56 protein-coding genes and 1 tRNA gene are annotated in these 56573 nt (G+C 51.1%); 31 read left to right on the forward strand and 26 right to left on the reverse strand.

All coding sequences use genetic code 11. From position 1 onward, the window contains the following. Nucleotides 1-195: 195 nt before the first annotated feature. A complete protein-coding gene (gene thiC / locus JHL22_RS06230) occupies nt 196-2109 on the forward strand; it encodes a phosphomethylpyrimidine synthase ThiC (RefSeq protein WP_200235076.1) in 1914 nt (637 codons plus the stop codon). 12 nt (nt 2110-2121) lie between these two features. Here the strand turns inward: thiC and cysG are convergent, their stop codons facing one another. The 10 genes from cysG to thiD form a co-directional block, all read right to left on the reverse strand. Continuing rightward, the gene (gene cysG, locus JHL22_RS06235; protein ID WP_200235078.1) at nt 2122-3495 is read right to left on the reverse strand and encodes a siroheme synthase CysG; all 1374 of its coding nucleotides are present in this window, start codon (nt 3493-3495) and stop codon (nt 2122-2124) included. A 217-nt stretch (nt 3496-3712) separates the two neighbouring features. Continuing rightward, nucleotides 3713-4861, reverse strand: coding sequence for a glutamate 5-kinase (proB, locus tag JHL22_RS06240; RefSeq protein ID WP_200235080.1), 1149 nt, complete (start codon nt 4859-4861; stop codon nt 3713-3715). Nucleotides 4862-4901: 40 nt separating this feature from the next. Then, nucleotides 4902-6005, reverse strand: coding sequence for a GTPase ObgE (gene obgE, locus JHL22_RS06245; RefSeq protein WP_200235082.1), 1104 nt, complete (start codon nt 6003-6005; stop codon nt 4902-4904). A 129-nt stretch (nt 6006-6134) separates the two neighbouring features. Then, a complete protein-coding gene (gene rpmA, locus JHL22_RS06250) occupies nt 6135-6395 on the reverse strand; it encodes a 50S ribosomal protein L27 (protein WP_189386155.1) in 261 nt (86 codons plus the stop codon). 33 nt (nt 6396-6428) lie between these two features. Continuing rightward, complete coding sequence (rplU, locus tag JHL22_RS06260; RefSeq protein ID WP_169293581.1) at nt 6429-6740, reverse strand: 50S ribosomal protein L21; 312 nt, start codon at nt 6738-6740, stop codon at nt 6429-6431. A gap of 143 nt (nt 6741-6883) precedes the next feature. After that, complete coding sequence (locus tag JHL22_RS06265; protein WP_200235084.1) at nt 6884-7963, reverse strand: DUF1853 family protein; 1080 nt, start codon at nt 7961-7963, stop codon at nt 6884-6886. Nucleotides 7964-7969: 6 nt separating this feature from the next. Then, nucleotides 7970-9196 (reverse strand): bifunctional glutamate N-acetyltransferase/amino-acid acetyltransferase ArgJ, encoded by a 1227-nt coding sequence (gene argJ, locus JHL22_RS06270; protein ID WP_200235086.1) that lies wholly within the window; start codon nt 9194-9196, stop codon nt 7970-7972. Nucleotides 9197-9442: 246 nt separating this feature from the next. Beyond that, nucleotides 9443-10720 carry a glutamate-1-semialdehyde 2,1-aminomutase gene (gene hemL, locus JHL22_RS06275; RefSeq protein WP_200235088.1) on the reverse strand — a complete coding sequence of 426 codons (1278 nt, stop codon included), beginning with the start codon at nt 10718-10720 and terminating at the stop codon, nt 9443-9445. A gap of 5 nt (nt 10721-10725) precedes the next feature. Continuing rightward, nucleotides 10726-11388 (reverse strand): thiamine phosphate synthase, encoded by a 663-nt coding sequence (gene thiE / locus JHL22_RS06280; protein WP_200235090.1) that lies wholly within the window; start codon nt 11386-11388, stop codon nt 10726-10728. Next, nucleotides 11381-12175, reverse strand: a complete 795-nt coding sequence (gene thiD, locus JHL22_RS06285) for a bifunctional hydroxymethylpyrimidine kinase/phosphomethylpyrimidine kinase (RefSeq protein WP_200235092.1) — start codon at nt 12173-12175, stop codon at nt 11381-11383. The genes thiE and thiD overlap by 8 nt, the downstream gene beginning before the upstream one ends. A 126-nt stretch (nt 12176-12301) precedes the next feature. Between thiD and JHL22_RS06290 the strand changes: the two genes are divergently transcribed. From JHL22_RS06290 to JHL22_RS06320, 7 genes are read left to right on the forward strand one after another with little or no spacing between them, the layout of a single operon-like run. Further along, a complete protein-coding gene (locus JHL22_RS06290) occupies nt 12302-12466 on the forward strand; it encodes a rubredoxin (RefSeq protein ID WP_169293587.1) in 165 nt (54 codons plus the stop codon). Nucleotides 12467-12502: 36 nt separating this feature from the next. Next, nucleotides 12503-13084: a YqgE/AlgH family protein gene (locus JHL22_RS06295; protein WP_200235094.1), complete on the forward strand. Its 582-nt coding sequence runs from the start codon at nt 12503-12505 to the stop codon at nt 13082-13084. Further along, complete coding sequence (gene ruvX, locus JHL22_RS06300; RefSeq protein WP_200235096.1) at nt 13077-13472, forward strand: Holliday junction resolvase RuvX; 396 nt, start codon at nt 13077-13079, stop codon at nt 13470-13472. Before JHL22_RS06295 ends, ruvX begins: the two co-directional genes overlap by 8 nt. Before the next feature lie 40 nt (nt 13473-13512). Beyond that, nucleotides 13513-14037 (forward strand): bifunctional pyr operon transcriptional regulator/uracil phosphoribosyltransferase PyrR, encoded by a 525-nt coding sequence (gene pyrR / locus JHL22_RS06305; RefSeq protein ID WP_200235099.1) that lies wholly within the window; start codon nt 13513-13515, stop codon nt 14035-14037. After that, nucleotides 14030-14983 carry an aspartate carbamoyltransferase catalytic subunit gene (locus tag JHL22_RS06310; RefSeq protein WP_200235101.1) on the forward strand — a complete coding sequence of 318 codons (954 nt, stop codon included), beginning with the start codon at nt 14030-14032 and terminating at the stop codon, nt 14981-14983. The genes pyrR and JHL22_RS06310 overlap by 8 nt, the downstream gene beginning before the upstream one ends. After that, nucleotides 14980-16275 (forward strand): dihydroorotase, encoded by a 1296-nt coding sequence (locus JHL22_RS06315; RefSeq protein ID WP_200235103.1) that lies wholly within the window; start codon nt 14980-14982, stop codon nt 16273-16275. The genes JHL22_RS06310 and JHL22_RS06315 overlap by 4 nt, the downstream gene beginning before the upstream one ends. Then, nucleotides 16272-17030: a lysophospholipid acyltransferase family protein gene (locus JHL22_RS06320; RefSeq protein WP_200235105.1), complete on the forward strand. Its 759-nt coding sequence runs from the start codon at nt 16272-16274 to the stop codon at nt 17028-17030. The genes JHL22_RS06315 and JHL22_RS06320 overlap by 4 nt, the downstream gene beginning before the upstream one ends. A 92-nt stretch (nt 17031-17122) precedes the next feature. Here JHL22_RS06320 and JHL22_RS06325 read toward each other — a convergent pair whose 3' ends face one another. The 7 genes from JHL22_RS06325 to mpl form a co-directional block, all read right to left on the reverse strand. After that, entirely contained in the window at nt 17123-17932 is an 810-nt protein-coding gene (locus JHL22_RS06325; protein WP_200235107.1) for a symmetrical bis(5'-nucleosyl)-tetraphosphatase, read from the reverse strand. A gap of 12 nt (nt 17933-17944) precedes the next feature. Next, nucleotides 17945-19120: an LPS export ABC transporter permease LptG gene (gene lptG / locus JHL22_RS06330; protein ID WP_200235109.1), complete on the reverse strand. Its 1176-nt coding sequence runs from the start codon at nt 19118-19120 to the stop codon at nt 17945-17947. A 156-nt stretch (nt 19121-19276) separates the two neighbouring features. After that, nucleotides 19277-20059, reverse strand: a complete 783-nt coding sequence (gene mtgA / locus JHL22_RS06335; RefSeq protein ID WP_200235111.1) for a monofunctional biosynthetic peptidoglycan transglycosylase — start codon at nt 20057-20059, stop codon at nt 19277-19279. Further along, the gene (gene aroE, locus JHL22_RS06340) at nt 20059-20907 is read right to left on the reverse strand and encodes a shikimate dehydrogenase (RefSeq protein ID WP_200235113.1); all 849 of its coding nucleotides are present in this window, start codon (nt 20905-20907) and stop codon (nt 20059-20061) included. The genes mtgA and aroE overlap by 1 nt, the downstream gene beginning before the upstream one ends. Next, nucleotides 20904-22826, reverse strand: coding sequence for a ribonuclease catalytic domain-containing protein (locus tag JHL22_RS06345; RefSeq protein WP_200235115.1), 1923 nt, complete (start codon nt 22824-22826; stop codon nt 20904-20906). Before JHL22_RS06345 ends, aroE begins: the two co-directional genes overlap by 4 nt. 11 nt (nt 22827-22837) lie before the next feature. Further along, nucleotides 22838-23419, reverse strand: a complete 582-nt coding sequence (locus JHL22_RS06350) for a YqiA/YcfP family alpha/beta fold hydrolase (RefSeq protein WP_200235117.1) — start codon at nt 23417-23419, stop codon at nt 22838-22840. A gap of 29 nt (nt 23420-23448) precedes the next feature. Next, nucleotides 23449-24825 (reverse strand): UDP-N-acetylmuramate:L-alanyl-gamma-D-glutamyl-meso-diaminopimelate ligase, encoded by a 1377-nt coding sequence (gene mpl, locus JHL22_RS06355; protein WP_200235118.1) that lies wholly within the window; start codon nt 24823-24825, stop codon nt 23449-23451. Between the two features lie 142 nt (nt 24826-24967). Between mpl and JHL22_RS06360 the strand changes: the two genes are divergently transcribed. The 7 genes from JHL22_RS06360 to JHL22_RS06390 all read left to right on the forward strand — a co-directional run bounded on the left by JHL22_RS06360 (nt 24968) and on the right by JHL22_RS06390 (nt 30822). Beyond that, a complete protein-coding gene (locus tag JHL22_RS06360) occupies nt 24968-25495 on the forward strand; it encodes a TlpA family protein disulfide reductase (protein ID WP_234041150.1) in 528 nt (175 codons plus the stop codon). Nucleotides 25496-25590: 95 nt separating this feature from the next. Further along, nucleotides 25591-26031: a type II 3-dehydroquinate dehydratase gene (aroQ, locus tag JHL22_RS06365; protein ID WP_200235120.1), complete on the forward strand. Its 441-nt coding sequence runs from the start codon at nt 25591-25593 to the stop codon at nt 26029-26031. A gap of 57 nt (nt 26032-26088) precedes the next feature. After that, the gene (gene accB, locus JHL22_RS06370; protein ID WP_200235123.1) at nt 26089-26532 is read left to right on the forward strand and encodes an acetyl-CoA carboxylase biotin carboxyl carrier protein; all 444 of its coding nucleotides are present in this window, start codon (nt 26089-26091) and stop codon (nt 26530-26532) included. A 1-nt stretch (nt 26533) separates the two neighbouring features. Continuing rightward, nucleotides 26534-27886: an acetyl-CoA carboxylase biotin carboxylase subunit gene (gene accC / locus JHL22_RS06375; RefSeq protein ID WP_200235125.1), complete on the forward strand. Its 1353-nt coding sequence runs from the start codon at nt 26534-26536 to the stop codon at nt 27884-27886. Nucleotides 27887-27951: 65 nt separating this feature from the next. Then, complete coding sequence (gene prmA / locus JHL22_RS06380) at nt 27952-28869, forward strand: 50S ribosomal protein L11 methyltransferase (protein ID WP_200235251.1); 918 nt, start codon at nt 27952-27954, stop codon at nt 28867-28869. 18 nt (nt 28870-28887) lie between these two features. Then, nucleotides 28888-29865, forward strand: a complete 978-nt coding sequence (locus tag JHL22_RS06385) for a zinc-ribbon and DUF3426 domain-containing protein (protein WP_200235127.1) — start codon at nt 28888-28890, stop codon at nt 29863-29865. Between the two features lie 12 nt (nt 29866-29877). Further along, nucleotides 29878-30822: a carbohydrate kinase family protein gene (locus tag JHL22_RS06390; protein WP_200235130.1), complete on the forward strand. Its 945-nt coding sequence runs from the start codon at nt 29878-29880 to the stop codon at nt 30820-30822. Between the two features lie 2 nt (nt 30823-30824). Here JHL22_RS06390 and JHL22_RS06395 read toward each other — a convergent pair whose 3' ends face one another. From JHL22_RS06395 to gltX, 3 genes are all read right to left on the reverse strand, one after another. Further along, nucleotides 30825-31376 (reverse strand): YggT family protein, encoded by a 552-nt coding sequence (locus tag JHL22_RS06395; RefSeq protein WP_200235131.1) that lies wholly within the window; start codon nt 31374-31376, stop codon nt 30825-30827. Nucleotides 31377-31449: 73 nt separating this feature from the next. Next, nucleotides 31450-32175: a histone H1 gene (locus JHL22_RS06400; protein WP_200235133.1), complete on the reverse strand. Its 726-nt coding sequence runs from the start codon at nt 32173-32175 to the stop codon at nt 31450-31452. A gap of 805 nt (nt 32176-32980) precedes the next feature. Continuing rightward, the gene (gene gltX / locus JHL22_RS06405; RefSeq protein ID WP_200235135.1) at nt 32981-34384 is read right to left on the reverse strand and encodes a glutamate--tRNA ligase; all 1404 of its coding nucleotides are present in this window, start codon (nt 34382-34384) and stop codon (nt 32981-32983) included. Between the two features lie 109 nt (nt 34385-34493). Between gltX and JHL22_RS06410 the strand changes: the two genes are divergently transcribed. Further along, nucleotides 34494-36956: a bifunctional acetate--CoA ligase family protein/GNAT family N-acetyltransferase gene (locus JHL22_RS06410; protein WP_200235138.1), complete on the forward strand. Its 2463-nt coding sequence runs from the start codon at nt 34494-34496 to the stop codon at nt 36954-36956. On the opposite strand, the gene JHL22_RS06415 is transcribed toward JHL22_RS06410, so the two are convergent. Both JHL22_RS06415 and yjgA read right to left on the reverse strand, forming a co-directional pair. Beyond that, complete coding sequence (locus tag JHL22_RS06415; protein ID WP_200235140.1) at nt 36957-37637, reverse strand: alpha/beta hydrolase; 681 nt, start codon at nt 37635-37637, stop codon at nt 36957-36959. It abuts the gene before it with no gap. 6 nt (nt 37638-37643) lie between these two features. Beyond that, nucleotides 37644-38189: a ribosome biogenesis factor YjgA gene (gene yjgA / locus JHL22_RS06420; protein WP_200235142.1), complete on the reverse strand. Its 546-nt coding sequence runs from the start codon at nt 38187-38189 to the stop codon at nt 37644-37646. Nucleotides 38190-38282: 93 nt separating this feature from the next. Between yjgA and pmbA the strand changes: the two genes are divergently transcribed. The 7 genes from pmbA to erpA all read left to right on the forward strand — a co-directional run bounded on the left by pmbA (nt 38283) and on the right by erpA (nt 44419). Then, nucleotides 38283-39623 (forward strand): metalloprotease PmbA, encoded by a 1341-nt coding sequence (gene pmbA, locus JHL22_RS06425; RefSeq protein WP_200235144.1) that lies wholly within the window; start codon nt 38283-38285, stop codon nt 39621-39623. A gap of 131 nt (nt 39624-39754) precedes the next feature. Then, entirely contained in the window at nt 39755-40858 is a 1104-nt protein-coding gene (locus tag JHL22_RS06430) for a TRAP transporter substrate-binding protein (protein ID WP_200235146.1), read from the forward strand. A 307-nt stretch (nt 40859-41165) separates the two neighbouring features. Then, nucleotides 41166-41594 (forward strand): 50S ribosomal protein L13, encoded by a 429-nt coding sequence (rplM, locus tag JHL22_RS06435; protein ID WP_200235148.1) that lies wholly within the window; start codon nt 41166-41168, stop codon nt 41592-41594. A 9-nt stretch (nt 41595-41603) separates the two neighbouring features. Beyond that, the gene (gene rpsI, locus JHL22_RS06440; RefSeq protein ID WP_169293614.1) at nt 41604-41996 is read left to right on the forward strand and encodes a 30S ribosomal protein S9; all 393 of its coding nucleotides are present in this window, start codon (nt 41604-41606) and stop codon (nt 41994-41996) included. 205 nt (nt 41997-42201) lie between these two features. Continuing rightward, nucleotides 42202-43260, forward strand: coding sequence for an N-acetyl-gamma-glutamyl-phosphate reductase (argC, locus tag JHL22_RS06445; RefSeq protein WP_200235150.1), 1059 nt, complete (start codon nt 42202-42204; stop codon nt 43258-43260). Nucleotides 43261-43274: 14 nt separating this feature from the next. Beyond that, nucleotides 43275-43967, forward strand: coding sequence for a DUF6776 family protein (locus tag JHL22_RS06450; RefSeq protein ID WP_200235152.1), 693 nt, complete (start codon nt 43275-43277; stop codon nt 43965-43967). An 83-nt stretch (nt 43968-44050) separates the two neighbouring features. Then, nucleotides 44051-44419, forward strand: coding sequence for an iron-sulfur cluster insertion protein ErpA (erpA, locus tag JHL22_RS06455; protein ID WP_200235154.1), 369 nt, complete (start codon nt 44051-44053; stop codon nt 44417-44419). A 118-nt stretch (nt 44420-44537) separates the two neighbouring features. On the opposite strand, the gene nadB is transcribed toward erpA, so the two are convergent. After that, nucleotides 44538-46121, reverse strand: coding sequence for an L-aspartate oxidase (nadB, locus tag JHL22_RS06460; protein ID WP_200235156.1), 1584 nt, complete (start codon nt 46119-46121; stop codon nt 44538-44540). A 5-nt stretch (nt 46122-46126) separates the two neighbouring features. Next, the gene (gene nadA / locus JHL22_RS06465) at nt 46127-47239 is read right to left on the reverse strand and encodes a quinolinate synthase NadA (protein ID WP_200235253.1); all 1113 of its coding nucleotides are present in this window, start codon (nt 47237-47239) and stop codon (nt 46127-46129) included. Between the two features lie 255 nt (nt 47240-47494). Here nadA and JHL22_RS06470 point away from each other — a divergent pair, with 255 nt between their 5' ends. After that, nucleotides 47495-48439, forward strand: coding sequence for an NUDIX hydrolase (locus tag JHL22_RS06470; RefSeq protein ID WP_200235158.1), 945 nt, complete (start codon nt 47495-47497; stop codon nt 48437-48439). Nucleotides 48440-48507: 68 nt separating this feature from the next. Here JHL22_RS06470 and JHL22_RS06475 read toward each other — a convergent pair whose 3' ends face one another. Next, the gene (locus tag JHL22_RS06475) at nt 48508-49623 is read right to left on the reverse strand and encodes an anhydro-N-acetylmuramic acid kinase (RefSeq protein WP_200235160.1); all 1116 of its coding nucleotides are present in this window, start codon (nt 49621-49623) and stop codon (nt 48508-48510) included. Between the two features lie 140 nt (nt 49624-49763). Between JHL22_RS06475 and tyrS the strand changes: the two genes are divergently transcribed. The 7 genes from tyrS (at nt 49764) to JHL22_RS06510 (ending at nt 55408) form a co-directional block, all read left to right on the forward strand. Continuing rightward, nucleotides 49764-50990 carry a tyrosine--tRNA ligase gene (tyrS, locus tag JHL22_RS06480; protein WP_200235162.1) on the forward strand — a complete coding sequence of 409 codons (1227 nt, stop codon included), beginning with the start codon at nt 49764-49766 and terminating at the stop codon, nt 50988-50990. A 41-nt stretch (nt 50991-51031) separates the two neighbouring features. Then, a complete protein-coding gene (locus tag JHL22_RS06485; RefSeq protein WP_200235164.1) occupies nt 51032-51661 on the forward strand; it encodes a YbhB/YbcL family Raf kinase inhibitor-like protein in 630 nt (209 codons plus the stop codon). 32 nt (nt 51662-51693) lie between these two features. Then, on the forward strand, nt 51694-52938 hold the full coding sequence (gene glyA, locus JHL22_RS06490) for a serine hydroxymethyltransferase (RefSeq protein ID WP_200235166.1): 1245 nt from the start codon (nt 51694-51696) through the stop codon (nt 52936-52938). Nucleotides 52939-52996: 58 nt separating this feature from the next. Then, on the forward strand, nt 52997-53476 hold the full coding sequence (gene nrdR, locus JHL22_RS06495; protein WP_200235168.1) for a transcriptional regulator NrdR: 480 nt from the start codon (nt 52997-52999) through the stop codon (nt 53474-53476). Between the two features lie 13 nt (nt 53477-53489). Further along, nucleotides 53490-54620, forward strand: coding sequence for a bifunctional diaminohydroxyphosphoribosylaminopyrimidine deaminase/5-amino-6-(5-phosphoribosylamino)uracil reductase RibD (ribD, locus tag JHL22_RS06500; protein WP_329610643.1), 1131 nt, complete (start codon nt 53490-53492; stop codon nt 54618-54620). A 19-nt stretch (nt 54621-54639) separates the two neighbouring features. Beyond that, nucleotides 54640-55245, forward strand: a complete 606-nt coding sequence (locus JHL22_RS06505) for a riboflavin synthase (protein WP_200235170.1) — start codon at nt 54640-54642, stop codon at nt 55243-55245. Between the two features lie 75 nt (nt 55246-55320). Further along, nucleotides 55321-55408: transfer RNA gene (locus JHL22_RS06510), tRNA-Ser, on the forward strand. 97 nt (nt 55409-55505) lie between these two features. Here JHL22_RS06510 and JHL22_RS06515 read toward each other — a convergent pair. Next, complete coding sequence (locus tag JHL22_RS06515) at nt 55506-56423, reverse strand: site-specific integrase (protein WP_169293627.1); 918 nt, start codon at nt 56421-56423, stop codon at nt 55506-55508. Nucleotides 56424-56573: the final 150 nt, after the last annotated feature.

Below are 56573 nucleotides of genomic sequence, written 5' to 3' on the forward strand. Positions count from 1 at the left end.
TTGTCAGATAATAATCTGGACAGATGACAGCCACCTACGTATAATTTTCGGTTCAAGCAGGGGTACTAAGCATTAGCTTGGTTGAGAGAGACCCTTTGTACCAGTACGGATAATGCCGAGGCTGGGAGTTCAACATTCGAATTTGTCGAAAGTCATTCCCTATTCGGCTCCAATTTTTTTACTTTGGAGCTATACATGAGCGCTAAACCCACCTTTACAGCAGCAACGGCCCACGTTGACAATGCTGCCATCCAGTCATTGCCACGTTCACGCAAAATTTATCAGCAGGGTTCGCGCCCTGATATTCGCGTGCCTTTTCGGGAAGTTTCGCAAGACGACACCCCCACCATGTTTGGCGGTGAAAAGAATCCACCGTTAACCATTTACGATACCAGCGGGCCTTATACTGATCCGGCTGTGAAGATTGATATTCGCAAGGGCTTGCCGGCATTGCGCAAAGCCTGGATTGAAAAGCGTAACGATACCGAAGTGTTAGCTGGCCCCAGCAGCGAATACGGGCAACAGCGCTTGCAAGACCCGCAGCTGGCTGCCATGCGTTTTGAGTTGCAGCGTCCGCCACGGCGGGCCAAGGCGGGCCAAAATGTGTCGCAAATGCACTATGCACGCAAAGGGATTGTGACGCCTGAAATGGAATTCGTGTCTATTCGCGAGAACATGCGGGTAGAACAGTACCTGGACAGCCTGCGTCAAAGCGGCCCCGATGGTGTAAAACTGGCTGCACGTATTAGCCGTCAGCATCCTGGGCAATCATTCGGGGCATCTATTCCCCAACGTATCACGCCAGAATTCGTACGCGATGAAATTGCCCGTGGCCGTGCCATTATTCCGGCCAACATCAACCATCCTGAAATTGAACCCATGGCGATTGGTCGTAATTTTCTGGTCAAGATTAATGCCAATATCGGCAACTCGGCGTTGGGATCTGGCATTCATGAAGAAGTTGAGAAAATGACCTGGGCGATCCGCTGGGGCGGTGATACCGTGATGGATTTGTCGACGGGCAAGAATATTCATGAAACCCGTGAGTGGATCATCCGCAACTCGCCCGTGCCAATTGGTACCGTGCCCATTTACCAGGCACTGGAAAAAGTGGATGGCAAGGCCGAAGAACTGACCTGGGAAATTTTCCGTGACACGTTAATTGAACAGGCCGAGCAGGGCGTTGATTACTTCACGATTCATGCCGGTGTCCGTTTACCCTTTATTCCCATGACTGCCAATCGCATGACGGGTATTGTGTCGCGGGGCGGTTCCATTATGGCCAAATGGTGCCTGGCGCATCATAAGGAAAGTTTCCTGTACGAGCATTTTGAAGATATTTGCGACATCATGAAAGCCTACGATGTGAGCTTCTCGCTGGGCGACGGCCTGCGTCCGGGCTCGGGTTACGATGCCAACGACGAGGCCCAGTTTGCCGAACTGAAAACCCTGGGAGAACTAACGCAAGTGGCCTGGAAGCATGATGTGCAGGTCATGATTGAAGGCCCTGGCCATGTGCCCATGCACCTGATTCGTGAAAACATGGACATGCAGCTGGAACATTGCCACGAAGCGCCGTTTTATACGCTTGGCCCGCTCACCACCGATATTGCGCCTGGCTACGACCACATCACTTCAGGCATTGGTGCAGCCTTAATTGGCTGGTATGGCACTGCCATGCTGTGTTATGTGACACCCAAAGAGCATTTGGGCCTGCCTAACAAGAAAGATGTGAAAGACGGCATTATTACCTACAAAATTGCCGCCCATGCCGCCGACCTGGCCAAAGGCCATCCCGGTTCTGCCATTCGTGACAATGCCCTGTCCAAGGCACGTTTTGAATTCCGTTGGGACGACCAGTTCAACCTGGGCCTTGATCCGGATACGGCCAAGGATTTCCATGACGAAACCCTGCCCAAAGACTCGATGAAAGTGGCGCACTTCTGTTCCATGTGCGGTCCGCATTTTTGCAGCATGAAAATCACCCAGGATGTACGCGAGTATGCCGATAAATTGGGGGTTAGCGACAAGGATGCCCTGCAAAAAGGCATGCAGGAAAAATCCATCGAGTTCGTGAAAAAAGGCGCCGAGATTTATCACCAGGCGTGAGTGGGGGAACGCCTATTCACCAAACCATTTTAAATTTGAATGAAGCCCAGCCGTCTCGCCCACCACAATAAGGGCAGGGGCCTGCGCCTGTTTGGCCAGATCAGGTAATTGTGCCAGTGTGCCGGTCTGAACCTGCTGGTTCTTGCGGGTACCATGGCTGATAATGGCAATGGGTGTATTTTCTTGGCGGCCATGGGCAATCAGCTGGTGTGAAATTTCCTCGGCCTTGATGGTACCCATGTAAATCACCAGCGTTTGTTTACCACGGGCCAGGGTTTTCCATTCCAGCTCATCGCCATCGGGGCGGCAATGGCCGGTAATGAACATGGCCGTTTGGGCGTGGTCGCGGTGCGTAAGCGGGATGCCGGCATAGGCAGTTGCGCCCAGTGCGGCGGTAATGCCCGGAATCACCCGATACGGGATTTTTTCCTCTCGCAACGCTTCCAGCTCTTCGGCCCCACGGCCAAATACAAACGGATCTCCCCCTTTTAAGCGCACCACGCGCAAGCCCTGTTTGGCATATTTTATCAAGCGCTGGTTGGTTTCTTCCTGTGCGACTGAATGCGCGCCTGCCCGTTTGCCTACCGATTCCCGAATGGCATCACGGCGCACCAGTTCCAGGATTTCATCACTGATCAGGGCATCATGCAGCACGATATCGGCCTGTTGAATAGCTTGCAGGGCTTTTAAAGTAAGCAGTTCCGGATCACCGGGACCGGCGCCTACCAGGGTGACATCACCGGGCTGGCTGATGTGGCCATTCAGCTGTTGTTCCAGTTCCTCTTCGGCCTGTTGGGTTTGTCCGTTTTCCACCAGGGTGTTGAAACGGCTGGCAAACAGGTTCTCCCAGAAGCGGCGCCGTTCAGTAATGCTGGCCAGGCGGGTTTTGACCTGCTTGCGCCATTTGCCGGCCAGGCTGGCGACTTCACCCAGATGGTGGGGAATCAGGGCTTCCAGTTTTTCGCGCAGCAGCCGGATCAGGACCGGAGAGGTACCCTGGCTTGAAATGGCAATTTGAATGGGTGCACGGTCAATGACCGAGGGCAGGATGAATGAGCATAGTTCCTGGGTATCCACAATATTCACCAGTTTCTGGCGTTGCTCGGCTTCGCTGGCAATCTGGCGATTCAGTTCCGTATTGTCGGTGGCGCCAATAACCAGAAAAACGTCATTTAACTGCCCGGGCTGAAAGGTGTCTGCAATATGACTGACACGGCCTTCCTGAACCCATTGGGCAACTTCATCACACAGCGCTTGGGCAGCCATGCGCACCAGGGCACCGGCCTTGAGCAGGGAAGCGATCTTGCGTGCGGCAACATGGCCGCCACCTACAACCAGTACAGGACGGCCGTTCAGGTTGGTGAAAATGGGGTAATAGGAAGACATCAGGAAACCAGGTAATAAAAAACAATGATGGAACCTGATGTATGCTATAGGAAGTCTTTAATAAATAAAAATAACTATTTCGTCAATGTTTAAAACTAATGGTTATATGGGGTCTACTGGTTACCACGCGGGGAGCGTGGGAACCAGAAGCCGGTATTGGATTTTTATGATGGGCTTGCCTGGTTTGAAGACTGTGGGGCAGGCTTTGAGGTTTGCCTCAGGTTTTGGCAAACTTGCGTAATATCACCATATTATTGCGGTGCATTAGTTCACCGGCGGTCATTGAGCCCAGGATGGTTTCAATGTTATGGGTGGGCTGGCGCATGATGCGACGGGTGTCTGACGAAGAGTAGTTAATCAGGCCGCGTGCATATTCCACATTGTTTTCATCCATGCAGGCCACCACATCACCCCGTTCGAAATGGCCGTTGACGTGAATAACGCCTACGGGCAACAGGCTTTTTCCTTGCTGGGTAAGGGCTTTCAGGGCGCCTTCATCAAGGGTGATCTGGCCGCGTAGCCGTAAATGATTGGCCAGCCATTGTTTGCGCGCCGAACGTACCGCTACGGTGGCACGCAACTCGCTGCCAATCGATTCGCCCTGGCTTAAGCGTTCAAGCACATTGGGTTCACGGCCCGAGGCAATAATGGTATGCGCACCGCTACTGGCTGCACGTTTGGCCGCAAGCACCTTGGTGGCCATGCCGCCGGTGCCAATATTGGAGCCGGCGCCACCGGCCATTTCCTCAAGAGCCGGATCGCCTGCCGTGGCCACCGAGATGAGTTTGGCCTGCGGGTTTTTGCGTGGGTCACTGTCATACAAGCCGCTTTGATCGGTCAGGATAACCAGTGCATCGGCTTCTATTAAATTGGTTACCAGAGCCCCCAGGGTATCGTTATCGCCCAGGCGGATTTCATCGGTAACCACGGTGTCATTTTCGTTAACGATGGGAATTACCCCCAGGTCGAGCAGGGTAAACAGGGTGGAACGGGCGTTCAGATAGCGGTGGCGGTCGGCCAGGTCTTCGTGGGTTAGAAGGATTTGGGCTGCACAAATATTGTGTTCATGGAACGCGGCTTCATAGGCCTGGATTAAGCCCATTTGCCCGATGGCCGCGGCGGCCTGCAGTTCGTTCATGGCTTTGGGACGGGTTTGCCACTTCAGGCGTGCCATCCCTTCGGCCACCGAACCGCTGGATACCAGAACAACTTGCTTGTTTTGTTTCCTGAGCGAGGCAATTTGCGCCGCCCACTGCCGGATGGCGGTGTTATCCAGGCCCTTGCCATTATTGGTAACAAGGGAAGAGCCAACTTTAATAACAATACGTTGGGCTGAATGAACGGCAGATTTTGACGCGATGCTCATGGTGTGTTAATTGGGCAGATACGAAAAAATAAATGATTAATTAAAGGTTGGAACGGGAATCATCAAAGCGCGGATCTTCAGGGGTATAGTTTTCCTGTTGTTTATCCTGCTCAATATATTCTTCGGTCTTGACCTGGTCCAGGTAGTCTTGCAGGGCCCAAATAAGATCTTGCGTGCCTTCACCGTTAAGGGCTGAAATGGCAAATGCCGGGCCTTCCCATTCGAATTCCTGGCAGAAACGTTGTTTGATTTCTTCCGGGTTGTCTAGCATGTCCAGTTTATTAAGCACCAGCCAGCGGGGTTTATTGTAGAGCTCTGTATCGTACAGGCGCAGTTCCTCTACAATGGCCCTGGCATCAGCCACTGCTTTATCAACAGGATCAATGTCGGGGTCAAGACTGGAAACATCAACCAGATGCAGCAGAACCCGGGTGCGGGTAAGGTGGCGCAGGAACAAGTGGCCCAGGCCAGCACCTTCAGAGGCACCTTCAATTAAACCGGGAATGTCAGCCACCACAAAACTGCGAGAAGCCGAGGTACGCACCACACCCAGGTTGGGGTGCAGAGTGGTAAAGGGATAATCGGCAATTTTGGGTTTGGCGTTGGAGATTTTGGTAATAAGGGTGGATTTGCCCGCATTGGGCATGCCCAGCAAGCCTACATCAGCCAATACCTTTAGTTCAAGACGCAACTTGCGTTGCTCGCCTTCGGTGCCATAGGTAAACTGGCGGGGGGCACGATTGACACTGGATTTGAAATGCAGGTTGCCCATGCCGCCCTGACCACCGGCCGCCAGGGTGATTTGTTCACCGTGACGATCCAGGTCGAACAACTGTTCGCCGGTTTCATGGTCGTATACAACGGTACCTACTGGAACCCGCAAGGTAATATCGGGGGCAGCTGCACCGTACTGGGCTGAGCCACGACCGTTTTCACCGTTTTTGGCACGGTGCAGGCGAGCATAGCGAAAATCGATCAGGGTATTGATATTGCGGTCGGCGATGGCATAAATGCTGCCGCCACGACCTCCGTCTCCGCCATCGGGACCACCCTTGGGGATAAATTTTTCACGCCGGAAGCTGGCTGCGCCATTGCCGCCTTTGCCTGCGATCACTTCGATGGTGGCTTCGTCTACGAATTTCATGGTTCGCTTTTTACTTGTAAATAGTTATTCTAATTCCAAATTGCAAGATCTGCATTTCAGAAAGGGATAAAAATAAAAATGCCGCTCACTTAAGACAGTGAACGGCATTGATTGCTTTTGAAATTGCGCTTATTCAGCCGCAATAACAGAAACGGTTTGCTTGTTGAGCGCGCCTTTTACAGAGAACTGTACGCTGCCATCAACCAATGCAAATAAAGTGTGGTCTTTACCAATACCCACGTTTGTTCCGGGGTGGAAACGAGTGCCACGCTGACGAACAATGATGGATCCTGCTGGAATTTCCTGACCACCGTACGCTTTAACACCCAGACGTTTGGATTCTGAGTCGCGGCCGTTGCGGGTTGAGCCGCCGCCTTTCTTTTGTGCCATGATTAGCTCCTGCTGTATTAAGGTAAGTCGAAATTAAGCTGTGATAGCTTCGATAACGATTTGTGTGTAATTTTGGCGATGGCCTTGGTGACGCTGGTAGTGCTTGCGACGGCGCATTTTGAAAATTTTCACTTTATCGTGACGACCCTGTGCAAGAACCTTTGCTTTCACCACAGCACCAGCGACTAAAGGAGTACCAACCTTGATTGATTCACCTTCGCCCACTGATAAAACCTGGTCTAGCGAGATTTCTTGCCCAATGTCTGCTGGTATCTGTTCTATCTTAAGTTTTTGACCTTCGGCAACACGATACTGTTTGCCGCCGGTTTTTATGACCGCGTACATATGGTTTAACCTCAAAAATAATTAAATTTCATAGCAAATAATTTATGCTAAGCCCTGCATTTTAGCTTGATTTGTTTTGAAAAGTCAAATAAATCAATTGCTTGATGAAATGAAAGCGAATGAAGAGGGGGTTGTTGTGGTTTTCAGACACGTGCCCAAGTGTCACCCGTCACAAAACCGCGATGGATTTCCCGGTAAAGCCCGGGATGGCCGGGGTATTCCTGAAGGGCGGCAAGCAGCAGCGGTTCGGCGCAGGGGCTGGATGCGTCGGTGGCATTAGCGTTATTGGCAACAAGGAAGTGTTGCGCTAGCAGGTGTTGTAACTGTGATGCATCAAGAAGTTGGTCTGCGGGGCCCCAGGCTTCGGATAACCAGCGCAATCTGGGAAGGACAATCCAGCGTATGGAATCGGGCTGACAGGCCAGGCGGGACATGAAATGTGGCAGGCGTAGCCACCAGCCTTTATTGTGGGCGGGGTTAAGCAAGTCCAGAGTGGTTTTTGAGGGATAAAGGTAACTGTCCCAAGCCTGGTTTTGCAAGGGGTAAAACAGCCAGCCTTTCAGGTAGACCCCTTTTTCATCGGCTGGCCTGCCCAGTTTGCCAATAATTTGTTCATGAGAAGAAAGCGGCAACTGGTGGCCGAGCAGGCGTTGTGCTTTTTTGTATAGCGTGTCCTGCAATTGGGTGCCTACATAACGGTGTAGTTCGTTATTGGCATGCGGGGGCTTTGGCAGATTTGGGGCTTCTGTCTGGGGAAGGTACAGGTAAAGCTTGACGGCCAGTTCCCAATGATGAATTTTGCCGGTTTGGCTGTCCTGCCAGAGGTAATCCACTTCGCCCAATGTTTTACGGCCTTTTTCAGGCGCTACCGGTTCCAGGTGAATGGGGTGATGGTGCAGCAACAGCTTAATGCTTGGACAGTGGTCCAGCCCCAGCTTTAACAGGTGTTCGGCATAAAGACCCAGGCGCCTGAAATGGGTTTCTGAATGGGCGGTTAGTGCCTGTGGGTGCTGCTGTTCCTGACTCATCCATTGTATGATTTGTTGCAGGCAATGGTCGGGAAAGCGGGCGGGCGGGTATGAAGAAGAAAAGCCCGGTGCCAGCAAGGGTTGAGTATGCAGTAACCAGTACAGATCGCGCCAGGCCTGGCAGGGCAAGGTTTGCCGCCCGGCAGAAAAAAACCGGTTAACGACAGGCGTTACCGGTTTTTGTTGGATTGTCATGACAACTTATGAGCGGTAGTCTGCGTTAATACTAACGTAATCATGAGAGAAGTCGCAGGTGTAAACCGTTTCGGTAACGTTACCGCGGCCCAAAGAAATACGAGCCAGAATTTCAGCTTCGGTCATGATACGCTTTCCATCTTCTTCCTGATAGGCCAAAGAGCGGCCACCGTTTTCGGCGACCAGGACATCGCCTAGCCACAGGCGGATTTTGCTAACATCAAGGTCTTCGATGCCTGCGTAACCCACAGCGGCCAGAATGCGGCCCAGATTTGGGTCGGACGCATAAAAAGCGGTTTTTACCAGTGGCGAATGGGCAATCGCGTAAGCAACTTTAAGCGCCTCTTCAGAATCGCCAGCGTCTTCAATGCGAATGGTAATGAATTTGGTCGCCCCTTCGGCATCACGCACAATTTTTTGTGCCAGCTCGCGTGCCATGGCAGTAAGCTCGTTCTTGATGGTTTCATAGTGGGGGCAGCTGGTGCTGTCTACCTGAATGCCGCTTTGGCCGGTGGCAATCACCATGAAAGAGTCATTGGTAGAGGTATCACCATCAACCGTGATGCGGTTGAAAGAGTGATTGGCAATCTCAAGTGTTAGTGTTTTTAGCAGTTGGGGCTCGATGTCGGCATCGGTGGCCAGAAAACCCAGCATGGTTGCCATATTGGGGCGGATCATGCCGGCCCCTTTGCTGATACCGGTAAAGGTAACGGTTCTGCCATCAATCTGGATTTGCTTAGAGCAGATTTTTGGCTGGGTATCGGTGGTCATGATGCCATAAGCGGCTTTCATCCATTCATTTTTACCCAATGCATTAATGGCTTGTGGCAAGGCCGCAATAATTTTGTCGCAAGGCAGGGGCTCAAGGATGACACCGGTGGAAAAAGGCAGAATTTGCTCTTCAAGAACACCCAGTTCTTTTGCCAGGGCATGGCAAGTGGCATACGCACGGTCAAGACCATCGGCACCGGTGCCTGCGTTGGCATTGCCGGTATTAATAAGCAGGGCACGGATATCGTGACCGGCTTGCAAGCGCGATTCGCAAATTTGCACAGGGGCCGCACGAAACCGGTTTCTGGTAAATACGCCAGCCACCGCCGTGCCTGGTGTGAATTTGAAAACGGTAAGATCTTTACGGTTTTCTTTTTTGATGCCTGCTTCGGTTACACCGATTTCTACGCCTGCGACAGGAAAAATATCTGTTTCACTGGGAATATGAAGGTTGACAGCCATTTTGCTTATCTGCCCCTGGGGTTATGGAATACCCTTAATAATAACCGCTAATATCCGCAGATGCTGTAAAAAATGGTAGGGCTGAAAAAAATGTGGTGAGTGGCAGCTTCAATCACAACGGCTCCCAAGCAAGTGCCAGAATAATAAAAACGCAAAGCAATAAAAATGACCGCATAAAATCATGCGGTCATTTTGGTGTGCAGGATAAGATTCCCGAACAGGGGATTATTGCTATTCAACCTTCAATCAAATAGCGGCAAAAGCCTTTTCAGCCGCATCCAGCGTTTGGGCAATAATGGCATCATCGTGTTTGGCCGAGACAAAACCCGCTTCAAAAGCAGACGGAGCCAGATGAACGCCCTGATCCAGCATGGCATGGAAAAACACTTTGAAGGCTTCTGTATTGGAGTCGGACACTTCAGCAAAGCTGGTGGGAATGCTGTCGCGGAAATACAGGCCGAACATGCCACCTACCGAGTCGGCGCAGAAAGTCACACCGGCTGCTTTGGCTCGCTCGCTTAAGCCATCAACCAGTTTTTTGGTTTGTGCGGCAAGGTGCTCATAGAAACCGGGGCGTCCCAGAATGTCCAGCGTGGTCAGGCCGGCGGCAACGGAAACCGGGTTGCCGGAAAGCGTGCCTGCCTGGTAAACCGCACCTAATGGGGCAATGTGTTGCATAACGTCGGCACGACCACCGAAAGCACCTACTGGCATGCCACCGCCAATCACTTTGGCCAGGGTCGTCAGGTCGGGCGTTACGCCGCTTAGGCCTTGTACGCCTTGTGGCCCGGCACGAAAACCGGTCATCACTTCATCAAAAATCAGCAGGGCACCGTATTGTGTGCACAACTCACGCAGGCCTTGCAGAAAACCGGGAGCCGGTTTGATCAGGTTCATGTTGCCGGCAATGGGTTCTACAATAATGCAGGCAATGTCATCGCCGTATTCTTTGAAGGCGTTGCTAACGGCATCAAGGTCGTTAAAGTCAAGCACGATGGTGTGTTTTACGAACTCGGGCGGTACGCCAGCCGAGGTGGGGTTGCCAAACGTAAGCAGGCCTGAACCGGCTTTAACCAGCAGGCTGTCGGCATGGCCATGGTAGCAGCCTTCAAATTTGATGATTTTGGTGCGACCGGTGGCACCACGGGCCAGGCGAATGGCGCTCATGGTGGCTTCGGTACCCGAACTTACCAGGCGGACTTGTTCGATGGAAGGCAGGCGCTTGATAATGGCTTCGGCCAGCAGGGTTTCACCTTCGGTGGGCGCGCCAAAAGACAGGCCGTTGACGGCGGCATCTTGTACGGCTTTGACGACTTCGGGGTGGGCATGGCCAACAATGGCCGGGCCCCATGAACCCAGGTAATCAATATATTGCTTGCCATCGGCATCCCAGATATGGGCATCGCGTGCCTTGCTAATGAAGCGGGGTGTGCCACCGACCGAGCGGAAAGCACGGACGGGAGAGTTAACACCACCGGGGATGGATTTGGCGGCGCGGGTAAAGAGTTCTTCGTTACGTGACATGAGATTCAGTTTTCAAAAAGGTTGGAAAGGGCCTTGGCCGTACTGCGGACATCGGCTTGTTCAAACAGGCCCGAAATAACGGATATGCTGTCTGCACCGGCCTGGATGACGCGTTGGGCATTGTGGATGTCTATGCCGCCAATACCGACCAGGGCGGGGCGGGGCGACTGCTTTCCCAACAGCTGTCTGGCAGCAGGAAAAAGATCAAGGGATGCTTTTTCGGCATCGGGTTTGACCTGTGAAGTAAACAGCGCGCCAAAGGCAATGTAGTCCAGGTCTTGTGCGATGGCCTGTTGGGCTTTATCCAGTTCATTGTAGCAGGACACCCCAATCAGTAAGGGAGCTTGCCGGTTGTGGCTGGCTGCCTGTTGCCGGACAAACCCGGGATCTGCGTCTTCACGGCCCAGATGAACACCGTCTGCGCCAATCGCCAGTGCCAGTTTCCAGTCGTCATTAATGAAAAAGAGCGTGTGGTGCTGTTTGCAAATCTCGGCCACCTGGGCGGCCTGCTTAAGGGCGGTTTCAAACGGGGTGTTTTTGCGGCGCCATTGCAGCACGTTCATCCCGCCTTCACAGGCCTGTTCAATGGCTTTGTATAGTTTGTTGATGTCGTCCCAGGCGGGGGTAATGCCATACAGTCCCCGGGGAAAGCGCAGTTTTTCAGTCATGGTCAATTCGGTTGGGCATGGGGTTTCCCATGCCTAATGGGTAACATTTTTCAAGGATGGAGTGGGCATATTGTATGGCTTTTTCAGAGGCCTGCAAAACGGGCATGCCTTTTGCCAGGTAACAGCAAAGGGCCGTACTGACAATGTCTCCGGCTTCGGCGTGGCGGTCTGGGTAGCTGGCATTAACAGTCTGTGTACTGTCAGGGTCGTACAGTATATTTGCTTTTTGTTTGCCTTCAATGGGTTGCGCCAGTAACAGGCAATGGCCGGAGCCTTGTTCCAATAGGGACTGGATGAAATCTTGTGTGCTGCCGTTGTCATCGCCTGTCCATTGATTGAGATAGGTGTAATCAAGCACGACGGTGTGGGCAAGGGGCAGCAACAAGTCCTTGACCGTATGGATGATGTCTTCTATTTCTTCAGGGTCGGGGTGGTTAAGGGCATTAAAAAAGGTTTTGCCAAGATACACCACCAGGGGGGCGGTCTCGTAGTCGGCCGCGACTTGGGCGATAACGCTCACGGTTTCTGTTGAATAGAAGCCATCGGCCATAATGGCCTGGACGGCGCAGTCTTCAAGCAGGCAACGCGCCTGGTTGTTTAATATTTCCGGATCAACCGGATGGATGGATTCGGTGGCGACGGTGTCCTGTACGGCCAAGGCCGTGATGGATGATAGCGGATGGCATTTCAGGCGGTTTGCGGTAATCGCGCAGGCAGGCAGGCCCGACCGTCCGCTAGGGTCGAAAACATTGAAAAATAATACGGTTGCGGGTAAGGAATTGGACACAATCTGGCTTTGTTTCTGTACTATTGAGATTATTGGATTGTAGCCATTTTCGATAAATTGAATATCGGGAATGATTTCAAACTAAAATTAAGGTTTTATTTTTATTTATTGTTGGAAAGTATTTTTATGCGCACTTGGATGTGTTTGATTTGTGGTTGGGTTTATGATGAAGAAGCCGGATTGCCCGAAGAGGGTATTGCGCCGGGTACTAAATGGGAAGACGTTCCGCCAAATTGGGTCTGTCCTGAATGCGGTGCCCGCAAGGAAGATTTTGAAATGATGGAAATCTGATAAACAGTTAAAACAATACAACCCAGGGAGTCAATCATGGAAGAACAGTCAGTGTCCACCGAGTCCGGCTTCATGAGCATGGCCAATCAGTTCCTGATGGCCATGCCTTCACAAAACTCCGATCTTTTTGAAGGCGGCGTGGTTTATGTTTGCGAGCACTCAGAACAGGGTGCGCTGGGGTTACTGCTAAACCGGCCAACTGATTTGTCTGTGAAAACCCTGCTCGAACGGCTGGATCTTGGCATTCAGGAAGACCAGCTCCAGGGGGTTGTTTATTATGGCGGTCCGGTGCAAACCGACCGCGGTTTCGTGTTGCACAGCCCGGTGCGCAATTATCGCTCAAGTGTTCTCGTGGGCGATATGGCGCTAACTACTTCACGTGATGTTCTTGAAGAAGTGGCTCAGGGTAAGGGCCCTGAAAAAGTGTTTATCTCGCTGGGTTATTCGGGCTGGGATGCCGGGCAACTGGAGCAGGAAATTGTTGATAATGCCTGGCTCAATGTAGATGCCGACATGTCCGTGATTTTTGACAAGGCACCTGCCGAACGTTATGTGGCCGCCCTGGCGTTGCTGGGCATCGAGCCTTCTGCCCTGACAGGTGAATCGGGGCATGCCTGAGCAGACTTTTCTGGCCTTTGATTTTGGCCTGAAAAAAATTGGTGTTGCCATTGGCAACAGCCTGACTAAAAGTGCCCGTCCGTTATGTGTTCTGAAACCGGTAACCAAACAGGCCCGTTTCGAGCAAATCGCCCAACTTCTTCATGAATGGCAGCCCGACTGTATTATCGTCGGCCTGCCGCTTACCCTTGATGGCCAGGAACAACCTGCTTCACTGCAAAGCAGGCGTTTTGCCAACCAGCTTAATGGACGCTTCGCTATCAAGGTCGAAATGGAGGATGAGCGGGGGTCCAGTCTCGAGGCCCAGTCGTATCTGGGCAACAATAATGATGACGATGCGGTGGCCGCATCCATCATTTTGCAACGTTATCTGGATAAGCTGGCGTAAAATGACAAAAACATGATTTTGACAATTACAGGAAGAAATAATGGAGTTAACCCTACCTAGAGCAGAAGACTTGTATGCGCACATGAAAAAGGGCATACAAGATCTTCTTGGGAAACTTGATCCTGATTCGGTGCATCTGGTTGGCATTTATTCGGGCGGTGCCTGGTTGGTCGAAAGGCTGCAGAAAGACCTCAAGATGCAAAACCCGTCGGGGGTTATCAATACCAGCCTGTATCGGGACGATTTTCATAAAATCGGCTTGCATTCACAGGTTTTGCCCAGTTCCATTCCTTTCGAGGTTAATGGCAAGCATATCATCATGGTGGATGATATTTTATATACCGGCCGTACCACACGGGCTGCCATGAACGAGCTGTTCGATTACGGACGTCCGGCTTCCATTTCCCTGGCCGTGCTTATAGACCGCGGCGGGCGTGAGTTGCCCGTGTCGCCCAACGTGTGCGGAGGGGTGATTCCTCTGGACAAAGGAACCAACTTCGTTCTTTCACAAAATGAACAGCGATTATTTGATATTGATTTAAAAAAGGAAAACGTCGGTGCATAATCCTCAGCTTAATCGACACGGAGAGTTAACGCATTTACTGAGTACAGAGGGACTGCCAAAAGATATTCTTACTCATATACTTGATACCGCACAAACCTTTGTTCCCCTGGCCGAACGCGAGGTTAAGAAAGTGCCGCTGTTGCGCGGCAAAAGTGTTTTCAATCTTTTCTTTGAAAACTCAACACGTACCCGGACCACCTTTGAAATAGCGGCAAAGCGTTTGTCGGCAGATGTATTCAACCTGAATATCAACGCCTCTTCAGCGTCCAAGGGCGAGTCCCTGCTTGATACCATCAGTAATTTAACGGCTATGCAGGCCGATATTTTTGTGGTCAGGCACGAAGCCAGTGGCGCGCCTTATCTTATTGCCCAGCATGTCGAGCCGCATATTCATGTGGTTAACGCCGGTGATGGCCGCCATGCACACCCTACCCAGGGTCTGCTTGACATGTATACCATCCGTCATTTCAAGAAAGACTTCTCCAATTTAACGGTCGCCATTGTGGGCGATATTTTGCATTCGCGTGTGGCCCGTTCTGACATTCATGCCTTAACTACACTGGGTGCGGCCGAGATCCGTGCCATTGCCCCATTGACCCTGTTGCCTGGCGGGCTTGAGCAAATGGGTGTTCGCGTATTTACCGATATGGAGCAGGGCCTCAAAGACGTAGACGTGATTATCATGCTGCGCCTGCAAAATGAGCGTATGAAAGGTGCGTTACTGCCTTCCGCACAAGAATATTTCAAGCACTATGGCTTAACACGGGAAAAACTGGCCTATGCCAAACCAGATGCCATCGTTATGCATCCCGGTCCCATGAACCGGGGGGTTGAAATTGATTCCTCCGTTGCCGATGGCAACCAGGCAGTCATTCTGAATCAGGTGAATTTTGGGATTGCAGTCCGGATGGCGGTGATGAGTATTGTGGCAGGAGCTAGTCTGTGAAAATTTTGATTAAAAACGGTCGTTTGCTTGATCCTAAAAATGGCATCGACCAAACATGTGATATTGCCATTGCCTCCGGACGTGTGGTGGGAATTGGCAATCTCGATCCTTCTTTCGAGGCCAAACGGGTTGTTGATGCCCAGGGGCTGGCGGTAGTGCCTGGTCTGATCGATTTGTCTGTCCGGTTGCGAGAGCCCGGCTTCGAGCACCGTGCAACGCTTGAGTCCGAGATGAACGCCTCTTTGGCGGGCGGTGTGACCAGCCTGGTTATCCCGCCCGATACCGATCCGGTGCTTGATGAACCTGGTCTGGTGGAAATGCTTAAACATCGTGCCAAACAGCTGAACCAGGCCAACCTATATCCATTGGGGGCCATGACGCTGGGCCTGAAAGGCGAAACCATTACCGAAATGGCCGAGCTGACTGAAGCCGGCTGTGTGGCTTTTTCGCAAGCGGTGCATCCACTGATTGATTACGGCGTGCTGTACAGAACCATGTTGTATGCCAAAACCTACGACTATACCCTATGGCTGTACCCCTTTGATGCATCCCTTTCCAAGGGGGGCGTAGCTGCCAGTGGTCCGTTTGCCTCTCGCACCGGGTTGGCGGGTGTTCCTGTGCAGGCTGAAACTATTGCCTTGCATGCCCTGTTTGAATTGCAAAAAAGTACCGGTGTGCGTTTGCATTTGTGTCGTGTTTCAAGTGCAGCCGGCCTGGATCTGGTGCGCAAGGCCAAGGCGGAAGGTTTGCCGGTCAGTTGCGATGTTTCCATTAACCAGATTCATCTGATCGACCAGGATATCGGTTTCTTTGACAGCAACTATCGTCTGGACCCACCTTTGCGGTCACAGCGAGACCGTGATGCCATTCGCCAGGGTCTGGCCGATGGCACGATTGATGCGATTTGCTCTGACCACACGCCTGTTGATGACGATGGCAAATTGCTGCCGTTTTCCGAAGCAGAGCAGGGTGCAACCGGCGTCGAGTTATTGTTTTCCCTGGTTTATAAATGGGCCCTGGAAACCAAAACACCTGTGCTGGATGCCTTGGCCAAAATCACTACGCAACCGGCTTCTATCTTGTTGTCCGGTGCACCTGCCTTACCGCCTTGCGGTCAGCTGGATATCGGTGCGCCTGCCGACCTGGCATTGGTGGATCTTGATGCGGCTTGGGTGGTTAATCGTGAATCCATTTCCAGCCAGAGCTGCCATACGCCATTTTTTGGTTATGAACTGCCGGCCAAGGTCAAAATGACACTGGTGGGTGGACGGGTTGTGTGGGAGTCGGCTTGATTCTACGTGTAATACGTTTTAGCCTAAGGGCTCCCGCACTGATTCTGTTATTAGCGTTTGGTATTGCAACCTCATTTCTGCTGTATTCATTCCTTAAACAGCCAATACGGGAAAAAATCACCCGATGCTGGTCATGGATTTTAATGAAAGTCTGTGGCGTGCGGATTGTTGTTGAAGGGCAACCCATCCTGAAAGGCGCGGTGATGTGGGTGGCCAATCATGTGTCATGGATTGATATCTTTATCCTGAACAGCTGTCGCACCACTTCGTTCATTGCGAAAAGCGAAATCAGGAAATGGCCGGTGATTGGCTGGCTGGTGGCTTCGGTTGGCACGATTTTTATTGAACGGGGCCAGCGCCATGCCATTTCCCGGGTCAGCAAGTCTATCCTTGATCTTTTTCGGCAGGATGCCTGTGTTGGCCTGTTTCCTGAAGGCACCACCTCGGATGGCATGGACATGCGTTCTTTGCATACCAGCCTGTTTGAGCCGCCACTCAGGGCGATGGTGCCCATTCAGCCAGTAGCGCTGGTGTTCATGCTGAATGGACAGCGTAGTGGCGCCATGGCCTTCGTGGGCGAGCAAACCCTGGTCAATAACATCTGGCATTTGCTTAGTTCGCGGGGTGTTCTGGTTTATGTCCGTTTCCTTGAACCGCTTAACCGGCCAGGTGAGCCTGTTGATGCCACCCGTACCGAAATTGCCAGTGAAATCCGTACGGCTATCATTCATGAGCTGAAAAAAGAGTTGCCCTGATCAAACGGTAGCAATAAAAAAACCACTATTCCAATCTGCTAGGAATAGTGGTTTTTTTATGGTGCTGGCATGGCAGTCTTATGCTTGTGCCATCAGTTTCTTGCCGCAATCTGGATCAGCTTTCTGTCGTTAAGGCGAATGGCGGTTAATTTGCCGCCCCACACGTAGCCGGTATCAAGGGCAATCAGGTGTTCGCGCAATAGCAATCCCAGCGTGGACCAATGGCCAAAAATAATGGTGTTATCAATGGTTTTACGGCCAGGCACTTCAAACCATGGGATCAGTCCCTGATTGCAGCCAGGTGCTTCTTTGGATGCAAAGTCCATATGGCCTTTGGTGGTGCATAAGCGGATGCGGGTAAGGGCGTTGATAATAACCCGCAGACGTTTTGAGCCTTCAAGGGATTCTTTCCATTGGGAGGGTTCATTGCCGTACATGTTTTGCAGGTTTTTTTTCCAGTCGCGCGAGCGCAGGGACTCGGCAGCCTCGTTGGCCAGGCGCAAGGTGGTGGCCAGGTCCCATTTGGCCATGACACCTGCATGTACCATCAGGTGCCCGTAATCGTAATGGGCCAGCGGACGATGCCTGAGCCAGTTAATCAGGTCCTTGGCATCGTTGGCATTCAGGATGTCGTTGATGGTGTCCGATTTGTTCTGCCGCCGGATACCGGCGTAAACAGCCAGCAAATGCAGGTCATGGTTGCCCAGGATACACACGGCCCTGTCACCCAGCTCAATCAGGCGCCTGAGTGTGCGTAATGAGTTGGGGCCTCGGTTGATCAGATCTCCGGCAAACCAAAGCTCACAGTTGGGGTCCTCTTTTATTTCGGGATGTTCAAGCAGGGCGTCAAGGGCATTGCAGCAGCCTTGCAAGTCGCCTACTGCCCAAATGTTTTTATTCATAAATTAACCTTGTTACTTCGTTTTTTTCTTGTCAGTCCCGGTGGTATGTTTTTTTGTGGTTCGCCTGGTTTCCATAAAGTATAAAGCCATCAGGGCGACGGCCAGACCAAGGATATTGGGTGCCAGTGCGGTTGTCCAGGCCGGCAGGTTATGTAACATACCCAGGTTAAGGGACAGCTGGTTGAACATGAAAAAACCAACGCCCAGCAAAATACCAATGAACACTTTTGCGCCAACACCACCGCTGCGGGTTTGAATGAAACTGATGGGGGCGGCAATGGTCATCATGACCAGCAAGGTAAATGGATAGCTTCCTTTACGCCATAAGGCCACGAATTGCCGGTTGGTTTGTAAATTGTTTTCATCCAGGTAGCTAATGTAATCAAGCAGGGAAACCACGGACATTTTTTCGGGCTGTAATTCTCCTGCCAGAAGGCGGTCTGGAGTCAGGGTGGTTTCCAGGGTTAAAGAGGGAATGGACACAATCTTTGCAACGGCCTGAACCGGGTCGTTGGGGTTGGCCAGGGCTTGCTCGATGTTAACGGTACTTTGGGTTTGCGCGACATCGTTCAGGGTTAGGATATTGTCCTGGAAAAAACCGGTTTGGGCATGGGAAAAATGCAGGAACTGGCCGCTGGTTTTGTCATAGGTAATAATGCGGATGTCCTGGACGTTGCCATTGTCTGACATGGTGCCAATGTTGATGACCCGGGCATTGCCTTGCAGGTCGGGTTCGCGAAACCAGTAACCGCTGCTCATGCGCCCGCCCTTGGTCTTGCCCAGTAGTTTAAGGCTGAGCTCGCTGGTTTTGACTTCGGCGGCCGGCGCAAAAAATTCGGACAGTACCAGGGCGCTTCCCATGATGGGAATGCAAATAACCCAAAGCATGAGCAACAGCCTGGCGCTGCTCACACCGGATACCCGCAAAATAACCAGTTCATTGCGTTGTGCCAGGCTGGCCAGAGCCATGGTTGCCCCAATAAGCAGCCCGATAGGCAGCAAATCATAAAGCCGGGTGGGTATTTGCAGGGCTTCCAGATATAACAGGGACAACAGGGAAAAGTTGTCGTTGACTTTATCCAGCTCGTCGATCAGGGAAAAAAAAGTAAACAGACCCAGCAACACCAGCAGCACAGCGGTGGTGGCTCGGTATATTTCACTGGCAAGATAACGACGGGCAGTAAGCATGTAAGCGAGGAGAAAGAAAATTATTTACAAATTATAAAGATGTTGCTGTGATCTTGATGGTTCGTATCGTAAGCAACTGCCTAGGATTGTAACTTTTAAATGAGGGGCAAGCACATCCTGTCTATGGGTAAATGTTAATTTCTGACAATAAACGGTTTATGGCGAGTCGGGAATTTGGGCGGACTTCATTCTTGCCTGTATGGTTCGTGTGCGTGATTGCACATAGCGGCTGCCAATATTGGCCCCATAAACCCTGGGGTTGGGTAGCAGTACCGCCAGCTGGGCTGCCTGTCTTTGGTTAAGCTTGCCGGCATTGGTTTTAAAATAGTGCTGGCTGGCGGCCTGGGCGCCAAAAATACCGGTGCCCCATTCTGCCAGGTTCAAATAAAGCTCCAGAATGCGTTCTTTAGACATCACCGTTTCAAGCATAAAGGTAATAACCAGTTCCTGGCCTTTCCTGATATAGCTGCGGTCATTGGACAGAAACAGGTTTTTGGCCAGTTGCTGGGAAATGGTGGAGCCGCCACGGATTTTGTTTTTGCCTTTTTGGTTTTGTGCCGTGTTGTAGCGCCAGGCCTGTGCAATCGCATCCCATTCAATGCCCTTGTGGGATACAAAGTTGGCGTCTTCAGAGGCGATGACCGCTTTTTTCAGGTTGGCGCTGATCTGCTCGTAATTGACCCATTCATGGCGAATGGGAACCGGCGGGTCTTGCCGGGAAAGAATGGATTTTTGCTGGTTCATCATGGCGCTGCTCCACGGGTTGAACAGGCTATACCAGCAAACCCATAAAAACAGCCAGGCCTGATAAAACAGCACAAGGCCTACAAAGGTGCCTACCAGCTGCAACAGGGTTCTGGCAACGGACTGTTGACGGACTTTTTGCGGGTATTGGCGTAAACCTGCCAGCAGGGATTGAAACAAAGAAATGACGGACATTAGCCGGTAAGCAGTTGTTGGCGCAGGGTTTCAAGAACAGGAACAGGATTGATGCGGACATGGTTCCAGATAAAGAAACTTTCCGAACCCTGGTAAACCAGCATCCCCAGGCCATCCGAAGCCATCGTGGCACCATCTTGGCGGGCCTGCTGCAAGAAGGGGGTATCGTTTTCTGGCGTATAAACCATGTCATAGGCCAGGCTGTTATGGGCAAACAGGCCCGCTGGTAACGGCAGCGCATGTTGCTGCAGGCTGCTGGAGGTGGCGTTGATGACAATATCCCACTGACCCTGGATATGTTCAAAACCGCCGGCCGACAGCACGCTGGTGTATTGGGGCAGCTCGGCCAGGCATTGCGTGGCCAATGCTGTGGCTTTGGACGCGGTACGGTTAACAATCAGTAATTGGCGGCAGCCGGTTTCAAGCAGGGGCAAAACAACGCCCCGGGCCGCGCCACCGGCACCCAGCAACAGGATTTTTTTATCTTCAAGAGCAATACCCTGGCGGCGGATATCATTGACCATGCCGATGCCATCGGTATTGCAGCCGTGCAGCTGGCCATCTTCCATCCAGAGCGTATTGACTGAGCCGGCAGATTGGGCACGCCGGGACAGGTTGGCCTTGGCTTGCTCATAAGCCCTGAGCTTGAAAGGAATGGTAATGTTCAGCCCTTTGCCGCCCTGACTAAAGAAGGTTTGCACGGCCGCTTCAAAGCCATCAAGTGGCACCAGCATTTTTTCGTAGTTAATGGCAAGGCCGGCCTGTTTGGCAAACAGCGAATGCAACAGCGGTGAATAACTGTGCTGGATGGGGTTGCCCATGACGGCAAAATTCAGGGGAGCGTTCATGACGGACTTACCTCTGTCGCATGAGGGACTGGCGCTTCTTGCTCAATTTGCCTGACGTACTGGCAATCCAGGGTCAGATCAAGCAGGTTGCTGCCCATTAAATCAATTTCCACAATGCTGCCGCGTTCCAGTTCGGGCATGCCATTGATCGTGGTCACGAAGGGCGCATTGTTAAAGCGCACCAGGTTGTCGCGCAATACCGTGGCTTCAACGCGGGTCACTTGTTGCTGTTCAAACCAGCGCAGGCACCAGAAGCGTTCAAGGCGGCTTTGGAATTCTCCCCACAAGGTGTATTGGGATTCGAAAGCGCCAATAATGGCGTACAGGTCGGCGTCTTTGGGTTTGAATGGGGCCACCAGACGGGCCGAAACCCCATGCTGGGCAGCGGCAATAATCTGGCTTTGGTTGATCAGGTCGACATAACGCCTAAGCGGTGACGTACACCATGCATAATACGGGACACCAATGGTTTCATGGGGCAGGGGGTGAGTTGACATGCGCGTGCGGCCGGCTTGTTGTGACCTGAAAATGCCGGGCAGGCCATTATCGTTCAGGAAACCGGCCCACTGGGTATTGGCCAGCAACATGAATTCAGCAACAATCAGGTCCAGCGGGGCATCGCGGCGGCGGGGCGCCAGGTTGATCACAGCGTTGGGGTCATCAGCCGGGCCATCCAGCACAAATGAGTATTCAACCCGGGAGTTGTTTTCGGGTTTGCCGCGAATCACTTCCCGCGCCGTTTTCAGGTGTTGCCCCAATTTCCAGAGTGGCCTGAACAGGAACGGGTAGGGCATGGGCAGGCTTTCATCTTCCAGGGACTCGACGGTAATCAGGTGGTCAATCAGGTTGGTGCGCAGGTTTTCCTGCACGCAAACTTTTTCAAGCCGGGTTTCCGATGACAGTATTTCTCCGGTATCAATGTTGGCCTTGATGTACAGGGACACGACCGGCGTGGGCTTGCCGGCGATGAGCGAGAAGGTGTTGATAACCGAATCCGGCTGCATGGGAATTTTGTCACCAGGCATGTAAACGGTGGACATCCGGTCCCGGGCCAGCTTGTCCAGTTCCGAGTCGCGCTCAACCATCAGGGCGGGGGCGGCAATATGAATGCCAATGTTATACACGCTGCCGTTTTCCTGGTGTACCGAGAAAGCATCGTCAATCTCGGTGGTGAACATATCGTCCACCGAGTAGGGCTCAACCTCGGCAAGCGGCAAGTCGGCAATGGCGGGCAGCGTGATGTCCTTGAACCGGGTTCCTTTGGGGAAATTCAGGGCCAGGAATTTTTCACGGTGGATGGCCAGCGGGTGTGGGTAAACCTTGAGCCTTAATAGAATCTGTTCAATGGTTTCTCCGGTTTCGTCCATGGCCTGGCTGAAGGCTTTCCATTCCTGCAAGTTTTTGTCAGGTTTGGCCAGGAAGGTAGAAATGACAGGCTTAAAGGCTTCCGGCACCATGCCTTGCTTGATTTCTTCAATCCAGGCGGCCTGCTGCTCGGCTTGTTTTTGCTTTTTCTCAAGGGCTGCCAGCGCGGCTTTCAGGATGTCGGGTGGGGCAGGACGATATTGGCCTTTGCCCTTGCGATGAAAGTATACCGGTGCACCATGCAGGCGTAGTAGCAGGGTGGTTTTTTCCAGGATGGTGGGTTCATGACCGAAGTAGTCCCGTGCCAGTTCTTCTACCTGGAACTCTTGTTGGGGGGCGCATTCCCACAGGAACTCAAGATCAATATCTTCGGCCAGTTGCCTGGCTTCATCCATCAAGGTGAGCGGACTCTGGTTGTCGAAAAAGAAAATCGTGTTATTGCGTTTTATTTTGCTTCTTTTCCCGGATGCCGATTCCACCTGCAAGGAGGTGTCTGCTTCAGACAGGATTTTTTCGGCTTTAAATTGACCGTTGTCTTCAAAAACCACGTACATTGAATTTTTTCCTAATTGTTTAAGGCAAAGTCCAGGACTTGGGGAATATATTCTTCAAAATCTGAAAAACCGTGGTCCCCACCGGGAATAATTAATTGTTTTGCACCAGCATAGCGATGTTGCATTTCCCGCCAGTCCAGCACTTCGTCAGCCATACGGGCCAGCAGGAAAAATTGTTCGGGATGCCTGATTTCCGGTACGAACAGTTCCGCCAGTTCCCTGATGTGTTCTGCTTTCAGTTCGAGCGGCTCATCGCTGTGAAAGCAGGTCATGGGGCCGAGTTGGGTAGACAGGTCGCGCGAGGCATAGATACATGGGTTAACCAGAACCGCCTTGCAATCCAGTTCGTTGGCCAGCCAGGTTGCATAGTAACCGCCCAGCGATGAGCCAATCACGGTAAGCGCGTGAATGTCCTGGCCCTGGCAGAGCTGACGGGCAGTGGCAAGGGCCAGCTCAGTAGCCTGTTTGGGCGAAACGGGCAGGTTCGGGCTGGCGAAAGCGTGGCTTAAGCCCTGTTTGGCCATGGCCTGTTGCATGAGCTGTGATTTGGTCGATAAAGATGACGACCGGAAACCATGTAAATATAGAATCATAAGATAAAATAATAAAGGCCGCTAAATAATCAAGTGAATTTTTGCTTCAGGGCGGTAATCAGTTTATCGTGAAACCCGCCAAATCCGCCATTGCTCATGATTAGAATATGGTCGCCTGGCTGCGCCTGTTGCATGACGGCCGTGGTCAGGTGCTCAAGATCATCATGGGCACCAACGCGCTCTTGCTGGTTGGCAAAAACGGTTTTCGGGTCCCAGCCCAGGGCATGTTTGCCTTCTTTGGCACCAAAACAGAATATCAGGTCGGCCTGTTCCAGGGCTTGCGGCAGGCGTGCTGCCATCGTACCCAGTTTCATGGTGTTGGAACGGGGCTCAAGCACGGCCAGGATGCGTTGCTGGCCAACCTGGTTACGCAGGCCCGCCAGCGTGGTTTCAATAGCGGTGGGGTGGTGGGCAAAATCATCGTAAACATGAATATCATGAACGCTTGCCCGCAACTCCATGCGTCGACGGATACCCTGAAAACAGTTCAGCGCACGGGCAGACTGTTCTGCGCTAATGCCAATATGATGGGCGGCGGCAATGGCGGCCAGGGCATTATTCATATTATGAATGCCATTGTGCTGCCAGTTGATGTGCGCCACAACCTGGTTTTGGTAAAGAACATCAAAACGGGTACCGGCGGCATCGTGATGGGCATATTGCCATTGGGCATTGGGGCCGAAGGTGTCGGTACCCGACCAGCAGCCACGCGCCAGCACGCGCTGCAAGGCTTCATCCTGGGCAGGGTAAATAATGCGGCCTGCACCGGGAACCGTGCGCACCAGGTGATGAAACTGGGTTTCAATGGCAGCCAGGTCGGGGAAAATATCGGCGTGATCAAATTCCAGATTGTTCAGGACTGCGGTGCGAGAGTGATAGTGCACAAATTTCGAGCGCTTGTCGAAGAAGGCGGTGTCATACTCATCGGCTTCAATCACAAAATATTTGTTTTCAGGATTGAACCGGGCGGATACCTGCAAGTCGTGGGCAATGCCACCAATCAGGAAATTGGGCTTCAGACCCGCGTGTTCAAGAATCCAGGCCAACATGGAGCTGGTGGTGGTTTTTCCGTGGGTGCCGGCCACCGAAAGAACGTGCTGTGACTGAAGCACATGGTCGCCCAGCCACTGGGGGCCTGATACATAAGGCTTGCCCTGGTCTAAAATGGCTTCCATTAACGGGTTGCCACGGGTAATCACGTTACCAATGATGAACAGGTCGGGATTCAGCCCGGTTTGACTTGCATCGAACCCTTCGATAAGTTCAATGCCCTGTTCCTGCAACTGGGTGCTCATGGGCGGGTAAACGCCAGCATCACAGCCGGTTACCTTATGTCCGGCCGAGCGGGCAATCAGGGCAAGGCCGCCCATGAATGTACCGCAAATACCTAGAATATGAATATGCATAAAACTCTCCTGTCGGTATTTTAAGGGTTTCTGCCGCTAATCCTGCCGAAAAAACGCAGAAAAGATTAAAAGGTGACTTGGCTCATGAAGCCAGGTGGTGATTTGTGTTAAAAATAGTCATTGATTTAAAAGCGGAATTTTAATGAAACGTAGAAATATGTTAAAAATGGCCGGTGGGGTTTTGCTGTTGTTGCCGGGGATCAAGGCTCTGGCAATGCAGGCAGGAAGCTCTTCTGAAATTGGCGATGTATCCCAAGAAGCCTTGGATGCCCTGTTTGACCTTTCGGTGCCCGATATATCCGGGCAGGCACATACGGTGCGCGAATACACCAACAAACCGCTGGTGCTTAATTTTTGGGCCACATGGTGTCCGCCTTGCGTCAAGGAAATGCCCGATCTCGACGCTTTGCACCAGGCTTATCCCAATGTCAATTTTGTGGGGTTTGCTGCAGACTCCGAACGCAATATGCTTAAATTCGAAGAAAAGGTCAAAGTCTCTTATCCTCTGCTGGTCGCGGGCATGGGTAGCATTGGTTTAATGAAAAAGCTGGGTAATAAATCGGGTGGTTTACCGTTTACCCTGGTCTTTGATACCGGTGGCAAACTTAGGTATAAAATCCTTGGCCAGGTTGAAAAAGATGAGCTTGAACAAATACTTAAAACACTTTAAATTGAATTTTGAATATGCGGCATTATGATAATTTAATAGACAAAAGCGTGAATTTGACGTTAAATACGGGTTTATTTGTTTGTATAATATGTTAAATGACTCGAAATTTACTCATTATTAACGGGCCCAACCTTAATTTGCTAGGCACACGTGAACCTGAAATTTATGGCAGTCACACACTTGATGACATCAACCGTGAGCTTGCAGAAACGGCCGCAGGCCTGGGTGCCCGTTGTGAATTTTACCAAAGCAACCATGAAGGCGATCTGGTAGATCGCATTCAGCAGGCAATGGGAAATATCGATTTCATTATTATTAATGCCGGCGCCTATACCCATACCAGTGTAGCCATTCGCGATGCGTTGGCCGGAGTCAATATTCCGTTCATCGAAGTGCATATTTCAAATGTACATCAGCGCGAAGCATTCCGTCACCACTCATACCTGTCAGATAAGGCTGTCGCAGTTATTTGTGGCCTGGGGGCGTACGGGTATACGGCAGCCATGTATTATGCGGCAAAACATTATTTACAATGACGTTTGCACAAGCTAGGGCAAACTGAATTAACTAAACACCTCCAACCGGAAAATGTTATGGATCTTAGAAAACTAAAAACCCTTATCGACCTTGTTGCCGAGTCAGGAATCGCTGAATTGGAAATTACAGAAGGCGAAGGCAAAGTTCGCATTGTCAAGTTCTCACAAGTGCAACCTGTTGTACCCGTTGCCGCTCCCGAGGCAACCGTGGCCGTCGCCCCTGCTGCTCCAGCTGCTCCAGCTGCCAGTGCTGAACCGGTCATTACCGGCCACATCGTCAAGGCACCCATGGTGGGTACGTTCTATCGCGCGCCTAACCCCAACGCACCCGCTTTCGTCGAAGTGGGCGCCAGCGTGAAAGAAGGTGATGCCTTGTGCATTATCGAAGCAATGAAACTGCTGAACGAAATTGAAGCCGATAAAACCGGAGTCATCAAGGAAATTCTGGTTGAAAACGGTGAGCCTGTTGAGTTTGGTCAACCTTTATTCGTGATTGCCTGATATGTTTGAAAAAATTCTTATTGCGAATCGGGGTGAAATTGCACTGCGAATCCAGCGGGCATGCCGGGAACTGGGGATCAAAACCGTTGTCGTGCACTCCGAAGCTGATCGCGATGCCAAATACGTGCGGCTGGCCGATGAGTCGGTCTGCATTGGCCCGGCCTCGCCTCAGCAAAGTTATTTGCACATGCCCGCCATTATTTCGGCTGCCGAAGTGACCGATGCTGAAGCCATTCACCCCGGTTACGGTTTTCTGGCTGAAAACGCCGATTTCGCCCAGCGTGTCGAGCGTAGCGGTTTTGTCTTCATTGGCCCTCGTCCTGAAACCATCCGCCTGATGGGTGACAAAGTTAGTGCCAAAAAAGCCATGATTGAAGCTGGCGTACCGGTAGTACCTGGTTCTGAAGGCGCTTTGCCCGACGACAACGAGTACGTGCTGAATGCAGCCCGGGAAATTGGTTATCCGGTTATTATCAAGGCCGCCGGTGGTGGTGGTGGACGTGGCATGCGGGTGGTTCACACCGAGGCCGCCCTGTTAACCGCTGTGCAAATGACCAAGGCCGAAGCCCAGGCGGCTTTCAACAATCCTGAAGTCTATATGGAAAAGTTCCTCGAGAACCCACGACATATTGAAATTCAGGTATTGGCCGATGGCGGTAAAGAAGCCATTTGGCTGGGTGAGCGTGATTGTTCCATGCAGCGCCGTCACCAGAAGGTCATCGAAGAAGCACCCGCACCGGGCATTCCACGTAAGCTGATTGAAAAAATTGGCGAGCGCTGCGCTGATGCCTGCCGCCGCATTTCATACCGTGGCGCGGGTACGTTTGAATTTCTTTATGAAAACGGCGAATTTTATTTTATCGAAATGAATACCCGTATTCAGGTTGAACACACCATTACCGAATGCATTACCGGTATTGATCTGGTTCAGCAACAAATCTTCATTGCAGCAGGCCAACCTTTCAAACTGAAACAGAAAGAGATCCAGTTCAGGGGTCATGCGATTGAATGCCGTATCAACGCCGAAGATCCTTACTCGTTTATGCCATCTCCTGGTCTTATTACCAGCTGGCATACACCGGGAGGTCCTGGCGTAAGGCTTGATTCCCACGTATTCAGCGGTTATAAAGTACCGCCCAATTACGACTCCATGATTGCCAAATTAATCACTTATGGCGATACACGGGACCAGGCTATTGCCCGCATGAAAATTGCCCTGTCTGAAATGGCGGTTGAAGGGATTCAAACCAATATTCCCTTGCATCGTGATCTGATGAGCGATACCAATTTTGTTGACGGTGGAACCAGTATTCATTATCTGGAACACAAATTAAGTGAACGTGGTAAATCATAAATTGACGATGGTTTGAAAAAATAGGCCGAGATTATTCTCGGCTTAATTCATAATAAGGAAAAATGATGCGTGAGCTGGTGCTGATGTGTGCCGAAAACGATGCTGAGCAGTTGTCGGATCTGTTGCTTGAAGAAGGGGTACTGTCGGTGTCGGTTGAAGACGCCGATCGCGATACGGATACCGAACAGCCGTTGTTTGGTGAGCCGGGTACCGAACCCGAGGTGCAGGCCTGGAAGCATAACCGGGTGGTGGCCTTGTTACCCGATGATCTTGAACCCGAAGCCCTTCTGGCGCACTTGCAGGTGCAAACAGGGGTTGATTATGTCCCTAACAGCCAGTTGCGTGAAGTGGCCGATGAAGACTGGGTAAGGCTGACACAATCTCAGTTTGAGCCCATCCAGATTGCCGGACGCATCTGGATTGTTCCCAGCTGGCACAAGGATAATCCCATCGTGCCACCAGAGGCTCCCGAAAACGGCCAGCAAAACATCCTTGTCGAGCTTGACCCCGGGCTGGCCTTCGGAACCGGCAGTCACCCAACCACCCGGCTGTGTACCGAATGGCTTGAAGCTTGCCTGTCGCTCAATACGCAGGTGCTTGATTATGGCTGTGGTTCGGGTATTTTGGCGATCGTTGCCAAAAAACTGGGGGCGGCACAGGTTGTTGGCGTTGATATCGATGAGCAGGCGGTTCAATCGGCGCATTATAATGCGCAGGTCAATGAGGTTGACATAAAGGTTTGCCTGCCTGATGGCCTGGCAACGGGCACTTTCGATGTGGTAGTGGCCAATATTCTGTCAAATCCCCTGAAAGTGCTGGCGCCCATGCTGGCAGGACGGGTTGCACCCGGCGGTCATCTGGTCTTGTCTGGCGTATTGGAACGGCAGGCCGAAGAAGTGGCCCTGGCCTATGCGCCCTGGATTAACATGGGTGTTTGGCGCAGCCATGAAGGTTGGGTTTGCCTGCACGGCCAGCGGGCCTGAAAACAAGGAATCGTTCCGATGAGAACCCGTTGCACGAAATGTGAAACCATTTTCAACATTACCGAAGACCAACTTGCCTTGCGGGATGGTCTGGTTCGTTGTGGCATTTGCAAGAATGTTTTTAATGGCCGGGAAGCCCTGTTGCCCGAAGAGGCTGATGACTTTCCGGTTCTTGAGCACGAGCAGGCGGTATGGCCCGAAGAACCGGTCATTGCGGGGCATGAAGTTAGCAATATCTATCCTGAAGATGATCACGTCCCCAACCAGCCCGATGTGGCTGACATGCCTGATGAACCCCTGTTGTCAGATGAACCTGATTTTCATATGGGGCATGATGCCGGCATTTATGATGAGGACAAAGAGCCCGATCTGGACGGACAGGGTTGGCAACATGCACGAGAACCCATCATGGTTCATGATGAACCGTCTGTTGTTTATGATGACGAGCCCCTGAAAATGGATGCCGAGGATAGCGGAAACTATCCGGCAAGCGGCTATTATCAGCGCAATACCAGTATTTACTGGATTCTGGGTATCTTCCTGGGACTGTTGGTATTTATTGCGCAAAGTTTGGTGGTATACCGTAACCAGCTGGCCAATGTTGCCCCTTCCTTGCGTCCAACCCTGGAGCGAATTTGCCAGGTGGCCGGTTGTGAGTTGGGTTCTGATAAAAACCTGGCCAGTCTGCAGCTTAAAAACTGGGTGCTCAAACCCGATCTGGCAGCCAAGCCCCAAGAGGGTGTGACGGCTTTGCGGCTTCAGTTTACCTTGCGCAATAATGATGCCAGGGCCCAAGTATGGCCTTTGCTGGTGATCAACTTAAAAAATCCGCAGGGTTTGATAGAGATCACCAAAATTCTTGAGCCCAAAGAATATGTGCAACCCAACCTGCTGGAACAGAAATTCCAGCCGGGTACCGAGGTTTTCATCAATCTGCCGCTTGCCGTTGTTAATGTGGCCGTGTCCGGTTTCGAACTTAGTTTAGTTTATCCATAAGGTTTAATTGTCATGAGTAATGAAGTACTGGTATGCGGTTCGGTTGCGTTTGATACCATTACCCTGTTTGAGGGGCATTTCAAGGATCACATTCTTGCCGAACATATCAAATCATTAAGCGTTTCTTTTTTTGTGCCCACCATGCGCAAAGAGTATGGCGGGTGCGCCGGGAATATCGCTTATAACCTGTGCATGCTGGGTGGCAGCCCGGTGCCGGTGGCCACGGTTGGCAAAGATGCCCAGGAGTATTTGCAGCGCATGCGTGACATGGGTATTGATACGCGTGCCATCAAGGTGCTGCCTGATGCTTTCACGCCCCAGTGTCATATCACGACCGACCTTGACGGCAACCAGATTGCCGCCTTTCACCCCGGTGCCATGATGCAGTCGGCTGACAACGACATCAGCCAGGAAAAGGCGGCGTGGGGAATTGTGGCCCCCGATTCCAAAGACGGCATGTTTGCTCATGCCGAAAACCTGAACAAAGCAGGTATTCCTTTCATTTTTGACCTGGGCCAGGCCATGCCGTTATTCGACAAGGCCGATCTTGAGCGTATGCTGGGGCTTGCCCATGTACTAACCGTCAATGACTATGAGGCATCGGTGATTGAGCAGCGGATGGAAAAAAGCATGGCGCAAATTGCCGAGAACCTTGAGGCTGTGGTGGTTACCCGTGGCGCAGAGGGCTCTGACCTGTACCATGATGGCAGGCAAATTGCGATTGAGGCGGTTAAGGCTGAAGCGGTCACCGACCCTACCGGTTGTGGTGATTCACATCGTGCAGGGTTGCTGTATGGCCTGTCGCAGGGTTGGAGTTGGGAAGATTGCTGCCGCCTGGGCAGTTTGATGGGGGCCATCAAGATTGCTTCGCAGGGCCCCCAGAATCACTTTTTAAGCCGGGAAGAAATTTCCTCCCGCTTCATGAGTGCGTTTGGCTTGGCATTGCCAGCCCTATAACGTTACCCGAACATCAGGTGTTGTAAAACAATTTGCAGCACCTGTGTAATCAGGATCAGCACCAGCGGAGAAAAATCAAAAGCGCCGGTGCTGGGCAAAAACCGCCGTATCGGGTTCAGCATCGGGTCAAGCAAGGCCCTTAGCAATGGCATGATGGGTGATGCAGGGCTGACCCACGATAAGATTGCCTGCAAAATACATAGCCATAAAACCAATGTAAGCCCCCATTTTATGGTCATGAAAAGACCAACCATGGGCAGGGTAGCCAGCGAGGTCTGGATATATATATTGGACGGCGTGAGTGAAAAAACAAGAAAAATATGCAACATTGAACAAACCCATGCGAGCAGCAGGCTGGTCCAGTCTATTTTGTTGCTGGTCGGGATTATTTTGCGAACAGGCTGAACCAGCCAGTCGGTTGCCTTATAAATAATCATGATATAAGGATTGAAGGGGTGAATTCTGCTCCAGAATACCCAGGCCCTAACCAATAGGGCAGAAACAAACAGGGAAAAGAAAGTGCCAAGTAAAAAACTGAATATTGAATTAATCATATAAAAAAAATAAAAACCAAAAAAAGCCGTCTAAGTGTTTAATTTAGACGGCTTTTGTAATTACTTCAACCGATTAAGGACGATTGCCGGTAGGGAATGGCCAGGCTGAGTTGCTGTTACTGCCTGTTTTTGCGGCAGAACCGGCTGCTTTTTTGCCGGCAGCGGTTTTCTTGACGGCTGCTTTTTTAGCAGCGGGTGCTTTTTTGGCAGCGGCTGTTTTGGTGCCTGCTTTGGCCGCTGTTTTAGCGCTGGTTTTGGCAACAACGGGGGTTTCAGTTTTGGGGGTTTCAGCGACAACTGCTTTTTTAGCTGCCGGAGCGGCTTTTTTGGCTGCTGCTTTTGTGACGCTAGCTGCTTTTTTAGCGGGTGCTGCCGTTTTGGCGGCTACCGCTTTTTTGGCTGGCGCGGCTTTTGTAGCGGTTGCTGTTTTTTTGGCTGCTGTTGCCTTGGTGGCGGTTGCGGCTTTTTTAGCTGCGGTGGTTTTAGTGGCGGCTACTTTTTTGGCTACGGCTGTTTTCTTTGCAGCAGTGGTTTTGGTCGCGGTGGTTTTTTCAGTGGCCACTGTTTTTGTGGCGGGGGCTGCTTTTTTAGCGACTGCTTTTTTTGCAGGAGCAGCTGTTTTACTGACAGATTTTGCAACGGTTTTTTTAGCAGCCACTTTTTTGACAACTGTTTCTGTTACGGCTGGGGTTTCAGCGGCAACGGTTTTCTTGACGGCGGTGGCTTTTTTAGCCACTGTTTTGGTTGCAGCTTTTTTAGCTGCAGGTTTCTTGACTGCTTTTTTGGCTGCTGTTGCCATGGCAATACTCCTTGGAGAAGGGTCCGGATATGAAAAAAATTAAATACATCTGTACAGATATAATTTCAAGGTCAAAGTATAAATCCGGCAACGGATAACTCTACTTCCTTTGTCGCACCATTTGATATATTTCCTGTGTTTAGTGCGAAATATTTCAAATGGTTATAACGGCAAATTATTTTATTTACCGTTATAACCGCAAGGGTAACTCATTACGTCATGGAACGCACGTAATACTTTTGCAATAAAGGTCAAAGAAAATAAAATAATTGTTATCAATATTAAGACCTTAGCGCTTAAACAGGCTTGTAAAAAATATTTTTAAAACCCTTGGAAACGAGATTGATAACCCTGATACAGGCAGGGAATAAAGGATTAAACCTTTTTTTATAAAACGGATCAAGGTTGAAGGGCTTGTTTTTTTCATTCAGTCCGAGCTGTCATGGAAGATTGTGTCTTTCTAAAAGCCTTGAAAATAAAGGCTTATAGCCATATTTAAAGTTCTTTTTAGCGTTTTTCAATATGCTGGTACGATGTCCTGAACATCAAGTGCCATAGGCCTGAACGCTTGTTGCGGTCCGTGTGCAAGGAGGTGTCAGATAGCCGCTTGTCTTGGTTTAGATAAAGCAAAAACAACTGTAGGCGCTTTGTTTGAAGCATAAAAAATAATTGGCGAAAAACCAACAAAACCGGCTCGGACCTTTTGTCGCACGCATAAAAAATCCGCCTTGCCCAAGGTCATGAACAGGGGTTGCCTGTGATGTGGGAAAAGCGGATTTTTACCTTTTGCCGGCTTGAGAAAACGCTATATGGCGTTTTGCAGGCGCTCAAGAACGGTTGTCTTGCCAATAATAGCCAGCACGGCACCAATTGATGGTGTTTGTTTCTGGCCGGTAACGGCAAGGCGCAAGGGAATGCCCAACATGGGCATTTTAATGCCATGCTCGCTTAAGGTTCCCTTGATCAGGGCATCCAGTGCTTCGCTTGTCCAGGCTTCCAGCTGGTTGGCGTTTTCGGCAAAGCCGGCCAGAATCCGTTTGGCATCTTCGGTCAGGAACTGGGTTTGCAGTTCTTCGGCAGCAGGCTGGAAAGGGGCGCAGAACAGCATGGCGTTTTCGGCCAGTTGTTCCAGGGTTTCGGCACGGTCCTTGAATAGGTTGAGCACGGCGGGCATGTCCAGGCCTTCGGTGTTGCCGCCACGGGCGTGAATGCGCGGCAAAACGTGTTCCAGTAGCTCGCTGTCGCTTAACGCCTTAATGTAATGCGCATTAACCCAATTGAGTTTTTTGGGGTCCCATTGGGCGGCCGACTTGGACAGGTTGCGGGTGTCAAACCATTCAACCAGCTGTTCGCGCGAGAAAATTTCATCATCACCATGGCTCCAGCCAAGACGGGCCAGATAATTAACCATGGCTTCGGGCAGATAGCCCTGCTTTTCATAATCCATAATGCTGACGGCGCCATGGCGTTTTGACAGCTTCTGGCCATCGGGACCCAGAATCATGGGTACGTGTCCGTATTCGGGAAGGGGGGCGCCCAGGGCCTGCAGGATATTGATCTGGCGCGGGGTGTTGTTGATGTGGTCATCACCACGAATAACATGGCTGATACGCATATCCCAGTCATCAACCACCACGCAGAAATTGTAGGTGGGCGTGCCGTCGGGGCGAGCAATGATCAGGTCATCAAGCTCGGCGTTTTCAATGGTGATGGTGCCCTTGAGCATGTCATTCCAGGAAACGGCACCTTCGGTGGGGTTCTTGAAGCGGACAACCGGTTTACGGCCTTCGGGAATGGCGGGCAGCGTTTTACCGGGTTCAGGGCGCCAGGTGCCATCGTATTTGGGCTTCAGACCCTTGGCCTTGGCACTTTCACGCATTTGCTCCACTTCTTCCGGTGTGCTGTAGCAGTAATAGGCGGTGCCCTCAGCCAGCATGTTGGTAATCACTTCCTTGTGGCGTTCGGCGCGCTGCATCTGGTAGAATGGGCCTTCATCGGCCTCCAGTGACAGCCATTGCATGCCGTCAAGAATAGCCTGTACCGCTTCAGGGGTGGAGCGTTCAAGGTCGGTATCTTCAATACGCAACACAAAAGTGCCTTGGTGATGACGGGCAAAAGCCCATGAGAAAAGTGCCGTCCGTGCGCCACCCAAATGAAGATAGCCAGTTGGGGAGGGGGCAAAACGGGTTCTAACAGAAGAAGAAGTCATGGATAGTTAAAACAATTAAGTGATTAAAAGAAGAGGCAAGACAGTTTACAATGACTGGGCAGGCTTCAGAATAACTTCATTTTAACTTAACATTTTTGTGAGTGAATATATGCAGCGTCATCGTCTGGCTTCTATCTTCGAGCCAAGATCGTTAATTGTGATTTCAGATGTCTCTTTGCCAGTCTGCGAATCGGTGCCAGCCTACCTGGTGCGCAATACTACACTCATGTCGTTTGATTCATCCGAATCATTTGCGCAGCTGGCAGCCAAAGAGTCCATTGAAAGTGAAGAAAGAAAAGACCTGGCGGTGTTGTGCGTGCACCCGGACAGGCTGGAAATGGTACTGTCGTTTCTGGAACGCAAGCCTCCCCGGGCCATGATCCTGCTGCCCACCCAAACCGTTGATGACGACCCTCTGGAAATTCGCCAGATTATGCTGGGCTGGGCCAGGCAACACGATTGCCTGTTGCTGGGGCCGCGCGCTTTTGGTATTCAACGGCCCCACCTGAATTTGAATCTTAGCAAACACCCCATCCTGTCCCATCAGGGCCGGGTAGCGGTGGTGTCGCAGTCCCGGCTGCTGCTGATGTCCATCATGGATTGGGCCAATGATGTAGACCTTGGCTTGTCTGCGGCCATTTCACTGGGTGAGGTGATTGATGTTGACTTGCCTGAAATTATTGAATACCTGGCGACAGACCCCCGTACCGACAGTATTGCCCTGTACATGGACAAGCTGGGTTCGGGACGGGAACTGATTAGCGCCATCCGCATGGCGTCCAGCGTCAAGCCGGTCCTGGTTTTGCGTGCCGGACGGGCAAGTCCCGAGCTTAAGGGCAATGATGCCGTGTTTGATGCCGCCATCCGGCGGGCCGGCGCGGTTCGGGTTGATTATTTTGTTGAGCTGTTTGCGGCCCTGAAAGCACTGTCTTATGCCCGGCGTCCCAAAGGCGGGCGGATTGTGGTTTTTGGCAACAGCCGTGGCTCAACCTCATTAACGTTTGATGCGATGGGTAACAACAGTGCCTTATCCAAGGCATCGTTATCTTCAAACAGTTTGCGCGAATTAAGGCGTATTCTGGGGCATGGTGCCATTGTAGGCAATCCGGCCATCAGTTATGCCCCCCTTACCGGTGAGCAACTTATCGAGAGCCTGAAAGTGATGGTGGATGATGCCGGTGTTGATGCCGTCATGGTCATGTTGGCACCCGATGAGCTGGTAAATATGCAAAAGGTGGTAGAGCAACTGGCGGCTTATGCCCGCAAGGCACCCAAACCCATTGTGACCAGTATTCTGGGCGAAGCCACCATGCGACCGTTTCGCCGCTTGCTTAACCGTGCCGGCATGCCGGCGTTCAGGACGCCCGAAACGGCACTGGGTGCCATGATGTCGCTGTGTGATTATTTTTATAACCAGCAATTATTGCATCAACTTAGAATTCCTCAACCTGATTCCCAGCCTGCCGATATTCCGGTTGCCCGTGCGCTGCTTGATGCGGTGCTTAAGGAAAACCGCAGCTCGCTGGATACGTCCGAAGCCATGCGCCTGCTGGACTGTTTTCATGTGGGGCTTTCCTGGCAGGAAGACGAGCAGGATGAGCAGTTTTCCGTAGAGGATGGCGTGCCGGCCGTGATGATACAGGTCCAGAACGACCCCATTTTCGGGCCATGGATACGTTTTGGCGAGGGCGGTCACAAAGTCGTGTTTTCATCCCGCGACAAAGGGCTTGATTTGCCGCCCCTGAATGCTTATCTGGCTGGTCAGCTCATCAAGCGCAGCCGGGTGTGGCGCCAGGAACTGGAAACCTATGTAGAACCGCACATATTCGTCAAGTTGCAGCGTATTCTGGAATCGGTGGCCGATCTGGTCAGCGAGTTTCCCTGCATTCAAACGCTTGAAATAAATCCGATTATTCTGGGTTACCGTGAAGTTCATGCCAGGCATGTCAGGATTGTGCTTGATGAAGAAGCGGGTGTGTCGCCACGTGAGTCCGGTTACGAGCATATGGCTATCTTCCCGTATCCGCATTACCTGACTGAAAACAGGCGCTTTGCTGATGAGATGGAATGGGTATTGCGACCCATCCGTCCGGAAGATGCCGAGGCGTTGCAGAATTTTATCAGGGGTTTGTCCGAGAAGTCGCGCTATATGCGCTTTGTTTCCATGATGCGTGAGCTGACGCCCAAAATGTTAAGCCGATATACCTATGTGGATTACCATCGTGAGCTGGCTCTGGTGGCCACCATTCAGGTACCCAACGAGGCCAATCGGGGGCTGCCACGGGAAGAGATTATCGGTTTGGCACACTATCTGCGCAATGCCGATGGGGTAGGAGCCGAGTATGCCCTGGTAATTGGTGATGGATGGCAAAAGCGTGGCTTGGGCAGAACCCTCATGAGTAAGCTGATGCAGGCTGCCCGTAAACAGAAACTGGCTTATATAGAAGGCGTTGTGCTGGCCAGCAATAAACCCATGCTGCATTTAATGACCAGCCTGGGCCTGCAAAATGATCCCGATGAAGAAGACCCTTCAATGAGAAGGGTCTGGATGCCGTTGAGCCAGGAAGACTAATCAGGCAAGGTTTTTCTGGATGAAGTCTGAAATATCGCGGATTTCTTCCAGGCAAACCGAATGCTGCATGGGGTAGGTATGCCATTGCAGGTTGCGGTAGCCCAGTTCTTCCAGTTTGGCCTTGCTGTTAAGCGCGCGCTCGGGCACTACTACCGGGTCCTGGGTACCGTGCGCCATAAAAATGGGAATATCCATGTTAGCCTGGCTGCGTTCGGCCCCGGTTTTGGCCGCCAGGGGCAGAAAGCCTGACAGGCAGATAAGGCCAGCCAGTTTTTCAGGGTGGCGCAGTCCGGTTAACAGGGCCATGGCGCAGCCTTGTGAAAAACCGGCCAGGAAAATGTTTTCGGTCGGAATGCCGCGCTCGTTTTCACGGGCAATCAGGGCCTCGATTGCCCGTTGCGTTTCTCGCAAACCGGCTTCGTCTTCGGGGCCATTGATGCGGTCAAGGGAAATAATATCAAACCAGGCGGGCATGGCGATGCCGTTGTTCAGGGTAACGGGCCGAATCGGCGCATTGGGGAAAACAAAACGGATGCCTGACGGTTTGGGTAGTTTCAGTTCGGGAACCACCGGTACGAAATCATTGGCATCGGCACCCAGGCCGTGCATCCAGATAATAGAATGGGTGATGTGATTGCCCGTATTGATTTCAACGCAATCGAGCAGTACTTGATCTGACATGGTAACTTATTCCCCGGATAATAAAATAGACTTGAGTGCCTGAAACAGGGCGCGGTAATGTTTTTTTTGCGGCTCCTGGGTGTCAGGCAGGGCATTGTTGGCGGCCTGTTCTTTGCGGGCCGCGCGAATGAGTGCCCTGAATTGCTGAATATCCACCTGGGGATACTCGGAAAGCAGGACCGTTAATTCTTCATCACTGGCAATTAGCCGGTCACGCAGGGTTTCCAGCCGGTGCATATGGGCGGTAATTTCTTTCGAGCCGTTTTCCCAGACATCCAGTTGTTGTCGAATGGCATCGATATCGGCCGTGCGCATTAATTTGCCGACATAATGAATCTGGCGGCGTTTGCCTTCCCGGCCAGGCGTTTTTTGGGCTGTTTTAATGGCATCAAGCAGTTTCTCATCAAGGGGTAGCTGCTTTACTTTGTCATATGGCAGTTCAATAACTTGCTTGCCCAGATCCAGAATGGCATGCAGCTCTCTTTTGATTTGGGATTTGCTGGGCCGATCGTAAAAATCGTTATCGTCCTGATCTGTTTGGTCGCTATGCATAAATAAAATCGAAAAATGGTTGATATTTGGATATCATAACCGTGTATGCGGTTACAGTCATAATGAACAGAACAACTACTTATATTTTTATCTATGAATCCTAATAGTCAGTCTAATTTTGAAGAGCTGGTTCAGCTGGCGCTGAAACATGCCGGTAAGCTGGGCGCAAGCAGTGCCGCTGCCGAAGTCTCCGAGTCTAGCGGGCTTGCCGTATCTGTTCGCAAGGGCAGTGTTGAAACGGTAGAGCAAACCAATGACCGTTCCCTGGGGGTAACTGTTTACGCAGGACAAAGCAGGGGCTCTGCCTCTACCTCGGACTTGTCCGGCAAAGCGATTGCCGAAACGGTAGAGGCCGCCTGGAATATTGCCAAATACACGGCGGCCGACCCGGCAGCGGGTTTGCCAGAAGCCCAATTACTGGCCACCCATCTGCCAGACCTGGCTTTGCATAAAAGCTGGGATATCTCCGCCGATGACGCGGTTGCGCTGGCGATAGAGGCCGAGCAGGGAGCCCTGGGATATAGCAAGGAAATCACTAATTCCGAAGGCGCTTCCATTGACATCAGTGAGGGGCGCTTCGTGTTTGCCAACTCGCTGGGGTTCATGGGCGGCTACCCTTATTCACGCCATGGGCTTTCTGTAGCAGCCATTGCCGGCAAGGGTAATCGCATGCAAAGGGATTACTGGTATACCTCTAATCGCTACCCCGAAAGGTTGGCCAAGGGACATGATGTGGGTGTCTATGCTGCCCAGCGCGCGGTGTCGCGCTTGTCGGCCCGTAAAATACCCACCGGAAAATACCCGGTCCTGTTCGAGGCGCCGCTGGCGCTGGGGCTTATTGGTGCGCTAACCCAGGCTATTAGTGGCGGGGCACTGTATCGCAAGTCCAGTTTCTTGCTTGATTCTCTAGGTAAACAGGTCATGGCCGGCCATATTCAAATTCATGAAGACCCTTATATCCCGGGTGCCATGGGTAGTTCCGCCTTTGATGACGAAGGAGTGCAAACCCAGGCGCGCGATTTAGTGCAAGACGGCCTATTGCAGGGCTATTTGTTATCATGTTACACGGCCCGTAAACTGGGCATGCAAAGCACGGGCAATGCGGGGGGCTCGCATAATCTGCTGTTAACGTCCACCCTAACCGAAGCCAGTGACAATTTTGACGCCATGCTGAAAAAAATGGGTGCCGGCCTGCTGGTTACCGAGTTGATCGGGCAGGGCGTTAACTATGTCACCGGCGACTATTCCCGAGGTGCGTTTGGTTATTGGGTTGAAAACGGTCAAATCCAGCATGCGGTTCAGGAAATTACCATTGCGGGCAACCTGAAAGACATGTTCATGCAAATGGTGGCGGTGGGTAACGATGCCATTACGCGTGGTGCCAAAACATCGGGTTCCATCTTAATTGAAAGCATGGCGGTAGCAGGCAGTTAAGCACTTTGCAACCTTTATGCCGGTTTTAGGGAAAACCATTAATTCCGGTTCCGGCCTAAAGCAAGGGCTGTGGGTTACTATTTATCGTATAAAATTTTTAGAATTTAAAATAATTTTGGAGAAATAAACATATGCAACGTCGTTCGTTTCTAAAAAAAGCCGGTATGGGCATGGTAGCCGGTACGGCTGCCGTTGGCGCGCCAGCGCTGGCCCAGGAAAATCCCAGCATCAAATGGCGCATGGCTTCCAGTTTTCCACGCAGCTTGCCTGCCTTGTTTGGTACCTCTGAAAAATTTGTCAACTATGTCAAGGAAGCTTCTGGCGGCCAATTTGTGATTGATGTATTCCCGGCCGGTGAGATTGTGCCCGCCTTGCAGGTGATGGATGCCGTGTCCAACGGTACTGTCCAGTGTGGACATACCTGCGGTTACTATTATTTTGGCAAAAGCCCGGCCTATTGCTTTGATACCGCCGTTCCTTTTGGCTTAACCGCCCGCCAGATGATGGCCTGGATCCTTGAAGGCAACGGCAAGACACTGCTACGCGAACTGTTTGATCCCATCAATATCGTCAACTTCCCACTGGGCAATACCGGTGTGCAAATGGGTGGCTGGTATCGCAAGGAAATCAATTCACTCGAAGACCTGAAAGGCCTGAAAATGCGTACCTCCGGTTTTGCCGGAGAAGTGCTGGCGCGCATGGGCGTGATTCCCCAGCAAATCGCGGGTGGCGATATTTATCCGTCACTTGAAAAGGGCACCCTTGATGCGGTTGAGTTTGTGGGGCCTTACGATGACGAGAAACTGGGCTTTAACAAAGTGGCTAAATACTACTACTATCCCGGGTTCTGGGAAGGTGGGCCACAGGTTTCCGCTTACATGAACAAAGATGAGTTCGCCAAACTGCCCAAGAATTACCAGGCCATTGTAGAAGCGGCGAGCATGTATGCTACCGCCAACATGCTCGCGGTTTATGACGCCCATAACGCGGGTGCGCTGCGCAGGCTGATTGCCGGTGGTGCCGTCCTGAAAGAATTTCCTAAAGAAGTACTCGATGCCGGCTTCAAGGAATCAGTCCAGCTGTATAAAGAGTTTTCTGACAAAGACCCGATGTTCAAGAAGATTCATGACGATTACATGGCTTTCCGTGACGATCTGGTGCCCTGGTTTAACCTGGTTGAGGGTTCATATACCCGCTATTTGGCCTATGCCATTGCACAAAGCCGTAAAGCTTAAGTTGCCATAAGGCAAATAGCTGCCCGTACAAAATACAACAAAAAGCAAGGCTTGTATGGGTGGCTTTTCAAAAGATGCGGTTCTATTTCATTGTTTTTATTGAAAAAATAAAAGAATGGTGTTAATATTTCCGGCTAACCCAGAACTGTACGGCTGAAAAGTAAGATTTTACTTGTTTACAATAACGGCCTGGCAGCATCCGGTATTAATGTCTTTTATTAAATTGGCCTTAATAACTAACCGGAAACTGGGCATACCGGGTACGGTACAAGCCGGCCCCATTAATTTTTATTTAGGAATAACTATCATGAAGACCTTTGTGGCAAAGCCGCATGAAGTCAAACGTGACTGGTTTGTTATCGATGCAAAAGGCAAGGTCCTTGGTCGTGTAGCCAGCGAAGTTGCACGCCGTTTGCGCGGTAAACATAAACCTGAGTTCACCCCTCACGTTGACACCGGCGATTATATTGTAATTATCAATGCTGCCGATATCGTTGTTACCGGTAACAAGAGTGAAGATAAAAAATACTTCCGTCACTCCGGTTACCCAGGCGGTATTTACGAAACGAACTTTAAAAAGATGCAAGAGCGCTTTCCAGGCCGTGCACTTGAAAAAGCCGTTAAAGGTATGCTGCCCAAAGGTCCACTGGGCTACGCCATGATTAAAAAACTCAAGGTGTATGCTGGTGCCGAACATCCTCATACTGCCCAGCAGCCTAAACAGCTGGATTTCTAAGGATAAATCATGATCGGTAATTGGAATTATGGAACAGGCCGCCGCAAAACGTCAGTGGCTCGTGTTTTCTTGAAAAAAGGTACAGGCGCTATCGTTGTTAACGGTAAGCCTGTTGATGAATATTTTGCCCGTGAAACAGGCCGCATGGTTGTTCGTCAGCCATTGGTCCTCACAGAACTCACCGAAGCATTCGACTTTCACGTCAATGTACACGGTGGTGGCGAAAGCGGTCAGGCTGGTGCGATCCGTCATGGTATTACCCGTGCCCTGATCGACTATGATGAAACATTGAAATCATCACTGTCCAAGGCAGGCTATGTAACCCGTGACGCCCGTGAAGTCGAGCGTAAAAAAGTCGGTTTCCACAAAGCCCGTCGTCGCAAACAGTTCAGCAAACGCTAATCTGTTTTCGAGTCAAAAAAAGACCGCACATGCGGTCTTTTTTTTATTTAATGCGCGGTTATTCTATTTTGAAACGCAGTGAAGCAAAAACGGGGTTTAATTTTCAGGCAGACTGAACCAAATCACGTGTAAAAACTCTCATAATGTGGTGCAATAATCGTTTAGGAACGTTTATACATCCAATCAATTAACAAAGGATTTAACCATGGCATCTTCTTCTGCCCAGATCATCAAGGTTGGCATCGTTGGTGGTACCGGATATACCGGTGTGGAATTGCTGCGTCTTTTAGCAGTACACCCCAATGCAAGGCTTCATGCAATTACCTCGCGCAAAGAAGAAGGCATGCCGGTTGCGGACATGTTCCCCAACTTGCGTGGTCATGTCGATCTGGCTTTTTCCGCCCCTGAAAATGCGGCGCTGTCTGAATGTGATGTGGTGTTCTTTGCGACACCCCATGGCGTGGCCATGGGGCAGGCCCGTGCCTTAATGGATGCCGGTGTAAAGGTGATAGACCTGGCCGCCGATTTTCGCCTGCAAGACACTGCGGTTTTTGAAAAATGGTACAAAATGCCGCATGCCTGTCCCGATGTATTAAAAGACAGTGTTTATGGTCTGGTAGAGCTTAACCGCGAAAAAGTGGCCAATGCACAGGTTGTTGGCAATCCGGGTTGTTATCCAACGACCGTTATTCTGGGCTTGACCCCATTGCTTGAAAAAGGCCTGGTCAAGCTGGACAATATCATTGCCGATTGCAAGTCGGGGGTGTCAGGGGCCGGTCGTAAAACCGAAGTGGGCAGCCTGTTCTCCGAGGCCAGTGACAACTTCAAGGCGTATGCGGTCTCAGGCCATCGCCATCATCCTGAAATTGTCGAACAATTGGGTAAAATTGCCGGCCAGCCGGTAAGCCTTACCTTTGTGCCGCATCTGGTGCCCATGATCAGGGGTATGCTGTCCACCATTTATGTAAAAATCAAACCCGAAGCCATGGACACCGATTTTCAGGCCTTGTACGAGCAACGTTACCAGCAAGAGGCGTTTATCGACGTGATGCCTGCTGGCAGTTTGCCAGAAACCCGTTCGGTTCGGGCATCCAACCAGTTGCGTATTGCACTGCATCGCCCGGGTAATGGAGATACTCTTATTGTGCTGGTTATACAGGATAACCTGGTTAAAGGCGCTGCCGGGCAGGCTGTGCAAAATATGAATGTGTTATTTGGTTTGGCTGAGCAAACAGGCCTGAATCAAGTGGCTATTTTGCCTTAAGGGGCCGGATAACAATGCCGGCACGTATTTTTCTTCTTACCGTAGGCATTGCCCTTGGTGCAACCAGCAGCTATTACATTACCCAAAATGTCGTGCAGCGTAAAATGCTTGGGGTAGAAAACGAGCAGCTCACTTTGCTTTCTGATAAAGTAAAGCAGGGTGAAGTGAAAATCCAGACATTACAGGGGAAACTGGATGCCGCCAATGCGCAAATGGTGATAGACAAAAGCACGATTGATGAATTTAACCGGCAGGTAACAAAGCTGCAGGATGAAATCAGCAGAAGGACCGAAGAATTGTTGCGTTATGAGCAGCTGATTCCTTCCAAAAGTAATATTCATGTCACGCTCAGGGAGTTTGATGCCATCCAGGAAGGTGCCCGTATCCGTTATAAGGTAATGCTTACGCGAACCCAGAAAACACCGGCAACATTCAATGGCCGTTTGCACTTTGAAGCCAAGGGAAAGATGGATGGGAAAACCACAACGGTGGTCCTCAAGCCAGAGTCGGCAGCCAAGGCTGAAGGCAATGGTAAATCGTCAACAGAAAAGGCTGATAATACGGCCCTGAATTTAAAATTCAACAGAATTGAGCTGGCGCAAGGCTTGCTGGTTATTCCAGACGGGTTTGAGCCTGAAAGCGTTACCCTGAAAGTAGTCGAGGGTAAAAATACACGTGTCACACGAACGTTAAAGCTCAAGCCTTAGTTTGTTGTTATGGTAAAATAGATTTGTTATAGGCGTGTCTGCCTGTTTTATTAGGGTGACTGTATCTCACCGGGAGTAAATATATGAGTAGCGTTTTAGAGTCAGTAGACTTGCAGGCTCCTCCAGTACCATTGGTTTTTACTGATGCGGCTGCAGCTAAAGTCAAGGATTTGTTAATCGACGAAGGTAACCCAGATCTCAAACTGCGCGTGTTCGTGCAGGGTGGTGGCTGTTCGGGTTTCCAGTACGGTTTCACGTTTGATGAGGTCATTAACGACGACGATACCTCTATCGATAAAGACGGTGTCCAGTTGCTGGTAGACCCCATGAGCTTTCAGTACCTGGTTGGCGCTGAAATTGATTACAAAGAAGATATTGAAGGTTCACAGTTTGTCATTCGTAATCCGAATGCCCAAACAACGTGTGGTTGCGGTTCTTCTTTTACGGTTTAATTGCCGTAAGTCATTAACCGTCTTTATGCCTTGGTGGGCATAATATCTGGCATTAAAAACATAAAACGGGTCTGCGTATTTTGATGCGCAGGCCCGTTTTATGTGGTGGTTTAGTGGTTCAGGACAAAACCGGTGCCAGTACGGTAGGTATAGCGGTTTCAGCCGTGTGTGGGTAGTCGGTGGTGTAATGCAGGCCACGACTTTCCTTACGGGCCAACCCGCATTGCAGCATCAGGCTGGCCACATCAAGCATGTTTTTCAGCTCTATCTCATTCAGGCTTGGCGCTTGTACGCTATTGTCCGGGTGCAGCTGGGCTTTCCATGTATTCAACTGCTGCAGGGCCGCCTGCATGCCGGCATGGTTGCGCACAATGCCAAAGTAATGCGTCATGAGTTGTCGTAAACTGTTTACGTTAGGGGGGCTGGCTTGCGCAGGCTGGCCATTGTCGCTGGTTGCCGGGTTGATGGCAATGGTGTTGTCATAAGCGGCAGGAGTTTCCCAGGGAAGGCCGGCTTCAATATTATTGGCAATATTCCTACCAGTCACGATGCATTCCAGTAAAGAATTGCTGGCCAGCCGGTTGGCACCATGCAGTCCGGTGTAAGCGGTTTCACCGGCGCAGTAAAGTCCTTTAAGGTCGGTTTGCCCGGCCCGGTTAACCAGCACACCGCCGCAGGTATAGTGGGCAGCCGGGGCAACCGGAATGGGGCTGGTGCAAATATCAAGCTCGTGTGAAAGACAGGTTTCATGAATCATGGGGAAGTGATGCAAAATCTCATCCCTTGGTTTATGCGAGATATCCAGCCAGACATGGTTGGTGCCGTGTTTTTTCATTTCCGCTTCTATCGCCCGTGCCACAATGTCGCGGGGGGCCAGTTCGGCCCGTTGGTCATAGTCGGGCATAAAGCGGCTGCCGTCGGGACGTTTTAAAATGCCGCCTTCACCCCTTACCGCTTCGGAAATTAAAAAGGTGGGTATATGGGGTAATGCCAGGGCGGTTGGATGAAACTGGATGAATTCCATGTTGGCAATCCGGCAGCCGGCATGCCAGGCCATGGCAATCCCGTCGCCCGTGGCAATTACCGGGTTGGTGGTATGGGTAAAAAGCTGTCCGGTGCCGCCTGTGGCCAGTACTGTATTGGGCGCCAGAAAGGTTTCCATGTGGCCAGACTGCCGGTTAAGTGCCTTTACTCCCATGCATTGGGCATTTTTTTCATGGTCAAGCAGTAACTCAACCGAGGCCCGTTGCTCAAAAACCTGGATGTTGGGATGCTGGCCCAGTAGAGACTGCAGGGTATGGGTAATGACATGCCCTGTTTTGTCCGAGGCATGGGCAATCCTGCGCCAGGAGTGGCCGCCTTCAAGGGTTAAGTGCAGCTGTTGGTCTGTATCGTTACGGGTAAAATTGACCTGGTGCGCCAGCAGCCATTTCAGGGCGTCGGGCGAATGTTCAACAATGTGGGCAACCGCTTCTTTTTCACACAAGCCGGCACCGGCAACCAGGGTGTCATTAATGTGTCGCTCGAAGGAGTCCTGGCTGTCCCAAACAGCGGCAATGCCGCCTTGTGCCTTGTCGCTGGCGGTGTTGATAAGCGCATCTTTGCAAAGCATGGCAATGCGCTGACTATCCGGTAATGACAGGGCGACCGACAATCCGGCTAAGCCACTGCCAATAATAATAGTGTCAAACTGACGCGTCATGATGCTTAAGCGGCTCCAACGTGTTGAAACAGCTTCATGTCCTGAACCAGGTCGCCACTGGCCTTGACTGATTTTTTATGGGCTTCGGCAAAGGCCAGCATCCGGTCAAGCGGCATGCGGGCACGTTCGGCCAGCGGCTTGTCCAGTATGACTTCACCCGAACCGTTTACCAGGCATTGCTTGATACCCGCCAGCCCGTTCATGGCCATCCAGGGGCAAAAGGCACAGCTTTTGCAGCTTGCGCTATTGCCCGAGGTGGGGGCTGAAATAAAGGTTTTGCCAGGGGCCCGTTTTTGCATTTCGTGCATAATGCCGGCATCGGTGGCCACAATAAAGGTTTGGGCCGGCAGGTCGATGGCGGCCTGGATGAGTTTGCTGGTAGAGCCGGTTACATCGGCCAGTGCCGCCACAGAGGCCGGTGACTCGGGGTGTACCAGCACTTTGGCATCGGGGTATTGTTCTTTCAGGCTGACCAGCTCGGCGGCCTTGAATTCATTATGGACCAGACAGGACCCTTGCCATAACAGCATATCGGCACCGGTATTGTCCTGGATATATTGACCAAGGTGACGATCAGGACCCCAAATGATTTTTTCGCCTTTTTCGTGCAGGTAGCTAACGATTTCCAGGGCAATGGAAGAGGTCACCACCCAATCGGCGCGTGCTTTTACTTCGGCGCTGGTGTTGGCATATACCACCACGGTCCGGTCAGGGTGGGCATCGCAGAAGGCACTGAACTGATCGGCAGGGCAGCCCAGGTCAAGCGAACATTCGGCCTCAAGGGTTGGCATCAGCACTTTTTTTTCAGGGCTGAGCATTTTGGCGGTTTCACCCATGAAGCGAACTCCGGCCACAATCAGGGTAGAGGCTTCATGGTCACGGCCAAAACGTGCCATTTCAAGCGAGTCACCCACGCAGCCGCCAGTTTCAAGCGCCAGGTCCTGCAAAACCGGATCAACATAATAATGCGCCACCAGAACTGCATTCTCATCTTGTATGAGTTGCTTGATTTCCTGGATGTATTGTTGTTCCTGTTCTCGTGAAAGCGGGGCGGGTGTCTGGGCCCAGGCTTTACCTACCGCCAGGGCATCTGCGCTTTCTGGCAGTACTGACGTCATGCAGGCCTGCCCGTTCAGTTTGGCGGTTTGCAATAAAGGTTGATCAAATTCAAATGCTTTCTGTTCTATATGTCCCATGATTTTTTAAGTCGTCATTTTGAAAAAAGTTAATTATGCTCTTATTGAGCATAAAACGCAAAACATTTTTATCAATCGGTTTTTTTGTTATTCAGCCGCTTGCAAATAGTTTTGCCCGGCCGGACACTTCCATATACAATGCCTATGCCAATATCCAATCATCAATAGCCATAAAGCATGCCGGCATCAGAGATCTCCACAAACCAGAATGAGGGCGCCAGTGAGCTGGTTGCCGTTTTAATTGCCATCACCCGGTTTTCCGCCCGTGTTTTAACGGTGCTTGATGGGCAGTCCCTGCCTTTTGGCGCCTTGTCACCGGTTCACCACTCTTTGCAGTCGGGTGTCCGGCAATGGGTTAAAGCCCAAACCAGGCAGCCAATGGGCTATGTAGAGCAGCTGTATACGTTTGTGGATACCACCCGAACCCGTCTGTCGGGGCATCCGGTGCTGTATGTTAGTTATCTGGGCCTGGTCAAGGAAATTGATGAAAGCCAGCTTGAGGCGCATGCCAGCTGGCAAGACTGGTACTATTATTTTCCCTGGGAAGATCATCGGCAGGGGCTGGTGCCGTGGGTAACACAAACGCTATTGCCGCAACTGCAGGATTGGATTCACCAGGAAAATGATCCTGTGATCTGCATGAACCGACAACGGCGGGTGGACATGTGCTGGGGACTTGACGGCTTTGACTGGGTGGAAGAACATGTGCTGCTGCGTTACGAACTCATGTATGAAGCGGGGTTGATTCCCGAGACGCCCCATTTCCGGAGCATTGGCCTGGGGCCGGCCGAAGTCGGGGTTCCCATGCAGCGTGACCATCGCCGGGTGCTGGCTACGGCCATGTCCCGCCTGCGGGCAAAAATCAAATATCGTCCCGTTATTGCCGAACTCATGCCCGAGGCGTTCACCTTGTTCCAGTTGCAAAAAAGCATCGAGGGCCTGGCGGGGGTCGAGTTGCACAAGCAGAATTTTCGTCGCATGATGCAGCATCAGGATCTGGTGGAGGAAACCGGCAAGGTGACTGCCCAGGATCGTGGCCGGCCGGCCCGCTTGTATAAGTTCAAGGATCACGTCCTGCTGGAAAACATTCTGGCGGGTAGCAAGCTGCCGCAAATAAAGTAAACAATAGGATGGACGCCCCATCTCGTGACTCATCAATAACTGCAACCGAAAGGGGCGTGCGTTCGAGCTCAGGCCGGGTAGTAACAGCCCAGAACGGTTTTGCGCCGGGCGCCACTGACTGATGGTGTGCCGGCTGGCACCCGGTTGCAATGGGCCCAGGCCAGCCAGGCAAAAGCCAGGGCTTCCATGGATTGGCCGGGCACCCCGTAATCTTCACAGCGACTTACCGGAAGATGAGCCCGCAGCGCCAGTTCCTGCAGCAAGGGGCCGTTAAGTGCGCCACCGCCACAGGCAATAATTTCCTGTGTTCCGGGGGCATAGGCATGAATGGCGCTGGCAATGGTTTGGGCGGTTAGCGCACGCAAGCTGGCCTGTACATCGGGGGCGCAAATGCTTTGTTTGAAGCCGGCCAGCCTGGTGTTTAGCCAGTCCAGGTTAAACAGGTCCCGGCCAGTTGATTTGGGTGGGGGGAGCGCAAACCAGGGTTCAGCTGCCAGCAAATAATTCAATAAGACTTCATTTACCGTACCACTGGCACCCCATTGACCATTTTGGTCGTACTCCTTGCCGGTGTGGTGCTGACACCAGATATCCATTAAGACATTGGCCGGACCGGTATCAAACCCGCTGATTTCTTTTGCGGGGTGCAAAATACTAATATTGGCCATGCCGCCCAGGTTTAATACGGTAACGGGTCGGTGTACACCAAACAAAGCCTGGTGAAAAGCGGGCACCAAAGGGGCGCCTTGCCCGCCGGCGGCAATGTCTTTGCTGCGAAAATCGGCTACCACCGCAATCTGCGTAAGCTCGCTTAATAAGGCCGGTGCATTCAGCTGTATGGTGTAGCCCAGTTCGGGACGATGGCGCACGGTTTGCCCGTGGGCACCAATGGCGGTCACCTGTTTCGGTGCCAGTTGTGCCTGCTTCAGCAACTGCGTACAAACTTGGGCATACAAATGGGCCAGTTCATTGGCAGCCAGACAGGATTTTTCCAGTTCGTTGTGTCCCGGGGCATTCAGCTCAAGGAAATGCTGCCTTAACATGGCCGGCATGGGCAGGCTGGCCCGGGCAAGAAGGCGGGGAGGTTGTTCGGGTGAAAAGGCGGCAATGACCCCGTCAACGCCATCGGTGCTGGTGCCGGACATGAGGCCGATGAAATATTGAGTATCCCGTACAGGAGACATATGCAATCTGAATTTGGATAAAAAGGTATAATTTAGCACTGAATCGCAGGAAAAAAGCGATAATAGCAGGTCTACCCCATTATCATCCCGGTTACATTTTGCTACTGGGGTGTTTATGTTTTGCATTGGATAAAGTTTTTATGTCATCTTCCGAATCACCTGTTTCTCCAGAAGTCCAGAATGACCTGCGTGTTGTCTTGCGCGGGTGCGATGAGCTGCTGGTCGAGTCAGAGTTTGCCAAAAAGTTGCAAAAGAGCCGTGATACCAATACGCCGCTGCGTATTAAACTTGGGCTAGACCCTACCGCGCCCGATATTCACCTGGGTCATACCGTTGTCCTTAATAAAATGCGTCAGCTGCAAGACCTTGGGCATAATGTCATTTTCCTCATTGGCAACTTCACCTCCATGATTGGTGACCCCAGCGGCCGTAATGCAACCCGCCCGCCACTAACCAAAGAACAGGTTGAAGAAAACGCAAAAACCTATTATGAACAGGCCAGCATGGTGCTGGACCCTGAACGCACCGAAGTCCGCTACAACGCCGACTGGTGCGAACAGTTGGGTGCCAGCGGTATTATCCAGCTGGCCTCACGCTATACCGTGGCCCGCATGATGGAGCGCGATGATTTCACCAAGCGTTTCAAGGGTGGCGTGCCCATTGCCGTTCACGAATTTTTATACCCATTGCTGCAAGGTTACGATTCTGTCGTGCTCAAGTCCGACCTGGAACTGGGCGGCACCGACCAGAAATTCAACCTGCTGGTGGGACGCGAACTGCAAAAAGAATATGGTCAAGAGCCCCAATGCGTGCTAACCATGCCGTTGCTGGTCGGGCTTGACGGCGTCGACAAAATGTCCAAATCCAAGAATAATTATATTGGCATTACCGAAGCGCCCGATTCCATGTTCGGCAAGCTCATGTCCATTTCAGACACACTCATGTGGAGCTACTACGAACTGCTTTCTTTCCTTTCCCTGGAAGAAATTGCCGGCTTTAAAAAACAAACCGAAGAAGGGCGCAACCCGCGTGACATCAAGGTCATGCTGGCCCAGGAAATTATTACCCGTTTCCATTCCGCCAAGGCGGCCGAAGAGGCTCTGGCCAATTTTGAGGCCCGCTTCCGTGATGGCGTCATCCCTGATGAGATGCCTGAGATCCAGTTGCCAGGCGGCCCATTGGGCATTGTCAAGGTACTCCGGGAATCAGGCTTGTCCAGTTCGGGCTCGGAAGCCCAGCGCAATATTGTCCAGGGTGGCGTACGTGTTGATGGCCAGCGGGTTGAAGATAAATCCCTGCAGCTTGAGGCAGGTACTTATGTCGTGCAGGTAGGCAAGCGTAAATTTGCCCGCATCACTGTCAATTAATTGACGTCCATCTATTAACATCAGGTTTTATTGGGGGATCTATGAAATTACTTAGTCAGTCAATCGTTAACGGCCAGGCCATTCACGCTCGCTTTGCTTTTGGCAAACAAGATGCGGCGGCACATATTGCGCTGTCCGATAATCTGAACCCGCATTTCTCATGGGAAGGCGCGCCCGAAGGCACTCTTTCTTTTGTGCTGGTTTGTCGTGATCCGGATGCGCCCAGCAAGCCTGATGATGTCAATCAGGAAGACCGCGAAGTGCCGGCTGACTTGCCGCGTGCCAATTTTTATCACTGGGTGCTGGTTGACATTCCGGCCAGCGTGACGGCCATTGAAGAAGGTGAATTCTCCAAAGAGGTGACACCCAAGGGGAAAAACGGTCCAACTGCGCCGCGCAACATGCGCCAGGGCATTAATGACTACACCACCTGGTTTGCCAGCGACCATGATATGAAAGGCGATTACTACGGCTATGATGGCCCATGTCCCCCTTTCAATGACGCGCTGGCTCACCGTTATGAATTCACGCTTTATGCCCTGGATATAGAAACGGTTCCTCTTGAAGGCCGATTTAGCACCGAAGATGTCCTTAAAGTCATCAATCCGCATATATTGGCCAGCGATAGTATTACCGGACTGTATACACTCAATCCTAAAGTGACCATTTAATTTTTTTGCTTTTTATAAATTCAGGAAAACACATGTTTGATCGTTCCCTAACCCTGGACAAAGTAGACCCCGCATTGTGGGATGCCATCCAGAAAGAAACCGTACGTCAGGAACAGCACATTGAGCTGATCGCCTCTGAAAACTACACCAGTCCTGCTGTTATGCAGGCACAGGGCACACAGCTTACCAACAAGTATGCCGAAGGTTATCCAGGCAAGCGTTATTACGGTGGTTGCGAGTTTGTGGATATTGCCGAGCAACTGGCGATTGAGCGGCTGAAAGAACTGTTTGGTGCCGAAGCCGCCAACGTTCAGCCCAACTCCGGCTCACAGGCCAACCAGGGTGTTTACATGGCTGTCCTGAAACCGGGTGATACCGTTCTGGGCATGAGCCTGGCCGAAGGCGGTCACCTTACACACGGCGCTTCCGTTAACGCTTCCGGCAAACTGTACAATTTCATCCCTTACGGCCTTGATGAAAACGAAGTGCTGAACTACGAACAGGTAGAACAACTGGCTAAAGAGCACAAGCCCAAACTGATTGTGGCCGGTGCTTCTGCTTACTCACTGCGTATCGACTTTGAGCGCATGGCTAAAATTGCCCACGATAACGGTGCTCTGTTCATGGTAGACATTGCGCACTATGCAGGCCTGGTCGCTGGGGGCGAATACCCCAACCCCGTGCCACACGCCGACTTTGTTACCTCCACCACCCACAAATCACTGCGTGGTCCACGTGGCGGCGTCATCATGATGAAAGCCGAGTACGAAAAAGCCGTCAATTCCGCGATCTTCCCCGGTATCCAAGGTGGCCCGTTAATGCACGTGATTGCCGGTAAAGCCGTTGCTTTTAAAGAAGCCCTGGCGCCCGAGTTCAAAGACTATGCCAAACAGGTTGCCCTGAATGCAAAAGTGCTGGCCGAAACATTGGTAAAACGCGGTTTGCGTATTGTGTCTGGCCGTACCGAAAGCCACGTCATGCTGGTAGACCTGCGTGCCAAGGGCATTACCGGTAAAGAAGCCGAAGCCGTCCTGGGTGATGCACATATCACGGTTAATAAAAACGCCATTCCAAATGACCCTGAAAAGCCATTCGTGACCAGCGGTATCCGTTTGGGTACACCAGCCATGACTACACGCGGTTTTACCGAAAAAGAAGCTGAATTAACGGCCAACCTGATTGCCGATGTTCTTGATAATCCACGTGATGAGGCTAATATTGCCGCTATCCGTGAAAAGGTTAATCAATTAACCGCACAGTTCCCGGTTTACAAATAAGTTGCCAACCCCAGCAACGCCTGCTCCGGCAGGCGTTTTACTTTAAGGTTTCGTTCAAATGAAATGTCCGTTCTGTGCTCACTCAGAAACCCAGGTGGTGGATTCCCGGGTTTCTGAAGATGGTGATACCATACGCCGGCGCCGGCGCTGTCTGGATTGCGACAGGCGCTTTACCACGTATGAGCGGGTTGAGCTGTCTATGCCAACCATCGTAAAAAGAAATGGAACGCGCGTAGAATTTGACATTAATAAATTGAATGCAAGCCTTAAGCTGGCCTTGCGTAAACGGCCGGTGCCCACCGAGGCCCTTGAGGCTGCCGTTTCACGCATTCAGGAAGCCTTGCTGAATACACCGGGTAAAGAGGTTTCTACCGGGCATATTGGTGAGCTGGTCATGAATGAGCTCAAGCAACTGGACCAGGTTGCCTATGTGCGTTTTGCCTCAGTTTATAAAAGTTTTGAAGATATTGGCGAGTTTGTGAAGGCCATTCAGGAAATGCAGGTGCCGGTCAGTGCCCCCAAACTGGAAAAGAAATAGGGTGGAATCCGTCTTGACGCAGCCTGATGATGTTGACTGGATGAACAAGGCGCTGGAGCAAGCCGCTTCAGTCCTGTTCATTACCACCCCCAACCCCCGGGTGGGTTGTGTGATTGTTAAAAACCGACAATTGCTGGGGCAGGGGGCCACCCAAAAAGCAGGTGGCCCGCATGCCGAAATTTGTGCCATTCACCATGCGCAAAACAACGGGCATGACCTGGCGGGCAGCACCTTTTACGTTACGTTGGAACCTTGCAGCCATTATGGTAAAACCCCACCTTGTGTTGATGCCATTATTGCTGTCAAACCGGCCAGGGTAGTGATTGCCATGGCAGACCCTAACCCTTTGGTAGGGGGCAGGGGCATTGCCAGGTTGCAAGAAGCGGGCATAGAAGTACGCGTTAACCTGCTTGCAGCGCAGGCGCTGGCCCTGAATCCGGGGTTCATTTCCCGCATGATCACCGGTCGCCCCTGGGTATGGAGCAAACTGGCCTCTTCGCTGGATGGGCGCATGGCTTTGCATAATGGCCAGTCACAATGGATTACCAGTGCCGCGGCCCGTGCTGACGGGCATTACTGGCGTGCCAGAAGTTGTGTGGTGTTAACCGGCATGGGCACTGTTTTGCACGATGATCCGCTAATGACCGTGCGCTCAGTGGACACCCCGCGCCAGCCTGTTCGTGCCATTATTGACAGCCGCTTTATTGTGCCGGAAACCGCCCGAATATTTAATGCTGACCCGGTGTGGGTGTTTACGACTCACCCCGATGAAGCCAAGGCAGCCCGCCTGCAAGCGAAAAATGTTCAGGTGATTGCCATGCCCGAAAAAAATGGCCATGTTGATCTTGAAGCAGTGCTGGACTGGATGGGCAAGCAACACATTAACGAGGTGCATGTAGAGGCCGGACCAGGACTGAACGGTGCTTTGTTGCAGGCAGGCCTGCTGGATGAACTGTTGCTGTACATGGCCCCTAAAATACTGGGTGATGCGCATGGGCTGTTTCGTTTACCTGTATTGAATGAATTGGATCAGGCTTACCAGTTTGATTTTTTTGAAACCCAAACCTTTGCGCCCGATTTGCGTTTGCGTGCGCGTTTGCCAAACCGCTGGGATACGCTTTTGAACAGCGTGATGCATAAGTAAGATCATCAAGGAAAGAAATATGTTTACCGGAATTGTTGCCGCTGTAGGTAAAATCACAAATGTTGAACCATTGGGAGATACAGGTCAGGACGGCGTGCATTTAACCATCCAGGCCCCCGACTTTAATCTGGCGCACACCAAACTGGGCGATTCCATCGCGATTCAGGGCGCCTGCATGACCGTTGTAAAATTTGGCGGGCAGGAATTTGAAGTGGACGTTTCCCGCGAAAGCCTGAACCGTACGGTTGGACTGAATGCCGTGGGTGAGGTCAATCTTGAGCATGCGCTTAAAATGGGCGATTCACTGGACGGGCATATTGTTTCAGGTCATGTGGATGGCCTGGGTACGGTGGTGTCGTTTGATGCGGTGGGTGAATCACATGAGCTTAAAATCCAGGTGCCAGTGGAACTGGCTAAATTCCTGGCATACAAAGGTTCTATTACCGTTAATGGAATTAGCCTGACGGTAAATAGCGTGACCGATAATGCCAGTGGTTGTGTGATCAGCATCAATATTATTCCCCATACTATCCAGAATACAACACTTCGCAACACCAAAGACGGTGATAAAGTGAATTTGGAAGTGGATATGATTGCACGATACGTGGAAAGAATGCTAAAATAGTCGATTAAGTTGATGCTGTTTTAGATTAAAACAGCATTGCCGAAATTGGTTGGTGCAATGCCAGCTTATGAAAAAGGGTCGGTGGCCGAGTGGCTGAAGGCGCACGCTTGGAAAGCGTGTAAACGGAAACGTTTCGGGGGTTCGAATCCCCCCCAACCCGCCAAGGTTCTAAAAAGCGCATTATTGTAAAAATAATGCGCGCCAGTGCTGGGTTAACAGCAAAAAATTAGTAATTGTTCTTTAATAATTATTATTTAGAACTAAATACAGTTGGCAAAAACTGCTTCGGCTTTGTTGCCTGCGTTTTCGTTTGCAGATGGCATCCATCGTCCGTAAATTTTGGAGATCATACTCCAGTCTTTATGTCCCATTTGTTGGGCCACCCACATTGGATTTTCTCCTGCTGAAAGCATCATAGACGCATACGTATGACGAGTTTGATAAGGTCGTCTGTAACGTACCTGGGCCGCTTTCAGAGTTTTTGTCCATAATGTCCGTATTGGTGCATCACCTGCCCATCTTTCCTCTGTTTCTGGATCTAAAAAAACAGCTTTTCCCTTTTTATAGGTAAGTTGTTTTTGCATAGATAAAGCAACCATTGCGGGTTTAAGTAATTTTACCCTACGGTAACCGGATTTTGTTTTAGGAACTTCTGCAACGCCATTACTTGCAGCGGTTATGACTTTAGATATCCGTATTTGTTGGTGTATCAAATCTATTTGTGACCAATCTAAGCCAACAAACTCACTTGTTCGTAGGCCAGTCCAAAAAAGAAATTGAAATTGTGCTGCGATACCTGGATCAAATGCTGCCAAAATTGCCTGTTGCTCCTCTGGCGTGAATGGATCGACATCATCAAATTCTTTTGGAGTGTCTTTCTTTTGATAGCAGAAATCAAACATTATATTGGCATCAAGTAAATCATCATCAACGGCATCGGTTAATGCTTTGCGAATAACACTTTGAATATTGCTCAAGCGTTTATTACCACATTTCATTGGTCCTAGCCAGTCTTTGATATCTTTACGTTTTAGTCTGTTGAGTGCAAGATTTCCAAATTTGGGTATTAGCAGGTTTTCAACAATTTTTCTATAGCCATCAAATGTTGATGCTTTTAATTTATTTTCTTGTGTTTCTAACCAAGTAGTTAAATAGTCTTTAGTTTTTATAGTCCTCATGTCGTATTGCTTTACATGAAATGGTTATTCAGCTTTTGATAGAACCCTTTGGAAAAAGGATTCTATCAAAAGCGTAGAGTAAGAATCTACGCTAGAGATATAAATGAATAATCTAATTTTAATTACAATTGTAATATATTGATTCTAAAT

This window comes from Advenella mandrilli, from assembly GCF_016595155.1.
In the GTDB taxonomy this organism is placed as follows: Bacteria; Pseudomonadota; Gammaproteobacteria; order Burkholderiales; family Burkholderiaceae_B; genus Advenella; species Advenella mandrilli.

Bases quoted from the DNA above. Each gene is read 5' to 3' on its own strand.
- thiC (WP_200235076.1), top strand. From the start codon at position 196: ATGAGCGCTAAACCCACCTTTACAGCAGCAACGGCCCACGTTGACAAT.
- cysG (WP_200235078.1), bottom strand. From the start codon at position 3,495: ATGTCTTCCTATTACCCCATTTTCACCAACCTGAACGGCCGTCCTGTA.
- proB (WP_200235080.1), bottom strand. From the start codon at position 4,861: ATGAGCATCGCGTCAAAATCTGCCGTTCATTCAGCCCAACGTATTGTT.
- obgE (WP_200235082.1), bottom strand. From the start codon at position 6,005: ATGAAATTCGTAGACGAAGCCACCATCGAAGTGATCGCAGGCAAAGGC.
- rpmA (WP_189386155.1), bottom strand. From the start codon at position 6,395: ATGGCACAAAAGAAAGGCGGCGGCTCAACCCGCAACGGCCGCGACTCA.
- rplU (WP_169293581.1), bottom strand. From the start codon at position 6,740: ATGTACGCGGTCATAAAAACCGGCGGCAAACAGTATCGTGTTGCCGAA.
- JHL22_RS06265 (WP_200235084.1), bottom strand. From the start codon at position 7,963: ATGACAATCCAACAAAAACCGGTAACGCCTGTCGTTAACCGGTTTTTT.
- argJ (WP_200235086.1), bottom strand. From the start codon at position 9,196: ATGGCTGTCAACCTTCATATTCCCAGTGAAACAGATATTTTTCCTGTC.
- hemL (WP_200235088.1), bottom strand. From the start codon at position 10,720: ATGTCACGTAACGAAGAACTCTTTACCCGCGCCGCCAAATCCATCCCC.
- thiE (WP_200235090.1), bottom strand. From the start codon at position 11,388: ATGACTGAAAAACTGCGCTTTCCCCGGGGACTGTATGGCATTACCCCC.
- JHL22_RS06290 (WP_169293587.1), top strand. From the start codon at position 12,302: ATGCGCACTTGGATGTGTTTGATTTGTGGTTGGGTTTATGATGAAGAA.
- JHL22_RS06295 (WP_200235094.1), top strand. From the start codon at position 12,503: ATGGAAGAACAGTCAGTGTCCACCGAGTCCGGCTTCATGAGCATGGCC.
- ruvX (WP_200235096.1), top strand. From the start codon at position 13,077: ATGCCTGAGCAGACTTTTCTGGCCTTTGATTTTGGCCTGAAAAAAATT.
- pyrR (WP_200235099.1), top strand. From the start codon at position 13,513: ATGGAGTTAACCCTACCTAGAGCAGAAGACTTGTATGCGCACATGAAA.
- JHL22_RS06325 (WP_200235107.1), bottom strand. From the start codon at position 17,932: ATGAATAAAAACATTTGGGCAGTAGGCGACTTGCAAGGCTGCTGCAAT.
- lptG (WP_200235109.1), bottom strand. From the start codon at position 19,120: ATGCTTACTGCCCGTCGTTATCTTGCCAGTGAAATATACCGAGCCACC.
- mtgA (WP_200235111.1), bottom strand. From the start codon at position 20,059: ATGTCCGTCATTTCTTTGTTTCAATCCCTGCTGGCAGGTTTACGCCAA.
- aroE (WP_200235113.1), bottom strand. From the start codon at position 20,907: ATGAACGCTCCCCTGAATTTTGCCGTCATGGGCAACCCCATCCAGCAC.
- JHL22_RS06345 (WP_200235115.1), bottom strand. From the start codon at position 22,826: ATGTACGTGGTTTTTGAAGACAACGGTCAATTTAAAGCCGAAAAAATC.
- JHL22_RS06350 (WP_200235117.1), bottom strand. From the start codon at position 23,419: ATGATTCTATATTTACATGGTTTCCGGTCGTCATCTTTATCGACCAAA.
- mpl (WP_200235118.1), bottom strand. From the start codon at position 24,825: ATGCATATTCATATTCTAGGTATTTGCGGTACATTCATGGGCGGCCTT.
- JHL22_RS06360 (WP_234041150.1), top strand. From the start codon at position 24,968: ATGAAACGTAGAAATATGTTAAAAATGGCCGGTGGGGTTTTGCTGTTG.
- aroQ (WP_200235120.1), top strand. From the start codon at position 25,591: ATGACTCGAAATTTACTCATTATTAACGGGCCCAACCTTAATTTGCTA.
- accB (WP_200235123.1), top strand. From the start codon at position 26,089: ATGGATCTTAGAAAACTAAAAACCCTTATCGACCTTGTTGCCGAGTCA.
- accC (WP_200235125.1), top strand. From the start codon at position 26,534: ATGTTTGAAAAAATTCTTATTGCGAATCGGGGTGAAATTGCACTGCGA.
- prmA (WP_200235251.1), top strand. From the start codon at position 27,952: ATGCGTGAGCTGGTGCTGATGTGTGCCGAAAACGATGCTGAGCAGTTG.
- JHL22_RS06385 (WP_200235127.1), top strand. From the start codon at position 28,888: ATGAGAACCCGTTGCACGAAATGTGAAACCATTTTCAACATTACCGAA.
- JHL22_RS06390 (WP_200235130.1), top strand. From the start codon at position 29,878: ATGAGTAATGAAGTACTGGTATGCGGTTCGGTTGCGTTTGATACCATT.
- JHL22_RS06395 (WP_200235131.1), bottom strand. From the start codon at position 31,376: ATGATTAATTCAATATTCAGTTTTTTACTTGGCACTTTCTTTTCCCTG.
- JHL22_RS06400 (WP_200235133.1), bottom strand. From the start codon at position 32,175: ATGGCAACAGCAGCCAAAAAAGCAGTCAAGAAACCTGCAGCTAAAAAA.
- gltX (WP_200235135.1), bottom strand. From the start codon at position 34,384: ATGACTTCTTCTTCTGTTAGAACCCGTTTTGCCCCCTCCCCAACTGGC.
- JHL22_RS06410 (WP_200235138.1), top strand. From the start codon at position 34,494: ATGCAGCGTCATCGTCTGGCTTCTATCTTCGAGCCAAGATCGTTAATT.
- JHL22_RS06415 (WP_200235140.1), bottom strand. From the start codon at position 37,637: ATGTCAGATCAAGTACTGCTCGATTGCGTTGAAATCAATACGGGCAAT.
- yjgA (WP_200235142.1), bottom strand. From the start codon at position 38,189: ATGCATAGCGACCAAACAGATCAGGACGATAACGATTTTTACGATCGG.
- pmbA (WP_200235144.1), top strand. From the start codon at position 38,283: ATGAATCCTAATAGTCAGTCTAATTTTGAAGAGCTGGTTCAGCTGGCG.
- JHL22_RS06430 (WP_200235146.1), top strand. From the start codon at position 39,755: ATGCAACGTCGTTCGTTTCTAAAAAAAGCCGGTATGGGCATGGTAGCC.
- rplM (WP_200235148.1), top strand. From the start codon at position 41,166: ATGAAGACCTTTGTGGCAAAGCCGCATGAAGTCAAACGTGACTGGTTT.
- rpsI (WP_169293614.1), top strand. From the start codon at position 41,604: ATGATCGGTAATTGGAATTATGGAACAGGCCGCCGCAAAACGTCAGTG.
- argC (WP_200235150.1), top strand. From the start codon at position 42,202: ATGGCATCTTCTTCTGCCCAGATCATCAAGGTTGGCATCGTTGGTGGT.
- JHL22_RS06450 (WP_200235152.1), top strand. From the start codon at position 43,275: ATGCCGGCACGTATTTTTCTTCTTACCGTAGGCATTGCCCTTGGTGCA.
- erpA (WP_200235154.1), top strand. From the start codon at position 44,051: ATGAGTAGCGTTTTAGAGTCAGTAGACTTGCAGGCTCCTCCAGTACCA.
- nadB (WP_200235156.1), bottom strand. From the start codon at position 46,121: ATGACGCGTCAGTTTGACACTATTATTATTGGCAGTGGCTTAGCCGGA.
- nadA (WP_200235253.1), bottom strand. From the start codon at position 47,239: ATGACGTCAGTACTGCCAGAAAGCGCAGATGCCCTGGCGGTAGGTAAA.
- JHL22_RS06470 (WP_200235158.1), top strand. From the start codon at position 47,495: ATGCCGGCATCAGAGATCTCCACAAACCAGAATGAGGGCGCCAGTGAG.
- JHL22_RS06475 (WP_200235160.1), bottom strand. From the start codon at position 49,623: ATGTCTCCTGTACGGGATACTCAATATTTCATCGGCCTCATGTCCGGC.
- tyrS (WP_200235162.1), top strand. From the start codon at position 49,764: ATGTCATCTTCCGAATCACCTGTTTCTCCAGAAGTCCAGAATGACCTG.
- JHL22_RS06485 (WP_200235164.1), top strand. From the start codon at position 51,032: ATGAAATTACTTAGTCAGTCAATCGTTAACGGCCAGGCCATTCACGCT.
- glyA (WP_200235166.1), top strand. From the start codon at position 51,694: ATGTTTGATCGTTCCCTAACCCTGGACAAAGTAGACCCCGCATTGTGG.
- nrdR (WP_200235168.1), top strand. From the start codon at position 52,997: ATGAAATGTCCGTTCTGTGCTCACTCAGAAACCCAGGTGGTGGATTCC.
- JHL22_RS06505 (WP_200235170.1), top strand. From the start codon at position 54,640: ATGTTTACCGGAATTGTTGCCGCTGTAGGTAAAATCACAAATGTTGAA.
- JHL22_RS06515 (WP_169293627.1), bottom strand. From the start codon at position 56,423: ATGAGGACTATAAAAACTAAAGACTATTTAACTACTTGGTTAGAAACA.